Genomic DNA, 56,973 nt, shown 5'->3' on the forward strand with positions numbered 1-56,973 from the left:
TTTGGTGCTGGTGTTCATGTGGGCATATGTAAGCGCGCCGGGGCCGGTTGGCAAGATGGCCCTGCCCCATTGTGCCCCTCCCGCGCCTGTAAAGACCGCGCCAATGGCGCGATTTTGATGCTGAAACAAAACTTGAGAACTGTTCTCACCCCTGCGTGGACAAAAAACCATAAAGGCGGTATAAATTTTTTTACGAACGCAGGCCCATCAAACCGTCCTGCCACAGGGAGCATACACTATGGTTTACCAACGCGCACACACGCTCTTTCTTGCCCTGGCTTTTGCTGTTGTTTCCGCTCTGGCCTTCCAGCACGCGCCTGCCGTGGCGGCCGCGCCCGAACGCAACGCGCGGGAATTTTTTACAAGCCTGCCTGAAAGCATTTTTGAAAATACCCCCGAAGGTCTGACCCCTGCCGAAAAACAAAAACTGCTGGCCAACGGACAGTCCGATTTTTGGGAAATAGCGGGCGAAACTGAAGACATCATGGTTTTCGCCAATCTGCCCTTTCATGACATCGCGGTAGCCCTGCGCCTTTTCCGGCACACCAGTGACGCGTCGGTGGACGCCGCCATAGGAACTCTGGGCGGTTCGGTCTGCACCGTGGAACTGTGGCGGATGGACGCCTCTGGTCGCCTGGTTCCCGTGGACACGCCGCCGGAACCCGCTGTTGAGGAATTTCTGGGCAAAGACCAGAAGCTGCCGCCGGACGTGCAGGCCACGGTCATGATATGCCTGGGCCTTGGCGGGCTGCGCGCGCAACCCCTGTTCTGGACCAGTACCGGCATGGCCCACGTGCCTGTGGCCTATGACATCGGCTACCAGTGGAACGGCAAGCGCTTTGAAAAATACGTGCAGCCGGTCAGCGACGCTCAGTAGGGCCTCAGGACCGCGACGCCGTGCGCTCCGCACCTTTGGCGGAACCTGCCGCGCCTCCCGGCTCGCCTCTTGCCCCGCCTGCCAGCGTGAACAGCAGCAGCGAGGCCAGGATGATGCCGCCGCCCACAAAGGTGGACAGTCCCGGCAGGCCCCCTGTCACCACATATTCCAGCAACAGCGCCAGAAACGGCGTCAGGAACATATAGTTGGTCACAAGGCTGGTGCGTGGAGCCAGCGAGAGAGCCTTGCCCCAGCACAGATAGGCCGCGGCACTGGGAAAAACGCCCAGAAAGCAGAGCAGCAAAAGCGCGCTGGCAGGCGCGGTCCCAACCTGCTCCAGCGCGTCGGGCAAAAAATACAGCAAAAACGCCGTGCCGGTAAAAAAGCTCCACGCCGTAATCTGGAGCGCGTCGTACTGGCGCGAAAGCCCGCGTTGCAGAATGTTATACAGGCTCACCAGCAGCGCGGCCAACAGCACCCAGGCGATGCCCGGAGCCATCACAAAGGACTGCCCCCCGTCATTCATGACCACAACGCCGCCAAAAGCCAGGGCCAGGGCGCACCAGCGCGGCGCCCGCAGCTTTTCGCCAAAGGCCAGACGAGCCAGCACGGCGGTGATGATGGGCGTTGTGGAAATGACGATGCAGTTGGTGGTGGGGTTCAGCGTGACCGACCCCAGATTGAAGGCCAGCATATACAGCGTAAAACCGCACAGCCCCGAAAGGACGAACAGCGGCAAATCCCTGAGACGCGGCGCGGGAGTGCGCCCCAGCGCCACCATACAGATAAAGGCCAGCGAGGCCACGCCGCAACGCAGCAGTCCCAGCGCGCCCGGAGAAAAAAAATCCAGAGCCAGCTTGGTGAACACATAGGCCGTAGACCACAGTATAACCGTCAACAGCGCATAGACCTGACTGCGTAACGCGCCCCCCATACTTCTTCCCCTACGCCTCTTGGTTCCATTGATGGCCTGACGCCACGTTACGCTGGCGGCGATTTATCTCTCGCGCGTTTCAACACTGCCAGCCACCAGCCAGACCGGCCGCCAGACCGGGACGGGCCCGGCGCACCTCCCCGCGCAGGATTCAAGACCGTACCGCACGCAAGCCGTGCCGGGCGCAAACAGGGCTCCAGCCCTGCCCACAGGCGCGGAAAGGCCTTTTCCCCATACCCCGCTCAGTTCTTGTGCCCCTGTACAGTGCCAGCAGCCAGCAGTGCCGTGGCATTGATCCGCACCTGCCGGTTGGCCTCGCCCAACGCTTCAGCCGCAGAGGCCAGCATACGGGCAAAACGCTCCAAATCCTCCTGAGGGCTGGCCTTGAGCCGCTCCCACAGCAGGTCTTCAGCCAGACTGTGCAACATACGGTGCAGGCCCGCCGCGCGCTGCCCCCTGGCCGTCAACTCATAAAGCAGGCTTTTTTTGTCGCCGGGAACCTTGCGCGGCTCCACAAAGCCGCCCACTTGCAGACGCGCCGCCATCTTGGAAACCCCGCCGCGCGTCATGCCCAGTTTTCTGGCAGCGGTGACGCCGTTGACCGGCCCTTCCCCGGCGATGAGCGCAAGAAAATGCATCTCGGTCAGGATCAGCCCCTCAAGCCCCTCGCCGCCAAAGCTGTTCCCGACCTTGTCAAACAGGCCGTTCACCTCTTCCATACGCTGTGAAAGCCCCAAAATGCCGCCGATAACGCGCGACTTCAACTGTTCTTTTTCTGACATGACAGCCCACCCAACGTTTTTTCTGCTGGCAGTGTACCATTTTTTTGTTGACAAGGAAGCAAACCGTTCCTACTTTGTTTCCTGAGAAACAATTTGATATCGGGGGCACCATGCATATTGATCTGAGCCTTCCATTGACCAAAAAAAACTTTGATGACCTGGCCGCCGCCACCAGCTCGCGGCCCCATTACGCGCTGGAGCTTTTCGGCCATGTGGGAACCCACCTTGACCTTATGGGCAAACCCTGGCCGCAGGAATATTTTGCGCGTTCAGGCCGGATTTTTGACGTGCGCCACATACGCGGACGCGACATTGACGCGGGCGACCTGACCGTGGACGCCATCCGGTCCGGGGAATTCGTTTTCCTGCGCACCGGCGTACTGGAGGAACATGCCTATGCCAGCAAGGACTACATCCATGCTCCTGTGCGCCTTTCGTGGAATCTGCTGGAAACGCTGCTGCAAAAAAAGGTCGCCATGATAGGCGTGGACTGCGCCGGGGTGCGCCAGCCAGAGGAACACAAGAAAGCCGACCTCCTTTGTGCGGAAGCCGGCGCGTTTGTGGTGGAGAACGTGTACAATCTTGACGCCCTGTGCGAAACCGCAGGCGCGACAGCCTTTATGGTCAGGACGTTTCCCTTGCGGCTTGAGGATGCCACTGGCCTGCCCTGCCGCATCGTGGCCGAGTTCGCGGACGCATAAGGACGTGGCCCGCGATAAAAAGCGCCGTCCTCCGGAAAGGCATTTCCACGGAAGACGGGCGCCAGAGCACTTTCAAGGCAAAATCGCGATGGAGACTGCGGCACGGGCACTCGCCATAAAGGCATGCGCGCAAGCTGCGCGCGCGGCCACGGGTGACGCATGCCTGGGGCCAGCCGCGATGGGACGTAAGGCATAGGTGTTGGTTATCCGCGTCGTCAAACGCCGTAGCGGGCGCGCCGTATCCCTTGCGAATGCCTGTTCTCAGAAGCACTCGGCCCTGCTGGAAGCATGCGCCGTCGTGTCTTACTTTCCTACTTCCCCTACTTTTCCAGCCATTCATCCCTCTTGGCCTGTAAAGAGGCCGCATCCAGGCGTGGCGAGCCGTACATTCCCGCCGCCTCGCGCTGGCGTGCGGCTTCGGACAGAATGATGGCCGCCGCCACCGAGACGTTGAAGCTTTGAATCATGCCATACATGGGGATATAGAGCTCACCGTCAGCCACATTGAGCAAATCCTGCTCAACGCCGCTGTGTTCGTTGCCCATAATCACCGCCGTGGGGCGGGTGAAATCCCATTCCCTCAAGGGCCTGGCCGTGGGCGTGCAGGATGTGGCAAGCACCTGCATGCCCTGCCCGCGCAGACTCGCCATCAGCGCGTCGCTGTCTTTATGGCGTACGCTTTCCACCCACTTGCGCGCCGAAGCCGAGGTCTTGCGCCCAAGCACGGGAAAAGGGGTGTTGGTGTAATACAGGTTCACCCGGCTGACGCCAAAGGCGTCGCACGAGCGGTAGATGGCCGACACATTGTGCGGATCATGAATATTCGCCAGCACCAGAGTAAGGTCGGGCTGGCGGTGGCTCAGCACTTCAAGCAGGCGGGCCCTGCGTCTTTCCGTGGGTTCCTTGGGCATGGGGTCTTCCTTTGCTATTCTGTTCAGGCCTTGTTATTTCTCAAAAAAAGCTGGTCCAGGCAAGAGCATTGTCTCCATGGCGCATTCAATATACATTACTGAACTCTCATGCCTTCTGGATACACGCTGGAGCCTCATGATGCATATTCGAGCACTACTTTTCGCGCTGTCGCTGCCCTTCTGCCTGCCCACCGCCGCACTGGCCGCCCAAGGGCATCCCACATTGCCGGGCATCGGACTGGATGCCCTCTGGACCATTCCCTTTGCGTGCATGCTGCTGTCCATAGCCGTCATGCCCCTTGCCGCCCCGCACTTCTGGGAACGGCATTTCGGTAAAATTTCCGTATTCTGGGGACTGGCCTTTCTGCTGCCCTGCGCCTTCGTGTTCGGCCCCTCCGTGGCTTTGTACGAGTTCTTACATATCATCATTCTTGATTACATCCCATTCATCATTCTGCTGTTTTCTCTCTTCACGGTGGCTGGCGGCGTGCGCCTTACGGGTTCGCTCACAGGCACGCCCCTGGTCAACGCCGGTATTCTGGCCGTGGGCACTGTCCTTGCCAGTTGGATGGGCACCACAGGCGCGGCCATGCTGCTCATACGCCCGCTGCTGCGGGCCAACGCCCACCGCCGCTACAAGGTGCACAGCGTTGTGTTCTTCATTTTTCTTGTGGCCAACATCGGCGGCTCATTGACGCCCCTGGGCGACCCGCCGCTGTTTCTGGGTTTTCTGAAAGGGGTCAGCTTTTTTTGGACAACCACCAACCTCTTTCTGAAAACCGTTCTGCTTTCCGCCGTCCTGCTGCTCATCTACCTTGCGCTTGACACACTGCTGTTCGCCAGGGAAGGCAGGCCCCTTCCCCCGTATTCACGGGCAGGGGCGACCGAAAAACTCGGGCTTGAGGGCAAGGTCAACCTGCTGCTTCTGGCTGGAATTATTCTGGCCGTGCTGCTGTCCGGGCTGTTCCACCTTGGCACGGCGGCAGAGGTATACGGCGTGCCACTTGAAGGGCAAAATATCGCGCGTGACCTTGCGCTGCTGGCCCTGGCCTGGCTCTCGCTGCGGCTGACCAGCCCTGCCAGCCGGGAGGCCAACGGATTTTCCTGGGCCCCCATTGAAGAGGTCGCCAAGCTTTTTCTGGGCATCTTTGTAAGCATGATTCCGGCCATAGCCATTCTGAAAGCCGGAACGGACGGCGCGCTCGGGGGCCTCATCCAGCTTGTCTCCAGCAACGGCCAGCCCGACAACGCCATGTATTTCTGGCTCACGGGCGTGCTTTCCAGCTTTTTGGACAACGCCCCCACCTACGTGGTCTTTTTTAACACCGCCGGAGGCGACGCCCAAACCCTTATGCGCGATGCCCCCGCCACCCTTGCCGCCATATCGGCGGGAGCCGTTTTTATGGGAGCCAATACCTATATCGGCAATGCCCCCAACTTTATGGTGCGGGCCATCGCTGAGAACCAGGGCGTGCGCATGCCCGGCTTTTTCGGCTACATGCTCTGGTCCGGCTGCGTGTTGCTGCCCCTTTTTCTGCTGCTGACATGGCTGTTTTTCTAGAGCGCCATTATTGGAGAATACTTTGTGGGGGAGGAACCCTTTTGTAAAAGGGTCCCCTCCCCCACGCCCCCACCCCCTAAAACTTTTAACACATTGTAGTAGAATGCAGTGTGTCTCGTGATCTGAAGAGGGAAAGCCAAAGGCGGCGGCTTCAGGCCTCGCGCCATTACAACGTTTACTTACGCTGAAACACGCCCCCCTTGAGAATGTACATTCTCAAGGGGGGCGTGTTTCAGAGCATTTTAACTTTGAAAAAGTGTAAATGCTCTAACGCTGCACGAAAGTGCAGCGCGCCACAACGTGGCGTGGATTCAGCCGAAAAATCGCATTTTTCGGCTGAATGAAAACTTTGAAATGTGAAGCATTTCAAAGGTAATCTGCTCTAGTTGCGATAGCTTGACCGCGCGGACAATCCGCCTCGCGCCTTGGCGCGGACGTATGCTCACGCAGCCGTCAGAACAGTTTGACTGCGAATTTGCGTTAAAACGCTTTGGACTTGAATATGTCCGTCCACGAAGAGTCCCTGGGGGCCGGATGGCTCGGATCAACCCAGCCCAGAACCTGGCGGCCCATATCCCAGGCCAGAGTGCGGGCAATGAGGCTTGAAGGATCTTCGGGGTTCACTTCCGTTATAGAAAAAAGATAAAAATCATGCACCTGACGCGCATCCATAAGCCCACCCTGCGCCATGGACCACACAAGCGTGCCTGTCTTCACGTCATAAACTTCCATAGCCAGCGAAAGCGAACTGGTGCCGCCGGAGCCGCCGTCCATGTAGTGATTGATATAGCCGCTCACCAGCATCTGCGCCCCGCGCGCCCTGGCGATGGCAAGCGCCCGCTGCGGCTCGAAAGGCGTGGCGCTGGTATCATACTCAAGAGCGGAAAAGGCGTTGAGCGACAGCCACACCTGCCATATCTGACGCGAAAACATGTTGCTGAAGGTGACGGCGTTGGATATCTGCTGCACCGCCCGCAAAGGAACAAAAAGCGCTGTGGGCCTGTACCCAAGAGGCTCTCTCGGCCGGACGTAAACGGCTGGCGGCTGGCGGCGCACAAAATTGCTGACCTGCACCTGAATGGGCGTGCTCAGATCTCCCGTCACGCCACGCTCGGTACGACTACCGTCATTGGGCGCTCTGGAGCAGCCCGACGCCAAAAACAGCAGCAGGCAAAACCCCGCTGCAAACAGAATACGCATCAGGGGCCAGGCCGTATCCTCAAGATTGCGACCGCGCCACGCGCCTGAAACAGATGGGCAGGTATGCATATTGTACTCCTGACGTAAAACCAACCAGGCAGGCTGTCCCTCGGGGCAGATTACCGTTAATAATTATTGTTGTCTGGCCAGTGTGGCTTTTACCAGATCAGATTACCTTTGAAATGCTTTACATTTCAATTTGTCATTCTGCCGAAAATGCGATTTTTTGTAGAATCCACGGCACGTTGCGCGCTGCACAGATGCCGGAGCAGCGGATATTGTATACAACGCACAGTGACTGAGGTGCGAGCCGACGCAACGCCAGTATTCTGGCATTTGCCAAAAGCGTGCCATAACAATCAACATGGCCGCTCCGCCGCCTTGTGCAGACGGTGGAACGGCCATGAAGTTTGCGGATCGGGCGATGGTCCGGCCCGCCCGGTCACATGCGGGCAGCCTGAAATATCTGGAGAAGCAGGGGCGCTATCAGCAGGATGACCGGGGCCAGCCCCATGAGAGTTTGCGGCCATGTAAGCCTGAGCGCCGCACGGCAGCCCACCAGCACGCAGGCCACCATCCAGACAAAGCCCACCAGAGAACCCAGCAGAGGCACCACGCACAAGAGCGTGGGCGCGGCGGCGTAGGCCAGAACCTGAAAGACCTGACCGAAATCGGCACGGCGGCCGCGCACAAAACCATAGGTGAAGTTTATAAGCGCGCTGAGCACATACAACTGGATCACGGACATGCCCGTTTTGATCAGTATGATCATGGGCAGGCTCATCTGCGGCGAAAGCAGGACGAGCATTTTTTCCAGCTGGGGGTCGGAAGCGGCGCTGGGCGCCATAAGGGACATGAACAGCCCGGACCAGATGCGCTCCACAACAACCTGCACCACGCTCACCAGCAGATAAAAAATCAGGGCGCGCATCTGCGACCCATCGGGCCGCACCTGGCTGAAAAGGCGCTGCGTGCTGAACATGACGCGCATGCAGGTATGATAAAAGGCAGGCAGCCAGCCATCGGGCTCCGGGGCTGTTTCCCACGGTATGCCGCCTTCTCCGCCGTCATCATACTGGGCGTCATACCCATCGTGCCCGGCATCGCCGTCATTATCGTCCGCAGTACCCCCAAGGCGGCGCTTACGGTCATACGGATCATCGTCCTCGTCGTAACGGCGGTTTTGCTCACGCTCATAGGCGCGGCTGGCTTCTGCGCGCGGGTCATCATCCCCGGCGGAACCCTCAGGCCCGGCCTTGCCCGCGCCCAGGCCCCTCTTTTGCGCGCCATCCCGCATCGGGGCCTGTTCCCGCCCACGCGGCCCTGTGTCCTGCTGCGCGGCGTCGTTTGACCTTGCGTCCTCGCGCGACCATGAAGAACTTCCGGGAACAATGGCTCCCGGAGGCAGGGGATCGTCTTCGTCGGGACCTCGCGCCGCGCCCGCGGCGTCCCGGTATTCATCGGAATCCGCGGAGCCAACGGGATCCGCGGAACCGGCGGGATATGGAGAATCTGGCAGATCGTGAGAAGCAGGAACCGCGCCCTGGTCGCGTGTGGGGCCGTGGTTTCCGGTTTGCGGCGCATCCGGCAGAACCTCCTGCACACCGGTGTCAGGCGCAAAACGGAACCGGCAGGAGCAATGGGGGCAGGTGGCGATAACCGCGCGCGCCGGAAGGCGGTCGGCGGGCACTTGGCGGCTGAAGCCGCAACGCGGACACGTAATATTCACAAAGCTTCTCCTGAGTAGGCACGTCGTAAGGCATAAAGTGGCGTATATAGTATCCACAGGCTTTGCCGCTGGCAAGCGTCCCGGCGCGGCGCACCTGCGACGTCGGAATCATTATTGATGACGCGATATGATGGTGTGACGCCTGAAAAAACGCTGTCTCCTGCCCCATCTTCATATCAAAAACACCTTGTAATATACTAAAATACAATAAGAGTTTTAGAGGGTGGGGGCGTGGGGGAGGGACCCTTTTGCAAAAGGGTCCCTCCCCCACAAAGCATCGCCCCCCATAAAGCATTGCAACATACCAGCGCTCCAGACGCGAAACAGGCGCGCTGCGGCTCTTAAAAATTCCTGCTCTCAAAGTTGTTCTGCCCGCATGTTGACACAGCCCTCCAGTGGTTATAGCGTAATCGGACAAGGGGAGTAACTGGGTTCTTGAAACCCGGGCGGCATCAACAGCATGGCTTATAAGCCTGGTGCCGCCGTCGGTTCCGCCGATTAGTGAGACCTTGGCGTCAACGCCAAGGTCTTTTTATTTTTTAAGGAGACAAGACATTATGACCATTCGCGCCCTAAGGCCCTATATACTGGCTGTACTCATGACCATTCCCGGTCTGGCTCTTCATCTTGCACCGCCCGACATTTCACCTCTGATTGTGACCGCCCTCTCGGGCATGGCCATTCTTGGAGCCTCATTTCTGCTGACCTGGGCCTGTGAAGTGGCCCAGATGGACATGCCGCAGGCTGTGGCCGTGGCTGTGGTGGCCTTTATCGCCGTGCTGCCCGAATACGCTGTGGACATGTACTTTACCTGGATGGCGGGCCAGCAGCCCGACAGTCCCTATTCCCACTATGCCATTGCCAACATGACCGGAGCCAACAGACTGCTTATCGGCGTGGGGTGGTCGGCCATTGTGCTTATCTTCGCCGGGCGCTTCCACTCCGCCGTGGCCCTGCACAGCGACAAACGCACCGATGTGCTGTTTCTGGCCATGGCCACGGTCTACGCGCTTATCATTCCGCTCAAGGGCTCACTTACCTGGGTGGACGGGCTGGTGCTTCTTGGAATCTACGTCTGGTACATACTCATCATCATGCGCCGCCCCGTTGAAGAAGAGGAGCTTGAAGGCCCGGCCGCTGTTCTGGCGCGTCTGGCCAAAAAAGTACGCCTCCGCAGCGTGGGATTCATTTTTTTGTTTGCGGCCATTGTGATTTTGGGCAATGCGGAATCTTTCAGCGAGGGGCTGGTTGCCAGCGGCAAGATGCTGCACATCAACGAATTTCTGCTGGTGCAATGGATTGCCCCGCTGGCGTCGGAGGCGCCGGAATTTATTGTGGCCCTCATGTTCGCCTCACGCGGCAACGCCGGTTTGGCCCTGGGCTGTCTGCTTTCTTCAAAACTTAATCAATGGACTCTGCTGGTTGGCATGATACCTGGCGTATACGCCGTATCTTCAGGTGGTCTTACACCTCCCATAAACCTTGACACGCACCAGTTTCAGGAAATACTACTCACAGCCGGGCAATCTCTTTTTGCCGTGGCTTTGCTGCTGGACCTGCGGCTGCATGTACGCGAGGCGATCTGGCTGCTTCTGCTCTTCAGCCTGCAACTGCTTTCGCCCCTGTATGACGTACAGCTTGAAGCCATGCTGGGGTTGCCGCATGATCCCCTGCGGCTGCATTTGTTCTATGCCAAGGTGTATCTGGTGCTGGCGGCTGTGCTGCTCATCAAGAACTGGCGTCAGGCCTGGGAGCTTCGCAAGGGCTTCAAAGTTTAAATAAAGCATGTATACTGCCGTACAGCGGCATAGCAGGGATGAGAGCGGGTTCGCTTTGAAATTGCTCAGCCGACTGCGGGAGCAGGCGCTCGCCGTAAAGGCGCAGGCGCAGTTTATCTGCGCTGTTACACGCCATAACGGGCGTATCTGGGACTTTGAGAATGTACGTTCGCAAAGCTACTCTGCTCTAGAGCAATTTCTCTTTGAAATTGCTCTGGCGGATGCGGGAGCAGACGCCCGCCGCGGAGGCGTAAGCGCAATTTATTTGCGCGGTTACGCGCCGGAGTGGGCGTCTTGGAAGCATTGAGAATAGATATTCTCAATGCGAAAATGCTCTAAAAGAGGAAAAGCCATGCAGCTTCCTTTTCAGGTTTTGCGGTTTTTTCACCTTGCGGCCCTTTTGCTTCCGCTGGCGATGTTCGCCGGTGCGGCCCGGTTTTCCGGGCCGCACCAGCGCAAACAACGCAGGACACACAGCCCCGGCGTGACGTCGGGGCAACTGCAAGACTGTTCCGCCCCTGACCTTGCAGAGACGCAGATGGCATACTACCTCCGGCAAGATGTTTCGCCTTCACCCATTACCGGTTATCAAGGTATCATATCCATGCCGCGCCTTTTGTCTTTTCTTCTGCTGGCGCTGCTGCTCGGTGAACGGGCAGCCGAGGCGGCCCGTATGCCGGATCAGCAGACGCTTTCTCCCTCACTTGCCCAGGAATTTACCGCTACCGCCGACCTGACGGAACCCAGCACAGGACATGAGCCCCCGCCCCCTATGGAAGCTACGGGGCATGCCCGCCCTGACGACAACGCCAAACCGGGCGCGGTCTCTCAGGAGCACACCGGTGAACGCGCCGGAAGTCAGACCGGGGACCACGTTGGAGATCGCGCTGGCGACCAGGCCGCCCCCGAGGATCAATCCGCCCGCGACAGCGCCGCCGCCATCATTTCCGGCTCGCGCAAGCCCGGCATCATTGAGCACCAGCTTGTCCGCGACCAGAGCGGCGGCCCCGTCATCAACATCAGCTACCCCTCTGTGGGCAGCAAGCAGATAGACAGCGACATTCGCCAATGGGTCACGGGCATTGCCACCGCTTTTGAGCAAAGCTGCAGCAACGGCAGCTTCACGGCAGGGCCGGGGCTGGACGGCGAACGCCCGCCGTATGAACTCTGGGGGTCGTACAGCGTCACGTCGCCTTCACCCGCTGGCCTCAGCATCACGTTCGAAGTATGGACGTACACTGGCGGAGCCCACGGCAATCTGGACGTCATGACCCTGAACTACAGCCTGCTCACAGGGCAGCGGCTTGGTCTGGTGGATCTTTTTGAGGATCCGGACATGGCCCTGCACCTCATGTCCACCTGGTCATACACCGAGCTTTCGCGCCGCCTCGGCGGCATGAGGCAGGAACAGATGCTGCGCACCGGCCTTACCCCTGTGCCGGAAAATTTCGCCAGCCTGACCCTGACCCCGCAAGGCGTACGCATCAATTTTCAACCCTATCAGGTCGCGCCATGGGCCGCCGGAGCTCAAAAGGTGAACATGCCCCTAGATCAGCTGCTGCCTGCCAGCCCCCTGCTGCGCCTTTGGGGCCGCTAGAGTTATGTTACAATAAAGGGCTTTGTGGGGGGGGTACAGTAAATGCTTTTAGAGATGCTTTGTGGGGGAGGGACCCTTTTGCAAAAGGGTCTCCTCCCCCACACCCCCACCCCTAGAGCAGATTAACTTTGAAATGCTTTACATTTCAAAGTTTTCATTCAGCCGAAAATGCAATTTTCGGCTGAATCCACGCCACGTTGTGGCGCGCTGCACTTTCGTGCAGCGTTAGAGCATTTACACTTTTTCAAAGTTAAAATGCTCTAAAACTCTTGCTGCCTTTTGGTGTGGCACAACGAGTTTTCTGACCTGAAGCGGGATTTCGAAATACGTAAAAGGCTCCGTGCGGCAGTGCCGCACGGAGCCTTTTACACAATTGCACGTTGAAATTTTCCTGCGACTGTCAGGCAGACGTTCGCCAAGGCGTGAACGCAACACGTCTGCGCATCAAGAGCCGGAACGGACGTGGTAATAGTACCTTGCGAACCGACATTGGCACTACTGATCGGCTCTGGCGTCCAGCAGCACTGGCCGCAAAAGACCCTCCCTCCGCGTTACGCGCCCTTCCCTGACCGGGCTATTCCATAAATTCCACTATTCCCGCAGCCAGCACGCGGCCTGCGGCGTCATAGACAGCGGCCACCTGTCCCGGGGCGGAAGGAAACTGTGGCTCGGCAAACGCTATTTCAAGGCGGCCTTCCACATCCAGAAGCACACTGGCGGGCGCGGGCCTGTGCCTGTGCCGCAGACGCACCAGCACTTCGCGCGGCCAGTACTGCGTCGGCAAAGCCAGGTTGGCGACGCCAGTGGTGCAGCGGGTGACGCCCAGCAGGGCGCGCGGCCCCACAACCAGCGTATTGGCGGGGCCATCCTTGGCAAGCACGTACAGAGGCTCGCTGTGGGCGATTCCCAGGCCCTTGCGCTGCCCTTCGGTATAGCGCCAGAGTCCCTTATGGCGGGCTATCTCCCGCTGCGTGCCGTCCGCGTTCCGTAAAACAACAGGGCCAGGGCCGGGAGGCATGATGGCCGCCGCCTGCCAGTGGCGCTCAAGAAACGGCCGGTACGCCTCGGAAACGGAACCGCCGCCTGATGCCTGATCTGCGGAAGCTCCCACTGCCGGGGCAAAGCAGATATCCTGGCTCTCGCCGGGCAGAGGCACCGTCAGGCCTGCCTGCGCCACAATTTCGCGGGTGCGGGTTTTATCCTGATCGGCCAGGGGAAAACAGGCATGCGCCAGCCGCGCCCGTGGCACGAGGCTCAAAAAATAGCTCTGGTCCTTGGCCTCGTCATGCGCGGCGGCCAGCAGGGGCAGGTGGGCCGTGTGCCCCATCGTTTCTTCTGAGACGCCCTCTTCTTCCGGCGCGCTCACAAGCCGCGCGTAATGCCCTGTGGCCAGTTTGTGCGCGCCAAGCTTTTGCGCGGCGTCCAGCAGGGCCCCGAACTTGATGGCCCTGTTGCACAGGGCGCAGGGGTTGGGCGTGCGCCCCGCCGCATAGGCCGCGGCAAAAGGAGCCAGCACCTCGCGCTGGAAAGCCGGACGCAGATCGGCAATATGCAGGGGCACGCCAAGAACCGCGCAGGCATCTTCAAGGCCGGGCGGCGGAGCAAGCTCGGCTTCCGGCAGAAAAAGACCGTGCAGGGCCAGAACCCTGTGCCCGGCCTGCCGCAGCATGACAAGGGCGCAAAGGCTGTCCACTCCCCCGCTGACAGCCACTGCCACAATGCTGGGGGATGTGGTGGTATTGCTCGCGGCCATGTTGTCATCCTTGAAGCATTTCAACTTTGAGTGTGTCATGACAACCTTGAAGACTTTGCCTTCGGGAGCCTGCATACGGGTCAGAAGTTTCTTTGTACTACTGTGAACTAGAATAAAAAGTTTTAGGGGGTGGGGGCGTGGGGGAGGAGACCCTTTTACAAAAGGGTCCCTCCCCCACAAAGCATTTCGAAGAAAACCTGTTCTGAAACAGGATACAGCTTGGGGAAAGAACCCCCTTGCGCGCAAGAGCTTTCTTTCCCCAATAAAAGATCGCCTGACGGCAATTACAGAATCTGATTGAGGAACTGACGCAGACGGGGATGCCGGGGAGTCGTGAACAGGGTTTCAGGCCTGCCCTGCTCCACAATCTGGCCCTGATCCATAAAGATGAGCCTGTCTGCCACAGTGCGGGCAAATCCCATTTCGTGGGTAACACAGACCATGGTCATGCCTTCTTCCGCCAGTTTGACCATAACGTCCAGCACTTCGCCCACCATTTCGGGGTCAAGGGCCGAGGTGGGCTCGTCAAAAAGCATGATGGCGGGCTGCATGGCCAGGGCGCGGGCTATGGCCACGCGCTGCTGCTGGCCGCCGGAGAGCATGGCCGGATACACGTTGGCCTTCTCGCTGATGCCCACCTTCTTGAGCAGACCAAGGGCGCGGGCTTCGGCTTCTTCGCGCGTAAGCTTGCGCAGCTTGATGGGCGCGAGCGTCAGGTTTTCCAGAACAGTCTTGTGGGGGAACAGATTAAACTGCTGAAAGACCATGCCAAGATTCTGGCGGATCAGGTTGATGTCATTGTCCGGGCTCATGATGTTCTGACCCTTGACCACAATATTGCCCTGATCGATCTCTTCCAGCCGGTTGATGGAACGCAGCAGGGTTGACTTGCCCGATCCGGAGGGGCCGATGATGACCACGCGCTCGCCGGGCGCGATGTCCAGGCTCACGTCCTGCAGCGCGGGCAGCGAGTCGAAATACTTCCAGACGTTGCGAATGGTGATAATGGGGGCGGTGGTGCTACTTTCCGTCATAATAGTTCAGCCTGGATTCCATAATGCTCACGGTTTTGGAAAGCATGAGCGTGATGATAAGATAGAGCAAAGCCACCACAGTGTAGGTCTCAAAGTAGAGATAGGTTGTGCCCACGAAGCTTCTGGCCCGCTGCATGATGTCCGGCACGGCCATGATGGACACAAGGGAGGTATCCTTGAGCATGGCGATACATTCGTTGCCCACAGGGGGCAGGATGGTGCGCATGGCCTGGGGCAGCACCACGTAGCGCATGGTCTGAAAACCATTGAAGCCCAGCGAACGGGCCGCTTCACTCTGCCCCTTGTTGATGGCCGTGATGCCCGCGCGGAAAACTTCGCCCATATACGCGCCGTAACAGAAGCTGATGGCCACCACGGCGGAGGTGATGCCGCTGACCTGCACAAACCGCGAAAGCGCATAATAGATATAAAAAATCTGTACCAGCAGAGGAATACCGCGAATCACCTCCACGTAGGTGGAGGCGATGAGATTGATAAGGCGATTGTTTGAAATGCGCCCAAGGCCCGTCAGAAGCCCCAGAGGCACAGCACAGCATATGGAAAGAACGGTGATCTTGAAGGTAATCAAGACGCCGTCAGGCAAATAGAGCAAAATACGCAAGTAGGGTTCTGGCCAGCAGAGGCACAGGGCGAACAATGTGGAAATGGCCCCTACCAGAGCAATCGACCATGCGTTTATCAGACGCCATTCACGAGGATCAGGGATGGAAGCCCCATCCGTGACCATGATGATATTGCCCTTGCTTCCATCTTTTTTGTCGTGCATCACAATCCTTCAGGTCAATACGGCTGCGGTGTCCGGGCCTTGCGACCCGGACACCCTGTAAAATCATGGCGGCGGAGCCTGTCTACTTGGACGCGCCCATCCACTTTTCAAGCAGTTTGGCTTCAACGCCGGAAGCCTTCACTGCCTTGATGCCCTTGTTCAGCTTTTCAACAAGGTCCGTACGGCCCTTGCGCACGGTGAAGCCGTAGTATTCCTTTTCGTCGGTCTTGTACGAAAGGTTCAGCTTGCCGGCGGTATCGGCCTTCTTGTTGGCGTAGTACATGGCAACGGGGTCATCGCAGATGACGGCGTCAATACGGCCGCCGAGCATGTCCTGAATGGCCAGGCCCACATCGTCGTATTCCTTGAGGTCCACGGGCACGCCGGACTTGCGTATAACAAACACGCCTGTGGTGCCTATCTGGCCGCCGACCTTTTTGCCCTTGAGGTCTTCAAGGTTCTTGATGTTCTTGCCAGCGGGCAGCACAACCGCCTGCGCCACTTCATAGTAAGGATCGGAGAAGTCGAACTGCTTCTGGCGTTCGGGCGTAATGGTGGTGGCGGCAGCCACAATGTCGTACTGGCCGGTGGCCACACCGCCGAAGATACCGTCCCAGGCAATATTGCGCACATCCACTTCAAATCCGGCAGCCTTGCCTACCTCAGTGATGAAGTCCACGTCAAAGCCCACGGGCTGCTTGTTTTCATCAAGATATTCCATGGGGGGCCAGGTGCAGTCTGTGGCCACAATGTATTTTTCGGCGGCCACGGCCTGACCGCAAAGCAGGGTCAGGGTCAGCAGGGCAAGAGTAAGACGACGGATCATGAAACCTCCTTAACGTGCGGCAAAACGTTGCTGGCGGATATCAGCAGCGCTTTCTTACGGGCTAGTTGGATTTGCCCATCCATTTTTCAATAATCTTGGCTTCCTCACCGGACGCCTTCACCTGCTTGATGCCCTTATTGAGCTTTTCAACAAGATCCTTGCGGCCCTTGCGCACGGTAAAGCCGTAGTATTCCTTTTCGTCGGTCTTGAACGAAAGGTTCAGTTTGCCGGCGGTGTCAGCCTTTTTGTTGGCGTAATACATGGCCACGGGATCATCACAGATGACAGCGTCAATGCGATTGTTCATAAGATCCTGCATGGCCAGACCCACATCGTCATATTCCTTGATGTCCGCGCCCACATTGGCCTTGCGCAGCACGAAGATGCCGGTGGTGCCTATCTGGCCGCCAACCTTTTTGCCTTTGAGATCGGCAAGCCCCTTGACGCTCTTGCCTTCGGGCACGACAACGGCCTGCACCACTTCATAGTACGGGTCGGTAAAGTCAAACTGCTTCTGACGCTCGGGCGTAATGGTGACGGAAGAGGCCACAACATCATACTGGCCAGTGGTTATGCCGCTGAAGATGCCGTCCCAGGCCACGTTGCGGACCTCCATGTCCAACCCTATCGCTTTGCCAATGGCATGCAGGTAATCGGTGGAGTATCCTTCGGGTTTCTTGTTGGCATCAAGCATTTCCATCGGCGGCCAGGTGCAGTCGCTGGCAACTATGATTTTTTCAGCCGCCAAAGCGGGACTGCACATAAGAACGAGACCAATCATGGCGAGGGCAATTCGGCGAAGCATGGGACCTCCTAAAATGGTTTCCTTCAAAGCCCGCCGCCCACGGCGTCTGTGGGGGGACGCCAGCTCCGCAATACCGCTGATGCGGCAAACAGACCGTGATTGGACCGTTTTTACCGGAATGCACAGTGCCACCAGTACGGGGCGGGCAGCCAGAAAAGAGCGTGTTCTTCTTTAGCGTTGGGCGCGCCCTGCGTCAAGCACAGGGGTTGCCAAAAAGCGGCAGGGCAAGATTGCGGCTACCAGGTATTGCCAGGGGTGGGGTCGTTGTTTTCCGGGGTATCCAGTGAGATATCCTCATGTCGGGGGCCGTAGCCGTTGCTCTCCACCGCGTCAATTTTCCGGGCATGCGGCAGGGGGCTGGAAACCGGCTTTCCGGCAGCGTACACCGCTTCGCTTTCAAGGTCATCACGGTCGTCACGCAGTGCCTGTTGCAAAAACCAGTCTTCACGGATGCGCCAGGACGCGGCAGCCGTATACGCCGGAGAGGAGTAACCCACTGAAAGCACAAGCGTGCGGCGGGCGTGCTCCTGAAGGCGGATAAGCAGGGGCGTAAAATCGGCATCACCTGAAAGGATGATGAATTCGTCAAACTTGGTTGAATGTGAAAGATCATCCATGCAGTCCATGACCAGATGGATGTCGGTGCTGGTTTTGCCCCGCGACGTGAGCGGGGGGCAGTCCACCACCTGAAAGGCGCTGCGGATGAAGAAATTGCGAAACTCCTGATAACGCTGCGGATTAAGGTAGCACATGCGTTTCAGAATGCGACGGCGTACGCCTTCACCATAAAGAATGCGCAAGGCGTGATTTTCTATCCAGCGCACCCAGCGGTAAGGCGCGGAGCCAAAAGCCCGGGCAGCTTCGGGATCAATTTCAAGAAACCGGGTAAAGATATTGTCGAAATCAACATAAAGAGCGCTGTAAACCTCATCAAATCCTGTAAATCGTGCCATGGTGTCCTCATAGTAAGCTAACGAATTAGCTTAGTATATTTTGCCTGCCAGCAGATGGCAAGGTTTTTGCCCCACTTGAATTGCCTGGGCCTGCGAGCTATTATGAATTTATTACAGGCCAATACCAACTTTTCGGTACGGAGGAGCAGTGTATAACTTGCTGGAATACGGTAAAAGCCGTCTGACCGTTTTTCGTGAGCAGGCAGAGGCTTTCCGGCAATCTCCCCCGGCCGAGCGCTGGTTTTCCTGCCTGTTCTGGTCCTTCTGGGCCTCACTGGTCACATTTCCTATGGGCTATGCTGTCCGGGACGTCATGCCCGTGGTCTGCCTGGTTTTTCTTGCCCTCTACTACCGTCACAACTGGCAGGGCAGCGTGCTGCGCCGACTCGGAGCATGGCCGCTCTTTGTCTGCTTCGGGCTTATGGTTCTTATTGGCATAGTCTTTTCCGGCAACGTGGGCTCTTCGCTGCTGCATGCCGGCTCCGGGCTGAACAAGGGCTTTATTCTGCCCTTTATCGCCATGGAGTGCGTGCGCAATGAAAAAGACCTGCTCCGGCTGGTGTGGGCCAGTGTTCTGGCCGTGTTCTGGCAGGGTCTGGACGGCGTATGTCAGGCCCTGACCGGCAAAGACTTTCTTATGGGCTACCCGCCAAGCAGCGGACGCCTCACAGGCAGTTTTGACGATTATGAGGTGGGCAACTACATTGCCCTGGCTCTGATTCCCGCCTTCAGCCTGTGGTACGTTTTACGCCAGTGGGTTTCACGGCTGCCCGCGATGCTGCTTTGTGCGGCAACCCTGTGGCCCGGTTTTTTTCTGCTTGCGGGCGCGGGCAGCCGTAGCGGCGCGCTGGCCATTGCAGCGGCCCTGGGCCTGTGGTTTTTGCTGGCAGGCGCGGGCAACCGCTGGAAAAGCCTGCTCTTCGCCGTCGCGGCCCTGTTCTTGATTCTTCTGGCCCAGGGCCGCGCCCGCATGGACGCGGTGGTGGATGACGGCAGATGGAGCCTGTGGAAGCTGGGTTGGCGCGTCTTTCTTGAACACCCATGGTTCGGCGCAGGAGCCGGGCAGTACAACGCAACATTTCGCGCTCTTGGCCTCTCGCCGGAAAAAGACCTCATCACCATCAGCCATCCGCACAATCTCTACCTCGATATGCTGTACGCGCACGGTCTGGTTGGCTTCATGTTCGGCATGATCTTTTTGCTGGGCTTTAGCTGGTGGGGCTATCAACGTATCCGGCCGCAGCTTCTGGCCGAGCGCTCTCACGGAGGAAAGGGCATCTACTGGCATATGACGGCATGGTTCTGGATAGGCTTTGTGGCATGGCTGTTCAACGGCATCTTTGGCCACGACTTCTATCGCGTCTGGTGGCTGGCCCTCGCCATGGGGCATCTGGGCGTCATGATCGGCGCTGTCGTCAACGGCCCGGCATCAGAAGAGGCGGCCCGGCCTGCGCCCATCGCGCCATCAGACCGGCCCGGTGCGCCGCCACAGGCGTAAGGGTTCGTTAAACGCCGCTCGCGGGTATCACGGCGGGGCCGGAACACGGGTTCCGGTCCCGCTTTTTTATCAGGCTGAGGAGGCGGCGGGCTTCTGTTCGCGCCAGCGCCAGAGCAAGTTCAAGATGAAAACGCGCGAATGCAATGAAAGCGCTCTTATCACGGGTATGCCCTGATCCACTGCCAGGGCGTTTTTGAAAAACAGGCAGCAGCCCGTTGCGCAACAGGCGAGCACCTTTGCGCCTGAAAAAACTCACTCTCCGGCAAATTCGTCGGCAGCGGGAGGCGTTCCCGCACCGGCATTCCTGTTGGCGCGCAACAGCGCCATGGCCTCGTCCTTGGTGATGATGCGGCCCCTGCACCGCGCATTCTGGAGCGCGTTTTCCGGGCAGTAGCCCATCTGCACGCAATTGGGGCCGGCACCGGCGAAAAGGTCGGGGGCAGCCTTGCGGCAGAGGTTCAGCATCTGCCATGCAAGATGCCTGATCTCATACTGCGCGTTGCGGCAACAGCGGATGGAAAACCAGTCCAGCAGGGCGTGGGCGTTCATGCCCACAATGGCCTTGAATTCCGTGGCCTGGGGCTTCAGATAGCGCAGATCTTCTTCAGGAAGTCCGGCGTCGAGCCCGGCGTCGTACCACTGGCGGCCGAGATCTGCCAGATCGCGCCCGCTCAGACTCACAGTGCCCCCGTCAGGCAGGGTTACCTGCGCGGTAAATTCCGCCGCCTTACGCGGATACACCACTGAATAACGGCGCTTTCCGCCCAGTTCTGCCCGGCCGGACTTGATCAGATAGGAGGCCAGACGTTTGCGCACAAGCTGGGTCTCGGTAACGCGCGAATACCCCTCAAGGCCGAAGATGAAAAAATCAAATTCCAGCGCGGCCCGGTGTCCGGAAGACAGGATATTCTCAACGATTTTTTTGGAATAGGGCGAGGCCACTATGTCTTCAAGTTCGCGTTCGCTGCGCACAAAACGGGCCGCGATATCCGTATAGATTTTTCCGCCGCCGGCCAGCAGCACCACTTTGCCGTTGCCAGTAAATTTTTCGTCCAGCATTACACCTCCCTGGCGCGTAGTACCGCTGCCCTGACAAGCATATGCGAAACAGCTTTCAGCGGCAAGACAGCGCTCAAAATCACAAGGTCATGGCTATTGCGATCCAGGGCCGCGACACGCCGCGCAAGCGCATATCTTGACACAGCAGGCCCAAAAAGCCAGAGTGAGAACCGTTTTCCGGCGTTTACCGTTTTCAGGACACGCGCCTGCCGCAGCCGACAGGCTGCCCTTCTGCGACCATTGCCCTGACCGCGGCACAATGACGGCGACACAGCACTACGCACCCATGAGCTTCAGGGAAACGCTGATTTATTCCGTTTGGCGGCGTTGCTTCACTTTTTTTGAAACAGTCGAGGACGGAAGAGTCCACTCCTGCTTCAAAAAAGATTGCGCCTTGCCAAAAGAAACAACTGCGCGTTTCCAAGAGGCTCTTTAATCAGTGTTTTCTTACAGCAAGGAGATTACATGAGCCAGCATTCCGCCCCACATGGCAAACCGGACAGCAGCGGTTTTTTCGGCGCTTACGGCGGCCAGTTTGTTCCTGATTCCGTCAAGGCCCGCCTGGACGAACTGACTGCGGCCATGGAGGCTGCCCTGGCCGATCCCGGATTTCTGCGCGAACTGGACGACCTGTTTCTTCATTACACAGGCCGGCCCAGCCCGGTTTTTCACTGCGCCAACCTGAGCCGCACGCTTGGCGGCGCGCAGATATGGCTTAAACGCGAAGACCTCAACCATCTTGGCGCGCACAAAATCAACAACACCCTAGGGCAGTGCCTGCTGGCCAAAAGGATGGGGAAAACGCGCGTCATCGCCGAAACAGGCGCCGGGCAGCATGGCGTGGCCACTGCGGCCACCGCGGCCCTGATGGGGCTCAAGTGCACCATCTGCATGGGCGAGGTGGACATGGAGCGCCAGCGCCTCAACGTCATCCGCATGCGTATGCTCGGAGCCGAAGTGGTGGCCGCCACGTCAGGACAGCGCACCCTCAAGGAAGCCGTGGACGAAACCCTTGGGCTGTGGGTGGCTGATGACGAAATGTTCTATGTGCTTGGCTCGGCCGTGGGCCCGCACCCCTACCCGTATATGGTGCGGCAGTTCCAGGCCATCGTGGGCAGTGAAGCCCGCGCCCAGATGCTTGAAGCCTGCGGCCGCCTGCCTGACGCGACCCTGGCTTGCGTGGGCGGCGGCTCCAACGCCATCGGCATTTTTTCCGGCTTTCTGAATGATGCGGGCGTGCGCCTCATTGGCGTGGAACCCGGCGGGCTGGGCAAGGAATACGGCCAGCACGCCGCTTCGCTCTGCCTTGGCGAACCCGGGGTGCTGCACGGTTTCAACTCCTATATGCTCAAGGACGAAAAAGGCGACGCCGCGGCGGTGTACTCCATCTCCGCCGGTCTGGACTACCCTTCCGTCGGGCCGGAACATTCCATGCTCAAGGACGCGGGACGCGCCGAATATGTCAGCATCACGGACAGGGAAGCCCTGGACGCCTTCTTCGCCCTGTCCAGGCATGAAGGCATCATTCCCGCTCTTGAGTCGTCGCACGCCCTGGCCCAGGCCATGAAGATGGCCCCCGCCATGCCAGACACCGCCATACTGCTGGTCAACCTGTCTGGCCGTGGCGACAAGGACGTAGCCCAGGTAGCCGAAATGATGGAAAAAGGCGAAATATAGGCTCTGATTCCTCCAAGGGCGCAGGCCCATAAATGCCGACAACAGCAAAGGCCCCCGTCCACTGGACGGGGGCCTTTGCTGGCCTTTTGACGGGCACACGCCGGAGGCTCCCAGACTGAAAATCCTGAACAGATGGAACCTGATCTAGACCAGATTAACTTTGAGAATGGACATTCTCAAAGTTTAAGACACGCATACTTCGGCGCTTAACAGCGCAAATAAATTGCGCTTACGCCTTCGCTGCGGGCGCCTGCTCACGCAGTCGCCAGAGCAATTTCAAAGTGAAAATGCTCTAAACCATACATGGCTGCGTTACGCGCACGGCCCGCAAGCGCCAGCGCCATAAATCCGCCGCTCCAGCACACTGTCCCGCGCCACGGTTACCGCCCCGGCGTCACGCGACGAACATTTGTCCGCACAGGCGCACTGCCCGGAGCAAACCTGCTTGGTACCAGGCATTCTCGGCGGTGATGGCACGCCCGTTCCGGCAGTTACGGTACAGGCAACCTGCGCCTGCGCCAGTACGGTGATCGCCCGCTCCCACAGTCACCAGAACAGTTTCAACGTGAAACCGCCCTGCCCTGATGCTGCTTATATAACTTCATTGAGCGCCGAAAGCTGTTCCTGCGCCCTGAATTTCTGCTGCAACATGATGGGCAGCGCTTCCGGATCAGCCGGGTCGTATTCAAACATGACCGCCGTACCGAAGCAGGAAAAATACTTGCTGCCGTCAGGATGAAAAGCCACGTTTTCATTGTAGCCCACGATGGCCTGCGCGCCTTTGTTCATGGCGCGCCCCGCCATGCCGAAAAAGGCTTCCTCGGAGTCAAAACCCCGGCAGCACACGAGCCCCAGCACCTTGGCAATACGCCGCCCTTCCACCTGATGCGTGGTCACCACAGGAAATCGCCCGGCCAGAAACACTTCACGAATGCGCGCGGTGGCGTCTGACGTACGCGCCTGCCTTTCAGCTTTGCGAGCCTTTTTTTCCTGACCACCGAGTAAAAAAAACATGCCGGACCTCCAGAAGCAATGGGATGCACAATGATAACGCTCTCGTGTGCAGATTAATTGCAAAGGTCTTGCCAATAAACTTTTAAACTTTTATTTCAAGTGATTATAAAAAAATCAGCCTTGCGTTGTCAGACCGTTGACGGCATTGCCGCGACCACAGGGCAAACCAGCGTCCATGCCTTTTCGGGGCACTCTTCGAACTTTTGAACACGGTCGCGCCGTCCAGTGCCGCAGGGCAACGGCCAAGGCAACATCATAAAAAGTGGCCGAACATCGGCAATTATCGCCAACACAGGCGCAGCAGCGGCATTGCCTTCCCCATATTCACCGCCCGTGAAAGCCCCGCATTGGTACCGCCATACACGGCGGCAAAGGCGCGGCCTGTTTGGCGCATGTGCCCATAAAGGCATAAACTCGCCATCGGCGGGTTTATGCCTTTATAATATTGCCCGACGCCGGAGCCGATACACGTTGAGACGGTGTACTGCCTGGAAAACGCAGTTCTGAAGCCCCGCTTCAGATCAGAAAACCCTTACCATACCATAATAGATTAACTTTGAAATGTTTCACGTTACAAAGTTTTTATTCAGCCAAAAAATGCGATTTGCGGTAGCCGTTAGCGGGGCTTTACCGCTTACGGATAACCAATGCTGTCTTTGCGGCAGCCGTTGCTTTAGCCGTTGTGACGCAGGCTTCAGCCGTCGCAACGGCTAAAGCTCGGCTGAATCCACGCCACCTTGTGGCACGCTGCACTCTCGTGCAGCGTCAGAGCATTTACACTTTTTCAAAGTTAAAATGCTCTGAAATACAATAAGAGTTTTAGGGGGTGGGGGCGTGGGGGAGGCGACCCTTTTGCAAAAGGGTCCCTCCCCCACAAAGTATTTCAAAATGACATCACGCTACTGCGCGGGCTGCTTTTGGGTTTCGGTTTCGTGCTTTTCGGGGCGCAGGATGCGGCAAATGGGCTGGGCCGTCGCCCGACCGGAGAAAATTTCCTCCACGCTGGCGTCCAGAGCCTGAGGCAGCACCTCGTCCACATGATCCACAAAGACGATTTCAAGGTCCTTCAGCACCTCATCGGGCACTTCCTTGAGGTCTTTTTCGTTGTCGCGGGGCATGAGCACCTTTTTGATGCCGCTGCGGCGCGCGGCCAGCAGCTTTTCACGCAGGCCGCCAATGGGCAGCACGCGTCCACGCAACGATATTTCGCCTGTCATGGCCACATCGTTGCGCACGGGTATGCCCAGCAGGGCCGACGTGATGGACGTGGCCAGGGTGATGCCCGCCGAGGGGCCGTCCTTGGGCGTGGCGCCCGAGGGCACATGGACGTGGATATCCACCTTGCGGTGAAAGCGGTTGTCCAGTCCAAGCACTTCGGCCCGCGAACGCACATAGGAAAGCGCCGCCTTGGCCGACTCTGTCATGACCTCGCCCAGCTTGCCCGTGGTGACCACCTGACCTGACCCGGCCATGAGGGTGGTTTCCACCAGCAGTATTTCGCCGCCACGCTGGTTGTAAGCAAGCCCGGCGCACACGCCCACCTGCGGCTCGGCCTCGCGCTCGTCATGCCGGTATTTTTTGACGCCCAGGATGGAAGACAGACTATGGCGCGAAATGTTCACGCATTTGTCCAGGTTGTCTTCTTCCACAAGCTTGATGGCGGTTTTGCGGCACAAGGCGGCAATTTCTCGCTCAAGGTTGCGCACACCGGCCTCGCGGGTGTAGGAACGGATGATCTCAAGGATGGCGTTGTCCGACACGCGGATATTGCTTTCCTTGAGGCCGTGCTCCTCTATCTGGCGCGGCAGGAGAAAATGCCGGGCTATATGGCGTTTTTCCGTCTCAAGGTAGCTGTTGAGCTCGATAATCTCCATGCGGTCCAGCAAGGGCACGGGAATGCTGTGCAGCGAGTTGGCCGTGGTTATGAAGAAGATCTTGGACAGATCGTATTCCAGATCCAGATAGTGATCCATAAAAGTGTGGTTCTGCTCCGGGTCCAGAACCTCCAGCAGGGCCGAAGAGGGATCCCCACGGTAGTCGGAGGTCATCTTGTCAACTTCATCAAGGCAGAACAAGGGGTTATTGTATTTCACCCTTTTGAGGGACTGGATGATCTTGCCCGGCAGCGCCCCAACGTATGTGCGACGGTGGCCGCGGATTTCGGCTTCATCGCGCACGCCGCCCAGGGACAGGCGCACAAAGTCGCGTCCTGTGGCCCTGGCCACGGATTTGGCCAGCGACGTCTTGCCCACGCCGGGGGGGCCCACAAGGCAGAGAATGGGGCCCTTGAGCCCGTGCGAAAGCTTTTGCACGGCCAGATACTCAAGGATGCGCTCCTTGGGTTTTTCCAGTCCGTAGTGGTCGCCGTCAAGAATGGCGCGCGCCTTTTCGATATCAATATCTATCTGCTTGAGGTCATTCCAGGGCAGGTCGAGAATCCAGTCCACATAGTTGCGCACCACCGTGTATTCGGCGGCGGACGGCGGCATGCTGCGCAGCTTCTTGGCTTCTGCAAGGGCCTTCTGGCGGGCCTCTTCGGGCATGTCGCGGCCCTTGATCTTCTGCTCAAGCTCGTCCACTTCGGCCATGGGGTCGTCGTCGCGGCCCATTTCCTTGTTGATGGCCTTGATCTGCTCGTTCAGATAGTATTCGCGCTGGTTGCGCTCCATCTGTACCTTGACGCGGTTCTTGATGCGCTTTTCCACAGAGGCCAGCGCAACTTCGCCGTGCAGCATCTCATAGGCCAGCTCCAGGCGTTCGGTCACGTCGTCCAGTTCAAGGGCTTCCTGCTTTTTGCGGTAGTCCACCTTGAGATTGGGAATAATGGCGTCGGCCAGCGAGCCGGAATCGTGCAGGGCCATCATGGAAAGCACGGATTCCTGCGAAAGCTTTTTATTGTTCTTGGCAAACTCTTCCAGCGCCTCATGCACGGCGCGCACCAGAGCCTCGCGTTCATCGGGGCGGCTCTGCCACTCGTTGCGACGGCCCACGCTCACCATGGCGCACTGCTCGTCTTCGCGCAGATCGTTCCAGTTGGCGCGGTACATGCCCTCAAAAAGCACCTTGATGGTGCCGTCGGGCAGGCGCAGCATCTGAAGAACCTTGCTGACCACCCCAACGGGGGCAAGATCCGAGGCTTCGGGTTTTTCCAGTTCCGGCTCGCGCTGGGCGACCAGAAAAATCTGCTTGCTGAAGCTGGCCTGTGCGGCCTCTATGGCTTTGATGGAGGCTTCGCGCCCTACAAAAAGCGGCATGATGGAACGCGGAAACATGACCACCTCGCGCAAAGGCATGATGGGCAGGTCCACGTATTTTACAGTGCCGCGTTCGGATTCAGTCATAGTTTTCCCCTGAAAGGCCGTATTGGGGCGCAAATCGGCCCCGAACCTGGGAGATTAGAGCAGTTTTACCGGTAATGGTAAACTGCTCTGCGCGAATTAAAAAAAATTCGCGCAGAGGTGCAGAGATTTGGCTGCCGGGCGGCGTGCGACAGCACGCGCCCGTTAAACATAGGGGCCGGGATCAGGCGGACTTTATGCGGAGTTGCCGCTCGCCTGCGCCTGCCCGCTCTTTGCGGCCGGGCTTTCGCCCGCCTCGCCGAACAGGAGTACAGGTTCCTTGCCCTTGTCAATGACGGCCTGATTGATAAGGCATTCACGCACGTTGGGCATGGAGGGCAGCTTGAACATGATGTCGAGCATGGTGCGCTCCATCACGTTGCGCAGCCCGCGCGCGCCGGTTTTACGCTCAATGGCCTTGGCGGCAATGGCCTTGAGGGCGTTGGGCGTAAACCGCAGGGTCACGTTCTCGAACCCGAACAGCTTCTGGTACTGGCGCACCAGGGCGTTTTTGGGCTCAGTGAGGATGCGTACGAGATCAGCTTCATCCAGTTCATCCACATGCGTGATGATGGGTATGCGGCCCACAAATTCGGGAATAAGGCCGAACTTGACCAGATCCTGCGGATGAATCCTGTCCAGCAGTTCGCTCAGGGGCATGTCCTTGCTGGCGCGCACCTTGGCGCCAAAGCCCATGGCTCCGCCGCTCATGCGTGATTCCACAATCTTGTCCAGCCCCACAAAGGCCCCGCCCACGATGAACAGGATGTTGCTCGTGTTCATGCGGATGAATTCCTGCTGCGGGTGCTTGCGGCCTCCCTTGGGCGGAATGTTGGCCTCGGTGCCTTCAATGATCTTCAGCAGGGCCTGCTGCACGCCCTCGCCCGACACGTCGCGGGTAATGGACGGGCCGTCGCCCTTGCGGGAAATCTTGTCGATTTCGTCCACATAGATGATGCCTTTGCTGGCGGCTTCAAGATCGTAGTCCGCATTCTGGAGAAGCTGCACCAGAATGTTTTCCACATCTTCACCCACATACCCGGCTTCCGTCAGGGTTGTGGCGTCGGCAATGGCAAAGGGCACGCGCAGCACGCGGGCCAGGGTTTTGGCCAGCAGGGTTTTGCCGCTGCCCGAAGGCCCCACCAGCAGGATATTGCTTTTTTCCAGCTCCACGCCGTCATCGCCCAGGGCGTCGGCGTAGAACACGCGTTTGTAGTGGTTGTGCACGGCCACGGAAAGAATCTTTTTGGCCTCGTGCTGCCCGATAACGTACTGATCAAGTCTGTCCTTGATTTCCTGCGGCGACAGCAGACGCTCGTCGCCCTCGGCGCCTTCCACCTGATCGCGGGCGATGATGTCGTTGCAGGCTTTGACGCACTTGTCGCAAATGCTCGCGCCGTCCTGCACGATAAGGTTGCGCACCTCAAGCTCGCTGCGCCCGCAAAAGGAGCAGGTCAAAGGTTCGCTGACCGTGGGTTTGTCGTTCTTGGCCATATTATTCGCTCTTTTCCTGAGCCATCTCGTGGCGCGAAGTCAGCACGCGGTCAATGATGCCCAGATCTCTGGCTTCTTCAGGAGTCAAAAAGTTATCGCGTTCGGTCGCCTTGACGATATCCTTGAAGGGGCGGCCGGTATGTTCGGCAAGCATGCGGTTGAGGCGTTCCTTGAGGCGGAGCACCTCGCGGGCATGGATTTCAATATCCGTGGCCTGCCCCTGATAGCCCGCCGAAGGCTGATGGATCATGATCTGGCTGTTGGGCAGGGCAAAGCGCATGCCAGGCTTGCCCGCGGCCAGAAGGAAGGCGCCCATGCTGGCCGCCCGCCCCATGCACACCGTGGAAACAGGCGCTGAAATGAAGCGCATGGTGTCATAAATGGCGAGACCGGCAGTGACCGATCCGCCAGGAGAGTTGATGTAAAGATTGATTTCTTTTTCCGGGTCCTGCGATTCAAGGAAAAGCAGCTGCGCGCAGATGAGCGAGGCCACGGTGTCGTTGACCTCGGAGCCCAGCAGAACGATGCGGTCCTTGAGCAGGCGCGAGTAGATATCATAGGCGCGTTCGGAACGGCCGGTGGTTTCGATAACCATAGGAACTAGCGACATGTGAGCCTCACTACATGGCCTCGGGGGCCGGATATGGCAGCACGGGAGAGCCCGGGCAGCAAAAAAAGCAAAAGGCGGCCTCAGGGCCGCCTTCCCTTATTCTTATTTGTCTTCCTTGTCGCCGGGCTGAGCGCTGGCGGATGCGCCTGGCGCGGCGTCGCCCGCTGCCCCGGCTTCGGGGGCTTTGGGCTCCACTTCCTTGACATTGGCCTTGGCGTATACAAGGTCCATGGCCTTATCAGCCAGCATGCGGTCACGCAGCACGAAGATCATGCCCGAGCGTTCGTACTGCTCGCGCAGGGACTTGAAATCTTCACCCGTGCGCATGGCGAGCTGGTAAATCTGTGTGGTGACTTCGTGGTCGGTAACGTCCAGCCCTTCCTTCTTGGCGATGGAAAGCAGCAGAACCTGAGAGCGGGCCAGCTCATCGGCCTGGGGCCGGGCTTCGTTACGAAGCTCTTCCATGCTCTTGCCAAGGCTTTCCAGGCTACGGCCCTGACGTTCCAGCCTGGCGGCCATGTCGCCCAGCAGGGTGTTCATCTGGGTTTCCACAAGGCTGGGGGGCAATTCAAATTGCACCATCTTGAGCAGGGCGTCCAGCAGGTTTTTCTGCGCCACGCTCTTGCTCAGATTGGTGCGGCTCTGGATATAGCTGTTGGCAATGGTTTCTTTCAGCTTGTCCACGCTTTCAAGGCCAAGGGTCTTGGCAAGCTCGTCGTTCAGTTCGGGCAGCTTGCGTTCCTTGATGGCGTGCACCTTGACCTTCATGGTCACGGTCTTGCCGGCCAGATCCTTGGCAAGAAAGTCATCGGGGAAACGGATTTCGCCCTCGCCTTCTTCGCCGTACTTCACGGTCTTGACCAGGGCTTCAAAGTCTTCCAGGGCCTGACGTTCACCAAGGGCGAGGTCAAAACTTTCGGCCTTGACGCCTTCAATGGGCTCGCCGTTATCAAAGGCGGCAAAGTCAACGGTTGCTATCTGGCCGTCCACCGCGGGGCCCGCGCCGTCTACAGGCACAAGCTCGGCGCGGTCGCGCAGGATGCGGTCAAGCACGTCCTGCACTTCTTTTTCGTCCAGCACCACTTTTTCCTGCTCCACATCCATACCTTCGTAGGGGGGCAGATCAAAGGTGGGCAGAACTTCAAATTCGATGGTGTACGAAAAGCCCTTGCCGCGCTCGAAGGTGTCGGGCGTGTCCACATCAAGGCCGGCAAGCGGCGTGATGTCGAGCTTCTGCATCACATCGTTGATGTGCACATTGATAAGGTCCTGACGGGCCTCTTCATAAATCTTGTCGCGGAAGCGCTGTTCAATAACAGAGGCCGGGACCTTGCCCTTGCGGAAACCGTCGACCTGCACGGAGGTTTTGTACAGGGCGACCGCCCCCATAATGGCGGCTTCGACTTCCTGGGGTTCCGTGGTGATGACGACCTTTTTTCTTACCGGCGAAATGTCTTCAGCGCTATATTCCACGAGGGGCTCCTTTTATGGGTGGACGTGATATGGTGCGAGAGGGGGACTTGAACCCCCATACCAATGGTGCTGAACCAGCGATTCAGCTTTTTTCTATTTTCTTGAATCAATGCAGATTCGTACAATTGGCACAGCCAGGATTTCAAGGAAAGCATCTGAAAAGCCAATCACGGACTTCCTGCTTCCACATCTAGTTACGCTTTGCGGTGTTGTCGAGCCCGCTCAGAATTTTCACTTGCATTCCCGTTCAGTTATAAAATTTCCCGGGAACCTGTATCTGTGCCTCGTAATCGCCCTTTGCCCCCGTCTTTGAGGGGTAATCAGGGACATTCTCACAAGAATTTTCCTGGTATTATATCAAGTCACTCGCCACAGACAGCACGTTCAATGCGCACGGCGTGCACATGCCCCGGCAAGATATGCTTTTTTCCCTAGTCAAGCAAGGGCACGTCATCCTCACAAACTCTGCGTTCACGCCGTTGCCAGCCATCTGCACAGGTCAGGCACGGGCGAACATCATTAAGAAGTAAAGGCGTTTGCCCTGGCACATTTGGACGGATACCGCCCACTCGGATTCGGGCAACCCGCTCCCACTTAAAGTCGTGCTTCTATCAACGGAAGGAAGAGCTTGTCAATATCAGTTTTATCGACCAGAGCCAAGCTGCGGCCCACCTGCCTCCCACTTTCCTCCTGACACCAGTCCCCTGCTTCCTGCCAACGGCTTTAAAGTCTGCACGGCGTCCTTGCAGCTGCCTGTCTGTTGGTTCCCTATCAGGCCGAATTTTGGGCCTGAGCCCAAAATTCGGCCCAAACATATGGCCCGACCCCAACTATATGAAAATTATATTTAATAAAATAAGCATATTAATCGCTAAAAGACATGTGGCACAGCTCTTGCTTTATAGCGAAACAATCTCTTCATTCGATGTCAACTGGAAACGTATAAACCCTGCAGCGAGATAGAGGTGAGTGGTGCAGAAATATACAACAGACCTTCTCATCATTGGTATGGGCGCAGCAGCGCAACTTGGAGCATTGTATGCCTCCGAAGAAAACCCAGACATTGATATCCTCATCGCGACCAAAGCCCTCAGAGGTAAAGGCGGATGCAGTCGCATGGTGCAAGGCGGATTCAATGTTGTTCTCAATTCCGCAGACTCCCACGAAAAACATCTGATGGATTCCCTCAAGGGTGGTCAGTACATCAATGACCAGGAGCTGACCAAGACCCTGGTAGAGCAGGCCACCCCTACGGTCAAGGAGCTGGAAACCAAGTTTGGCTGTTTCTTTGACCGCTCATCCGACGGGACAATCCATCAAAAAGCTTTTGCCGGGCAGTCCTTCGATCGCACAGTCCATAAGGGAGATCTCACTGGCATTGAGATCGTAAGTCGTATCACCGAGCAAGTCATCAAGCGTAAAATCCCAGTGCTCGAGGAATGCCGGGCAGTGGATCTGTTGTTGGACGAAGCCGGCACAACCGTGACCGGGGCCTTGTTCTTCAACGTTCCACGGGGCGAATTTGTAGTGGTGGAAGCCGCGGCTACACTGGTCGCCACAGGCGGAGGCCCCACCCAATACCGCTTTCATGCGCCGGGCCCGGAAAAAAGCGCCGACGGCATTGCCATGCTCTACCGGGCAGGCGTGGAAATGAAAGATATGGAGATGCTCCAGTTCCACCCGACGGGCCTCATTGTGCCTGGCAGCGTGGTGGCAGGAGCATTGCTTGAAGAAGGCTTACGCGGTGCTGGCGCTCATCTTTTCAACGGAGAAGGTGAACGCTACATGCAGCGCTATGCCCCTGACGTGGCAGAAAGAGCCACCCGCGATGTCGTCAGCCGTTCCTCCTACCTTGAAATGATCAATGGCCGCCCCTGTGCCGAGGGCGGCGTACACATCTGCGCCAAGCACCTGGGGGCAGACTTTGTACTGAAAAACTTCCCCGGCATGGCCGAACGTTGCCAACAGTTCGGCTATGACCTCGCCAATGGCGTGGTGCCCGTTTCGCCCACAGCCCATTTCTTTATGGGCGGCGCTGTCATTGACAAGAACGGCAAGGCCTCTCTGGAAAAACTCTTCGTAGCTGGCGAAGACGCTGGCGGCGTACACGGCGCCAACCGCCTGGGCGGCAATGGTATTGGCGAGTCCTGTGTGTACGGACGCCAGGTAGGCAAAGCTCTGGCCAAGTATCTGGCCCAAAAAGAGCACCGCGCCGTCGTCAAGACACGAGTGGGCATGCCGGAAGAAATCATGGACAACCTCACCGCCCCCCTGCGGCGGCAGAACGGTGAAGACCCTTTTGCACTGCGCAGTGAAATTCAGGAAATCAACTGGAACAAGGTGGGTGTGGCCCGCCAGGGCGACCATCTTGAAGAGGCACTGGCCGAATTCAGCGAAATCCGTCAGCGCATGGACCGCATGTGCGTCAAGGGCGGCGTCTCATACAACATGCAGTTCACAACCTCTTTGGACATACGCAGCATGATGGACACCTCCCTGATTGTTGCCACCTCGGCACTCGAACGAAAAGAAACCCGAGGAGCGCACTTCAGGCAAGACTTCCCCAAACAGAACGACGAATACGGACTGTTCAACATCCATCTGAAACGCGGAGAAGACGGTTTTCCCACGCTGGCGCAAAAGCCCGTTAACTTTACATACAAGACCCTCCAGGAATGTCAGACCTACCGGAAGTAAAAGGAGAACACATGCGAACCAATGTGCAACTCACCTATCGTCCTGCCCTGAAAAGCGGCGACCATGACCCTTATAGATATGCCAACGCCCGCCTTGGCATGTGGGCCTGGATAGCTCAACGCGTTTCAGCACTGGCCATTGTGATTTTTATTACCCTGCACGTACTGCTGACCTACAAACCCCTGATCCAGTTCGCCCTATTGCTCTGCGTCGTTTTTCACGCCGCGCTCGGCTTGCGGGTTATCTTTCTGGATTTCAACGTGGTCAGCGTCAAGTACCAAAAAGCCTTGGTCTGGGGCCTGACGGGACTGGGATTTGTAGTCCTGTGCATCACCTGGTTCTCCATTTATTGAGCACCTTGGCTTCTCATTGTTCAAAATTCACAACAGACAAATGCAATAGCGGGCGCGTAAGCAGGCAATACAATACTTTTTAACGTCATTACCGTGCAATATGCACAATGATTGCACCTGCAAGCGCGACTACTATGGAGAGCATCATGTCCAAACAACAGAACGGTAGAACCGTCAAAATTTTCCGCTACGACCCCGAGGTTGGTGGAGAAGGACATTTTGATGAATATGTCCTTGATATCAAAAACGAAAACACAACGACTATTCTGGATGTACTGCTGCGAATCCAGAAAGAACAAGACCCCACTCTGGCTTTCCGCTACGCGTGTCGCGTGAACATGTGCGGCTCGTGCGGCATGGTTATCAACGGCCGCGAAGGTCTGGCCTGTAAAACCAATGTTTCACACATCCCCAAGGGATGGGTCATCACCATCCGGCCTCTCAACCACTTCCCCATCATCAAGGATCTGGTTGTGGATCTTGGGCCATTTTTCAATAGCTTTGAGAGACTGCTGCCCTATTATGAACCGAAAATGGAGTACAAGGAGCCAGCCGTCATCCTGCCCGATTCACGAGAACGTGTGGACATCGGCATGGATACAGACTGCATCTGGTGCGGTTGCTGCGTTTCAAGCTGCGATATGGTGCATCTCAAAAGAGACTATGCCGGTCCAGCGCCACTCACTCGCGCCTTTACTCTTTTGAAAGACAGCCGCGACGGCCTGTTTCAGGAGCGCCTGGAACGCGCGGTGGAATCCTGCTACCACTGCCGCACAGAATTCAATTGCACCGAAGTTTGCCCCAAACAGATCAGCGGCACACGGGCCATCAAGTACATCCAGCGCATGGCCGCCCAGCATCTTTCCGGTAAAGTGCCCTCGCATAAACGTCTGCCCGATCCAGCGGAACCCGCGCACATTGATTGCGATGCACACAACGATCAGTCAGAAGCCCAACCCCAGTCCTGCTCCTGTTTCAAAGACCACGACGACCCCCTGCCTGCTGGGATGAGTAGAAGGAACTTCCTGAACTTCGCCATAATGGGGGCTGTTGGCGTTGGTACGGCCACTGTTCTGGGCGGCCTTGCCCTGCAGACCTTTGCCGCTCCCAGCATGATCGAAACCGAAAAACGCTGGGTTCCCCTCATAAAGCTTGGCGACTTGCAGAAGAATACCATACAGACGCAGATGCTGAGCTATATCCGCAAAAATGGTCCCTATACGACCAACACAACTGTTCCCGTTCTGATTTCCACTCTTGGACCTGAAATTATCTGCTTCAACTCCTCATGCACACACCTGGGTTGCATAGTGAAATGGGATCCAGTGGGAGACCGCTTCCGTTGTGCCTGCCACGGCGGGACATTCGACAAGAATGGCGCTGTACTTGACGGCCCTCCTCCAAGACCTCTGGACCGCTTCAACACTAAGGTGGATGGCGAATACTTGATGGTGGAGGTAGTCTGATATGGCAAAGGGATTTTTCAAACACCGCCTTGGCTGGGAGAAGTACCTCAAGCCCTTCCTGTACAAGGAACTTCCGCCCAAAACCGGCTGGTCCGCGACCCTCGGGACCCTGTGCGCTCTGCTTTTTGTGGTCCTGGCAGTTTCCGGCATTTTTCTGGCCGTATACTACAACCCTTCGCCCGACAAGGCACATCAATCCATCCAATATATAATGAATGACATTCCCGGCGGCGCCATACTGCGGGGCATCCATCACTGGACGGCAGGCGCTATGGTGACGGTGGTATTCATTCATATGATGGTCAATTTCTTCTCGGGCACCTATCGGGCACCGAGGGAATTTACCTGGATAGCCGGTGCCGCACTCTTTGTCATCACCTTGGTGCTGGGCTTCACCGGCTATCTGCTGCCATGGGACATGAAGGCTTACTGGGCCACAACCGTAAGCGCCCATATGCCGCAGGATTTGCCCATAATAGGCAACTTCGTATCCAAGGTTCTGTTGGGCGGCGACACGGTTTCCGGCCTTACACTTACCCGTTTCTACGCAATTCACACGCTGATGCTGCCCGCCCTGCTGATCGTTCTGAGCGTGTTCCACATCTATATGGTACGCCTGCACGGCATTACTGAGGATAACACGCAGAAATCCAATGAAGAAGCTGAAGGGCTGCCCTCTTCGCCCAGTGATTCTCCTCAGCCTTCGCCTTCAGCAGACGCGCCTGCGCGGCACGCCTTGTACCGCTTCTTTCCGGAACATATGAGCCGCAGTTCCCTGGTTTTCGGCATAGTCTTCGTCGGCATCCTGCTTTTGGCGATGTTCGGCACTATCCCGCACGAAGAGGTGGCTGGCACCCTGGTTGAAAACTATCTCCCCCGGCCTGAGTGGTACTATATGTGGCTGTTCCAGCTGCTTACCTATTTCCCCGGCACATGGGAGGTCATCGGCAGCCTGGGTATTCCCATTGTGGGCTGTGCCGTACTTTTTGCCGTACCCTTTTTCTCCAAGAATCCATTGCATGGGCCTTCAAACCGCCCTATCGCCCTGGCGGCCGGCACAGCTGGCGTGATCTGCATCGTCTACCTGACCTGGGCAGCATATGAGGGCATCAAGCCCTATGGAGAATTTACCCCTGTTCCCACTCGGCAACTGACCGTGAACGAGCAGCGCGGCCTTGTAATCTACAATGAAAAAGAATGCTCCTATTGCCATCAGATCGCTGGGCGCGGCGGCATACGCACCGGCCCGGACATGGCCAATATGGTCCGCAAGAATCGTAGCGTGCCCTACCTTGCCAACTACATAAAAAATCCCCTGAGCGTTGTGAAAAGCTCCACCATGCCCAAATACGACATGTCTCAACAGGATCTGGAGGCCCTGGGTTCCTTCCTGCGCGCCCTGGATTTTAGCAACAACGCAATGAAAACCCTAACCCGTGCGGAAATTCTTAAGAAGTCCGAATAATCGCGACGGCGCATTCACCTAAAAACAAAAGGCAGGATGTGTATGAAAAACTTCGACTACTCCATTGTGGAAGAGACGGCCAAACAACTCTATATCAGGGCCCTGTGTAACCTGCCGCCAGACGTGCGTGCAGCTCTTAGCAAAGCTTATGCCCGTGAAACAAAGCCCACAGCCAGGGCAGTGTTTGAAACCATTTTCCGGACCATCGAGACGGCGGACAAGAACAATACCCTCATTTGCCAGGATACGGGCCTGCCTATCTACAAGGTGAAGATAGGTTCGCGCTTTGCCTGGAACGGGAACGAGATCAAGAACAGCCTGTACGAGGGGGCCAAGCGGGCCACGCTGGAATTTCCCTTCCGGGGCAGCTCCACGCACACACTCACGCGCATCAATCCGCAAAACTCTGTGGGCGAAGGGCTTCCGGTTATTTACTACGACTTCACTGGCGATACAGACACCCTGGACATTCTCATGGCTCCAAAAGGGTCGGGTTCTGAAAACATGAGCAAGATGCACATGTTTTACCCAGCTCACGGCATCAAGGCCCTGAAAAAATTTGTACTCGACGCCGTGATGGAATCCGGCGCCAACCCCTGCCCGCCCGGCATCATCGGCGTGGGCATGGGAGGCACGGCGGATCTGGTCTGCAAACTGGCCAAGGATGCCATACTGCGCCCTGTGGGCCAGCGTCACCCTGACCCCAAGATAGCGGAACTGGAACAAGAACTGGAAGAAGCCATAAATGCCACTGGGCGTGGTCCTATGGGTTTGGGCGGCGATATTTCCACTCTGGCCGTACACATTGAAACAGCCTACACGCACATCACCCAAAATCCCGTTGCCGTGAACACCCAGTGCTGGCCGGCCCGCCGAGCCCGGGCCATCATAACCCCTTACGGTTCCGTCAGCTACGGATACTAACGGAGGCAATCATGGCAACATATCATCTGAACTCCCCCTTTTCCGAAGAAGATATCCGCATGCTGCGCATTGGCGACATCGTAACCTTCGACGGACGGCTTTTCGGCATTCGCGACCTCACGCAGATTTACATGTTTGATCAGGGGCATGAACCGCCCGTGAGTCTTGCAGGCATGCCTTGCATACACACCGCGCCCAGTTTGCAACGGGTAAAAGACAAATGGGAAAAAGTTTGTGTGGGTACCACAACAAGTACACGCATGGACAGATTTACTCCTGGCCTCATCGGTCAATACGGGGTGCGCGCCATTATTGGCAAAGGAGGGCTGTATCAGGGCAGCCTGGATGCAATGCAAAAATATGGCGCTGTATATTTGGCCATTGTGGGGGGATCTGCCGCTCTCGAGACACAACAGATCGAAGAGGTTGAAGATGTGTATTGGGACTTTCTTCACCCTGAAGCTCTGTACCAGTTCAGAGTAAAAAACTTTGGCCCATTGACTGTAGCAATGGATAGCCATGGCGGCAATTTATACGCTGATGTTTTGGCAGAAGCAGAAAGCCGTTTACCGAGTATTTATGAAAAACTCGGCATTGTTTAACCGCACAAAACCATGCGAAACGGAGCGCATCAATTTTTAAAGATATTTCAATGGTAAAATAAAATGAAAAAACAGACAAACTTTCTCATTAACAGTTCTTAAAGAGGAAAGATGCTGACATAAACAGCATTAATAAAAAACAACATCTAAATGATGACAGGGAATGTGCTATGGGAAAAACTTTTCTCCAAAAAATATATATTCCACTCCCCTACAGGGTTCTTGGATTTCTGGTCATAGGGCTTTCTTTGGGTTTTGCATTTCCAAAGAATGAAATCATCCATGCGCTCTATGTCAGTGGCACCTACTTCCCAAAAACAATTGTAACGTTCGCCGCACTGCTTATTTTCAACCTCCTCGCCGGAGCAATGGCCAAACTCATTATGTTCCACAAGGACAAAGCTGGCCGCATGTTTGGCTTGATCCTTGTTTTATACATAAGCATGGGCGCCATTTCGCTGTGTTACGCTTCAGCCTGGCTTATGGGCCTGACTAATATCACATGGAGCCTGCCTGGCGTGGAAGTGCCCAGTGCTGGGGCCTGGGCAGCCCAGATTGGCAATACATTTGCCAGCGTGCTCACCGAACAGCCCCTGCTGCAGGCTCTGCTCGGCGCCATGCTCGTGGGTTGGACTTCTGCAAAATACAAGGTCCTTCATCCCATCGCCTATGGCTTCATCGCCCTTGGCGACTGGATTCTGTGGTTCTTCAAAAAGCTTCTTTGGTACTACCCTATCATGATAGGCTGCCTGTCCATTGGCATCCCGATGAAATTCGGCAGCAAGGGCATGCTTTTGTACGGTGAATCCGTATTGTGGGTCATGATTATTACCTGCTCATGGGTTTTGCTGATGATTACTGTCACACGACTTTTTACCAAGCGAACCTGGAAGCAAATCCTTTCCTACTACGGCACCGTATACCCCACTGGTTTCGGCACGGGCGGCTCCTACGACACATTGGCCATCAACATTCTCTCCGCTGAAAATGATCTGGGACTTGACGAAGACATTGCCGAGGTTTCCATCGTCTTTGGCACGGTGCTGAATAAAAACTGCAGCACTATGTCGGTACTCGTCTGTACCATCGCCACCTGTACCCTCCTGGATATCCCACTTTCGTTTATGGAAATACTGGTGCTTATACCACCAGTCATGATCCTTGGCCTTGAATCGCCGGGCATTCCCGGAGGGGCCGGTTATTTCATGTCGCCGGTTATTGCCGCCTTGCTGGGCGCACCGGATCAAGGCCTGTTCATCACGACATTTGTGACCCTGTTCAGTGGTCTCATCCCCATGTTCAGCACAGCGGGCAATACAACGGATGACGGAGTTGTGGGCGCCTTCTTACAGGACAGGTTCTACAGCTACATCCACGGAAAATTGCCACCAGCTTCACTGCTGGCAAAAGAAAAGGAGGCCTCCGATGCTGCGTAAAATTACCGGAGCAGTTTTGTTGGGCATCGCATCCTGGATGATGGTTTCGCCGCAAGCGCTGACGGGACTGAAGGGTCTGCAGTGGATGCACAAATACTCTTTTCCGGGCGAGGTGTTTCTGGCCATTCCGGTCATATGCGCGGCCCTGTTTCTTCTGACGCTGAAACCCCGCTCAGGCGCCGACAAGGTTGGTCATTAATACCCTGGTGCCCACTCCTTAACCCTGTGTGCAAACTTGAAAAAACGAGCAACCTATGTCCCCCTTCGAATGGATCATAATCCTCACCGCAATGTTCGGCTCAGCCATCATCAAGAATAGCGTTGGCATTGGGGCGGGCATCTTCATGCTGCCGATTATGTCCATCGTACTGCCCGCCAAGCTCGCACTGGGGCTTGGAGCTCCGGCTATGCTGATTTCGGACATGGTTGGTTGTCGCAGCTATTTCAAGGAATGGAGTTCGCGAGAAATCGCAGTGCTTTTACCAGCTGCCATCATTGGAATTGGCATTGGCGCTTTTCTTGTTGATATAATCCCGGCCGCTCCTTTCCGCAAAACTGTGGGCGCAATGGCAGTAATCTTCGCACTGACCAGTTTGGGCAGCGCATTTTTCACTCGCGCAGACAAGCAACCATCAGCGTGGCTGCGCAGCAAATTCTCTGGTATCAGCATAGGTTTTTTAGGGGGCCTGGCCACCACCCTGGCCCATGCGGGCGGCATAGTATGGTCTGTGTACCTGATGCAACAACGCCTGCCCAAAAGACAATTCGTGGGGACCATTGTCTTCATGTTCCTTATAACCAATACATTGAAGACTATTTCATATCTCTTCATCGACATTTTGTCCTTGGACAGTCTGCCTGTTCTGCTGGTCGGGCTACCCCTTATCGTCATAGGCGGCTTTGTGGGTGACCGTCTTAATACACGCATGCCGCTCAAGGCCTTCCGCTGTCTGGTGTTATTGATCATCGCGGTAATGGGGCTGCATCTGATGATCAAATAAATACATTACGGCGGGCTACCGCCCTAACCCTCTAAGGAGAATCCCATGTCTATTGAATTTGTGATTCATGAAGAAGCTGACGGTGTCGGCGTTGTAGTGGTCGAAGGTTTAAAAGCAGAGCAGGAATGCTCCGGCTGGATCATGCAAGAGAATAAAACTGTAACCTTTAAAATACTGAACGACATTCCCATTGGCCACAAGGTGGCTCTTAAAGATTTTGCCGTTGGTGATACCGTATTCAAATACAATACTGACATCGGCAAAGTTGTGGCACCTATCAAGCGTGGCGAACACCTGCACGTTCACAATGTCAAAACCAAAAGGTGGTAGGGCAATGCAAACCAAATTCTTCGGCTATCGCCGTGACAATGGCCGTGTGGGCATCCGCAACCACGTAATCATTCTGCCTCTGGATGATCTTTCCAATGCCGCGTGCGAAGCTGTGGCCAACAACATCAAAGGCACTATGGCCTTGCCCCACGCCTACGGCCGCCTGCAGTTCGGTGAAGATCTGGATCTGCACTTCCGTACACTGATTGGCATTGGCTGCAATCCCAACATTGCCGCGGTTGTGGTTATAGGCATCGAACCTGTTTGGACCAACCGCGTGGTGGAAGGCATTGCCAAAACTGGCAAACCTGTTGTCGGCTTCGGCATTGAGCAGCATGGTGATCTGGAGACCATTCGTGCGGCCTCACTCAAAGCGAAGGAGTTCGTGCATTACGCCAGTGAACTGCAGCGTACTGAATGCACGGTTGACGAACTGTGGGTTTCCTGCAAATGCGGCGAGTCAGACACCACCTCCGGCATTGCTTCCAACCCCACTGTGGGCAATGCCTTTGACAAACTGTGGGAAGCCGGGGCCACAACACTGTTCGGCGAAACCACTGAAATCACTGGCGGCGAGCACCTGGTTTCTGCCCGCTGCGCCAATGAAAGCGTGCGCAAAAAGTTTATGGACTTCTTTGACCGTTACGCAAAGGTGGTGGATGACCACAAAACCGACGACCTCTGTGACTCCCAGCCCACCAAGGGAAACATTGAGGGCGGCCTGACCACCATTGAGGAAAAAGCCCTCGGCAACGTCCAGAAAATTGGCCGTAAAGCCCCGATTGTCGGCTGCCTCGACAAAGCCGAGACCCCCACTGGTCCCGGCCTGTGGTTCATGGATTCCTCTTCCGCCGCTGCCGAAATGGTTACCTTGTGTGCCGCTTCAGGCTTTGTGGCCCACTTCTTCCCTACCGGCCAGGGCAATATCATCGGCAACCCCGTTCTGCCCGTGATCAAACTTTCGGCCAACCCGCGCACTGTGCGCACCATGAACGAGCATATCGACGTGGACGTTTCCGGCATCCTGCGCCGCGAAATCAATTTGGACCAGGCTGGCGACATGCTGCTTGAAATGCTCATTCGTACCTGCAATGGTCGCAATACCTCGGCTGAAACGCTGGGGCACCGTGAATTCATCATGACCCGACTTTATGAAAGCGCATAGTTAGAAAACACTTAAAATGTTGTGCCGGGAACGAAAACGCTCCCGGCACAACAGAAAAGCAGACCATCGGCCAATATACAGCACCCCTCCCCTCATGCCCCGGTCTGACAGGCGGAGTATCGGCTTTTCTCGGATTGCCCAGAGATGTCATGCCGCCAACGTGCCGCAACTATCTTTTTCCGGCCGGGACATCTGGCGCCACTTCGGGCACCCGGCTCTTGCTTCAAAATGTGTACGCCAGCGCATAAGGACATTTTCGCATCAAGCGAAATCCTCAGGGTCCAGGGAGTACTTTTTCAGTTTATATTGAAGAGTAGACTTGGCCAACCCCAGTATTTTACAGGCTCCGTGACTTCCGCCGACAACACCTCTGGCCATTGTAAGCGCCTTGGCGATTTGCTCGCGCTCTACCAGCTCCAGGTCAACCCGCTGTGATACGGATTCCACGGAGTGACTGGTTCCCAGCAGGGCGGCCATGTCTTTACGACTTATTACCGGAGTGCTGTAGATAATAAGCAGTCTATTGAGAATATTCCTTAATTCTCGCAAATTACCTGGCCAGGAGTGGGCCCGCATAACATCCAGAGCCTCGGGGGAAAGCACGGGGGGCGGTTTTCGCCGTTCCTGTGCCAGTTTGCTAAGTATATTGACTGCGAGATCTTCAAGACCATCCAAGCGCTCCCGTAAGGGAGGCAGGTGTAAATGAACGGTGTTCAGGCGATAATAAAGGTCAGATCGAAAACTTTTTTCACGAATGGCCTTTTGAATATCCACATTTGTAGCTGCAATGACGCGAAAGTTCACTTCAATGGAACGGCTGTCTCCCACGCGCTCAAACCGATGGTCCTGCAAAACATGCAGTAATTTTGCCTGCATGGAATTTGAAAGTTCACCTATTTCATCCAGATAGATCGTACCGCCGGCCGCCATGGCAAAACGGCCTTCTCTGGAACTGTTGGCACCGGTAAACGCCCCCTTAACATGCCCGAACAATTCACTCTCAAACAAACCTGCGGATAAGGCCGGGCAGTTCACCTTCACAAACATAGCGTCGCGGCGCGCGCTCAAACTATGTATATACTTAGCTAAATGATCCTTACCTGTGCCTGTCTCTCCTGTAATAAGCAACGGGTCGTCAATATCAATAAGAAGCGGCACCTGCTTCATGATCTCTTTCATGGCAGCGCAGTTATGAGAAAAAACAGAATCGGTATGAAAATAGGTTTCAAGCAGGTAGTCGCTGCGTTGCTTCAAAATACTATTCATCTTCACAAGTTTGTTATGCGAAAGCATATTATCAACGGCCAAAGCAATCTGATGGGAAATTTCTTCTAAAAATTCATAAAGCTGCCCATCATTATCAGGATATTTCTTGAATGAAGCGTTTAGAGAGCCCACAACTCTGCCTCTGGCAATAAGCGGAAAAGCCATCGATGAAACAAGGCCTGCCTTGACCATGTGCTTGACTGTGGGAATATGCGTGTACTCACGCATGTCACGAATTAACAGAGGCTTGCGCGTGGTAATCACCTGCTTGGCGAGGGGAGCCATATCCAACGAACGTGAACACAAATCCATCTGCGCAACCAGAACCCCCTCGGCCATGGCAAACCATGCAAGGCTTTCCTCTTCCTGGTCATACACGCTGATACTAAAGCGATCACACGCAATAATGCGCCTGAACTCTTTTGAAAGAGCCCGAAACAGGCCTTCTTGTGTAGTTTCTCCTATGATAGCATTATTGAGAGCAAGAAGCGTTTGATAGCGACCGGCAAGCAACTTGTCGGAACGAGGCGGCCTTTCGAGCGAAGAGGAGGAAGTAACATGGTCGTTTGACATGTATTTCCATCTTAGTATGAGCTGAAAAGACATCAATATGTAAAGTGATTGTTTATTTACTATCTTTATTTAAAAATTTTGTCCACAGTAAAACATAACAACAGTTGTACACCTATAATAATTATAGGATATATAATATATCATTTTAACTGATCAGCATGCACATTATATAATACTAAAATATAGATATATTGGACCCAACCAATAAACCATACCAATTAACAAACGAGAAAATCAGTAAAAATACTTACTCTCGCGCAAACGATTTTGCCATGAAAAAGGGGACAGTTACCAGGGGCAGGTTGTCTTTGCTCTACGCCGGCAAGAATTGGGCATACGGAAGAGAAGGTCAGTCATAAAATGAGCGTGTGCAGCAAACCTTCTGTCGTTGGAAGAAACGATATGGTGAGACGGGTCCCGGACCAGTTACGCCGACGTGTAGCCATCCTCTTAAACAACCCAGCCAATAGTAGCGATTACTGGCAAACTGCCATTACTGAAGATGGCCGCGCCGTGGCCGATATCTGCCGCAAATACGATATGCCCATTTTGCACCATCGGATTTAACCAATGCCGCTAAAGCTCTTAACGGTTAAGTAACCGCGCAACCATTTTTCAGCAACCCAAGCCACTCGCTATCCTAATTATTTCACTGAAATACAGCCCATTCCCTTAAATCACAGGAATAAGGGGGCATGGGCTAAATCACGATTCTGCAACCCACATAACAAAAACCCCTCATGAAAAACTCATGAGGGGCTTTATGTTTCGCTTGTATATCAAGCTCTTGCGGTCTCTGGTGCGAGAGGGGGGACTTGAACCCCCATACCTATGGTGCTGGATTCTAAGTCCAGTGCGTCTACCAATTCCGCCACTCTCGCAAAGCGTGTTTCCATAGCACACTTGCGCCCGGCCCGCAAGCCGTGAACCTGCTCCGCCGGAAGTACGAGGCGCCTGGCGGCGCGTGTGGAATCGGTGCCAAAAGCGTAACTTTTCCAGGCCAATGTCTCCCGAAACAATGGCGACAGGCAAAGCAAAAAAAGCGGCAGACCACGCTCCTGAAGCGCGCGTCACGGCCGCGCTCACTTTTTTCAAAGCCAGCGGTGGCCGGACCAAACCGGGGCATGGGTCGGAACTGCCCGCATGAGCCGTGGCGGCAGCCGCAAAGCTACATGGCTCTCGACCCAACAGCTTTCGCAGGGTGTGCTGCCTGAAATACGCCGTTCCTGCTCCGCCCGCGCTTCAAACCAGAAGAAGTATTGCGCCCGACTAGAGCAGATTAACTTTGAAATGCTTCACATTTCAAAGTTTTCATTCAGCCGAAAAATGCGATTTGCGGCTGAATCCACGCCACGTTGTGGCGCGCTGCACTTTCGTGCAGCGTTAGAGCATTTACACTTTTTCAAAGTTAAAATGCTCTAAAATACAATAAAGGTTTTAGGGGGTGGGGGCGTGGGGGAGGGACCCTTTTGCAAAAGGGTCCCTCCCCCACAAAGCTTTTCAGCGCGACAGCATATCTAGCGCAGCACCAGGGCCTTGCCGTCGGGTCGGGCCTCGACGACCTCGCCCACCAGGCAGGCCAGATCCCCGCCTGCCAGCAGCAGCTGCCGAGCCTGCTCAACCTGATGGGGCGGCACGGCCAGCAGCAGTCCGCCAGAGGTCTGGGCGTCAAAAGCCAGGCTTTCCACGGCTTCGTCCACGCCCTCTTCAACCAGCGTCGCGCAGGAGCAGTGCTTGCGATTCAAATGGCTGCCCGCCGGTATAAGTCCATCGCGCGCATACTCCAGCGCGCGCGGCAAAAGCGGCAATGCCTCAGCGTCAAGCACCACGCAGACGCCCGATGCCTGCGCCATTTCAAGCGCATGCCCTCCAAGCCCGAAGCCCGTAATATCCGTTGCGGCCATCACCTTGAGCGCCCGGATCACCTCGCCACCCACGCTGTTCAGACGGGAACACCAGCGGGCGACCTCAGCTTCGCTCTCTTCTGCGCCATCCCAGCGCGCCTTGACCGCCGTTGCCAGCACCCCTGTTCCCAGGGGCTTTGTCAGAAGCAGCTTGTGGCCGGGCGCAAGCCCGTCATTGCGGGCCATGTGCGTCGGATCAATGATGCCGGTGACGGCGAGTCCGTACTTGAGTTCGTCGTCCTGCACCGTGTGCCCGCCGGCAAGCACCGCCCCTGCCTCATTCATGGCATCAAGCCCCCCGCGCAGGATGCCGGCAAGAATGCCCTGAGGATCATCCTCAGCCAGAGCCTGGGGGAAAAACGCCACGTTCATGGCGCTCCAGGGCTCGCCACCCATGGCGTACACGTCAGAAAGGGCATTGGCTGCGGCAATGCGGCCGAAGCTGAAAGCGTCATTAACGATGGGCGCAAGAATATCCACGGTCTGCACCAGCGCGCGACCTGGCGGCACGGTCAGAACCACGGCATCTTCATTGCGGGCACGGCCAGCCAGCACGCGGGCTTCAAGGTCGGGCCTGGAGCCGGAGGGCAGGCCGCGCAACAATCGCTCCAGGGCCCCTGGAGCAAGTTTGGCTGCTCAGCCTGCTGCGCGGGCTTTTTCCAGAAGCTTCATGCGCGTCTCCTCATGATACGTTATATCAACAGCAAAATTGTATATAGTATGCGCTTTTACTGGCCAAAGGTCAAAACACGGACGACAAAAGTCAAAGGCAGTCCCGTGCTGCCCGCTCCAAGCGCATTTGACAATTTTCGCGGTACAGCCGACCGTGTAACCTTGAGAGTCGGCGCTTTGCGCCATTTAACGGCGCTATTTTGCCAACAAGCGCGACGGCCGGCTGGAAAGCCGGACGACGATGTTCTGAACCGATACAGCACTATCCTGACAAGGAGAACAGTCATGAACATAAAAAATCAGACTATACTGGTGACAGGCGCCAACGGAGGCATTGGCAAGGCGCTCGTCAATGCCTTTCTCGCCGCTGGAGCGGCAAAAATATACGCCTGCGCACGCGATATCACGTCTCTTGATGTGTTGCCCGTTGATGGCCGGATCAGCCTCCTCAAGCTTGATATCTGCAATACCGCCAGCATCGAAAAAGCCGCTGTGGCTGCGCGGGATCTTACCCTGCTTGTGAACAATGCCGGAACCGGAGGCGCCGGCCTGCTGGGCAGTCAGCAAATCGCCAGAAGAGAAATGGAGGTCAATTACTTCGGCACGCATGCCATGTGCACCACCTTTGCCCCCATCCTCGGCAAAAACGGCGGCGGGTGCATCGTGAACATCATTTCTGTCATTGGCCTTGTGAACATGCCGTCCATAGGAACGTACTGCGCTTCCAAGGCCGCCCTGCATTCGCTGACACAGGGCATGCGCGGCGCGCTGTCCGGCCAGAAGACCGCTGTTGTCGGCGTGTATCCCGGCCCAGTCGACACGCGCATGACCGATGGGCTGGCCATGGCCAAGGCCAGTCCGGAATCTGTGGCCGAAGAAATCCTCACGGGTCTAACCGCTGGTCTTGAGGAAATTTATCCCGACAGTTTCGCCCAAAAAATCCATGAAGGATTGCTCGCAACCCCAAGGGAAGTCGAGCGGGAAATGGCAAGATACTGAAGCGCTGCTCAATCTCCACGGACGTGCTCCCTGCTCCCGTTGAAGCGGTGCGCCCTCCAAGTATGGACCGCGGTGCCGCTGCGCGGCCTCGCCAATACCCGCCTGATCCGCTTTCATCCTTGGCGCGTCCGTCCTGCACCCCGAGACGATTCCCCCACTGCTTAGAGCATTTTGACTTTGAAAAAGTGTAAATGCTCTAACGCTGCACGAAAGTGCAGCGCGCCACAACATGGCGGGGATTCAGCCGAAAAATGTGGTTTTTCGGCTGAATGAAAACTTTGAAATGTGAAGCATTTCAAAGTTAATCTGCTCTAGTCGGGGAAGGGTAAATACTTTGCGGGGGAGGAACCCTTTTGCAAAAGGGTCCCTCCCCCACGCCCCCCACTCTCTAAAACCCGTTGTATTTTAGCAAAATACAACGGGTTTTCTGCCCTGAAGCGGGGATTCCCGGCGCTGCGCCTTCCAGGTGTCATACCATACCAAAGAGCAGTTGCATTATAATACGGTGAAATTCTGCTGGCCAAGCCCGTGAAATTGCTTTGGCACAAGCCGCAAAATGAAAAAGGGCGCTCAGCGCCCCTTTTCAATATATCCTGCGTCGTCGAAAAAAGCTTTGCCTAGTTGGCGACGGCTTCTTCCTTGGCAGACGCGACTTCTTCAGCCTTGGGCTTGCGTGTGCGCTTGGGCTTGGCCGGCGCTTCTTCGGCAGCCTTGGGGGCTTCAGTTGCAACAGCTTCAGTGCTGTGGGTCAGTTCGATAAACGCCATGGGGGCGTTGTCGCCCTTGCGGGGCATGGCCAGCTTGAGGATACGGGTGTATCCGCCGGGCACGCCAGCGAAGACAGGTCCGATTTCTTCAAACAGACGCTTGACCAGGGCATGATCATTGAGCACACGGTAGGCCTGACGGCGGGCGTGCAGGTCATTGCGCTTGGCAAGGGTAATCAGGGGCTCCACAACGCGGCGAAGTTCCTTGGCCTTGATTTCCGTGGTGCAGATTTTGCCGTGGATCAGCAGCGCCTTGGCGAGATTGTGCAACAACGCCTTACGGTGCGCAGGAGTACGCGAAAGTTTCCTGCCGGAATTGCTATGCCTCATTTTGCTGCTTCCTTTTCCATTCCTGATATTTCTTTTCGAAAGAGTCGACCTTGATGCCGAAGTCAAATCCCATGCTCAACAGCACACTCTTGATTTCGTCCAGCGATTTGCGGCCGAAATTCTTGGTCTTGAGCATTTCAGCTTCAGTGCGCTGCACCAGTTCGCCCACAAGCGCAATGTTCGCGCTGCGCAGGCAGTTGGTGGCACGCACGGAAAGCTCAAGATCGTCGATGCTTTTGAACAGGAGCTCGTTCACTTCACCGCTTTCGCTTCCACCATTGCGCATGTCGCCGGATACACGCTCATCAAAGTTGATGAAGACGGATATCTGATCCTTGATGATCTTGGCGCTGTAGGCAATGGCGTCTTCGGGCGTCAGCGAGCCGTCAGTCCACACTTCCAGCAGGAGACGGTCATAGTTGGTCATCTGGCCCACTCGGGCCTGTTCCACCGTGTACGCCACCTTGCGCACGGGAGAAAAGCTGGAATCCAGCTTGATGAGGCCGATCTCATCGGCCAGACCCTCATGCATGTCGGCGGGCACATAGCCCTTGCCCATGCGGGCCTCCAGTTCCATCTCCAGCACCACGTCCTCGGTGAGGGTCGCGATGTGCAAATCAGGGTTGAGTACTTCTACGTGCTGGTTGGGCACGATATCGGCAGCCGTGACCGGTCCCTTGCGTTCAACGCGAAGGGTCAGGCGCTGGGGCTCTTCCGTGTCCATGCGCAAACGCACCTGCTTGATGTTGAGGATGACATCGGTGATGTCTTCCAGCACACCGTGAATGCTGGTGAATTCGTGCTGCACGCCGATGATTTTCACCGCCACAAAGGCAGAGCCCTGAAGCGAGGCCAGAAGAACGCGACGCATGGCATTGCCAATGGTGGTTCCGTAGCCCCTTTCCAGAGGTTCACAGACAAACTTGCCGTGTGTGCCGCTGGCGGTCTCTTCTTCGCGCATAATCTGATCGGGCTTGACAAGCTCGGACCAGTTGCGCGCATTGATAAGGCGTTCGCCCTGTTTAATAAGCATGCGAACCCCCGGTTATTTCGAGTAAAGTTCGACGATAAGCTGCTCGTTGACGGGGAACTGGATGTCGTCACGCTGCGGCATGGCCTTGACAGTGCCCTTGAAGGCAGCGCCATCGGCTTCAAGCCAGGCGGGGCAGCCACGGCGGGCAATAACTTCCTGCGCTTCCGCAAGCACGGGAATTTTGCGGTTCTTTTCGGGCACTTCAATGCTGTCGCCCACACGAACCTGCAAGGAGGGGATGTCCACCTTGCGGCCGTTGAGGGTGAATACGCCGTGGCGCACAAGCTGGCGGGCCTGGTTGCGCGAGTTGGCGAACCCGAGACGGAAAACCACGTTATCCAGACGACGTTCAAGTATCACGAGCAGGTTGGTGCCTGTAACACCCTTCTGCATATCGGCTTTCACAAAGTATCCGTGGAACTGACGTTCCAGGATACCGTAAATGCGGCGCGTCTTCTGCTTTTCACGCAGCTGCACTGCGTATTCGCTCACCTTCTTGCGGGCACGGCCGTGCTGGCCGGGAGCGTAGGGGCGGCGGTCGTAGGCGCATTTGTCAGTGAAGCAGCGGTCGCCCTTCAAAAAGAGCTTGCAGCCCTCGCGGCGACACATGCGGCACTTGGCTTCAGTATATTTGGCCATGTATTAATCCTCTTACGTTACTGGCTCTGCCGGGGCAGGGCCGGTCTAGACGCGGCGGCGCTTGGGCGGCCGGCAGCCATTGTGCGGAATGGGCGTGACATCACGAATAAAGGCGACCTTCATGCCGGCGGCCGAAATGGCGCGCATGGCAGCTTCACGGCCGGAGCCGGGGCCTTTCACATAGATGCCGACAGTACGCATGCCGTTGTCCTGCGCCTTGCGGGCAGCCGTTTCGGCAGCCACCTGGGCCGCGAAAGGCGTGGACTTGCGTGAGCCCTTGAAGCCGCTTTGGCCCGAAGAAGCCCAGGAAACGGCGTTGCCGCGCGTATCCGTAAAAGTAATAATGGTATTATTAAACGAAGCCTGGATGTGGGCTATGCCCACCGGCACGTTTTTCTTTTCCTTTTTCTTGACCGCTTTTTTGGGTCTGGCCATATCTATCCCTCTGGATGGAGCTTGTCAGATTTATGCTCCGCGCGCGGCGGAAATCCGTTCGTCCTCACGGCAGCACGAATGCTGCGTCCGCTTTACAAACTGCGACAAGCGCAGCCCGCACGCCTACTTTTTCTTGCCCACCGCACCACGACGGGGACCCTTGCGGGTACGCGCGTTGGTGTGTGTGCGCTGGCCGTGCACGGGCAGCCCGCGACGGTGACGAAGGCCGCGATAGCAGCCAATGTCCATAAGACGTTTAATATTACCGGACACTTCACGGCGAAGATCGCCTTCCACCTTGTAGTGCTGTTCGAGTTCCTTACGGATCTCGTTCACTTCGTCAGCGGAGAGATCGTCGATATTACGCTCCCAGTTGACTCCGGTGGTGTCCAGAATTTTCATGGCCGTGGTACGGCCAATGCCATAGATATAGGTGAGCGCAACGTCCACCCTTTTGCCGCGGGGCAAATCAACACCTGCTATTCTCGCCACAATATGTCTCCTGCCTAGCCCTGACGCTGCTTGTGCCGGGGGTTTTCGCAGATAACTCGAAGCACTCCCTTGCGCCGGATAACCTTACACTTGGGGCATATTTTCTTGACGGAAGGTCTTACTTTCATTCCATTTCTCCAATAAGAGCCTTTGCTTTGACAGATAAAGTCTCCGGCAACCGGCCATAAACCGCACAGACGGCTCGACCGACGCCCTCAAAAAAATAGGGCGCGAACGAAAGTCTTTATCCGGCTTTATCTGTTCTGTCAACCTTCAATGGTGTGCCGGTTGAGTCCTCGGTCCGAGATGCTGAGGATTTGCGGTCCGGACGGCGTTATGGCCACACTGTGTTCAAAGTGTGCGGCCCACTGGCCGTCGCGTGTTACCGCAGTCCATTGATCGTCAAGGATGTCGACCTCATACGTGCCCATAGTCACCATAGGTTCTATGGCTATGACCATGCCGTTCTGCAGGGTCAGACCGCGCATGCCGGGCCGGAAGTTGGGCACTTCGGGCTTTTCATGCATCTTGGCGCCAACGCCGTGTCCCACAAAACGCCGAACCACGCCGAAACCGGCGGCTTCCACATAATCCTGCACGGCCGCGCCGATGTTGTACACATCATTGCCTGCACGTGCCTGCTCAATGCCAACATAGAGGCTTTCCTCGGTAATGCGCATGAGCCTGCGGGCTTCGTCGCTCACCTTTCCCACAGGGAAGGTGCGTGCGGCGTCACCCACAAAGCCTTCAAAGACTACGCCCATATCCACACTGACGATGTCCCCTTCCTCAAGCAGCCGCGTGGAGGGAAAACCGTGCACAACCTGTTCGTTGACCGAGCAGCAAAGTGCAAAAGGATAGCCGCAATAGCCCAAAAAAGCCGGTTTGACCTTGTAATCAGCACACATATCGCGCGCCAACTCTTCAAGACGCATGGTTGGAAGGCCGGGGGCCACCATGTCGCCCACTGCATCAAGAACATTGGCGACCATGCGGTTGGCTTCGCGCAGGCAGCCTATTTCACGCTCGTTCTTGATGTACGCGCCCTGATATTTTTTCATACTGCCAATCACCCGTTGTTTTACAGCCGGCCGCTTTTGCGTGCCTTGGCCATAAGCCCCTGGTACTGACTGGAGATCATGTGTGATTCCACCTGATTCATAAAGTCCATGGCCACACCCACGAGAATCAGCAGGCTCGTGCCGCCAAAAAAGAAAGGCACGTTAAAGTTGCTGATGAGCAGCATGGGCAAAAGGCAGACCAGTGATATATAGGTGGCACCCGAAAGGGTCAGCCGTGTAAGCACCGTGTCCACATACTCCTGCGTCTTGTCGCCGGGACGTATGCCAGGAATGAACCCGCCGTTCTTCTTGAGGTTTTCGGCCATATCCTTGGGGTCAAAAATAATGGCCGTATAGAAGTAGCAGAAGAAGAACATGAGGCCCACGTACAGCACATTGTAGGCTACACCGTGGGGCGAGAACAGTTCCGCCGCATGCTTCACGTATTCGTTGCTGGAAAACTGGCCGATGGTGGCCGGAAACAGCAGCAGCGAAGAAGCGAAGATGGGGGGAATGACGCCAGCGGTGTTAAGACGCAAGGGCAGGTGGGAATTCTGCCCACCGTACATTTTGCGGCCCACCTGACGCTTGGCGTAACTGATGGGTATGCGCCGTTGCGCCCTTTCGACAAAGACGATGGCCACAAGCACCGCAGCCATGAAAACCAGAATGACGGCAGCCATGAATATGCTCATGTCTCCGGCCTGGATCAGCGCCACGGACTGGATGAGGCCACGCGGTATACCCACCACGATGCCGCAGAAAATGATGAGCGATATGCCGTTGCCGATGCCGCGTTCGGTGATCTGTTCGCCAAGCCACATGACCAGTACCGAACCAGCGGTAAAGGTGGCCATGGTGACCATGCGGAACTGCCAGCCGGGGTTGAGCACAACGGAGGTGCCAGCCGGGCTGGTCATGTTCTCAAGGCCCACGGCTATTCCGAGCCCCTGCACCAGCGCGATGAGCACTGTAAGGTAGCGGGTGTACTGGGTAAGCTTGCGCCGCCCGGCCTGCCCTTCTTCCTTGGCCATGCGCTTCACGTCAGGACTGATGACCTGGAGCAGCTGCATGATGATGCTGCCCGAGATATACGGCATGACGCCCAGGGCAAAGACGGAAACGTTGGACAGCCCGCCGCCGGAGAACATGTCAAAAAGGCTGAACAGCGTCCCCTGCATGCTTTTGAAAAAAGATGCCAGAGCGGCGGCGTCCACGCCCGGAATGGGCACATGCACACCGATGCGGTAGCAGCACAAAATCAGGAAGGTCCAGCCAAGCCGCTTAACAAGCGAAGGCTGCCCCGCCATAGTATTTGCCGTTCCTACTGCCATGTAAGACTCTTTGCGTTTGTGCGCCGGTAGCGCAGTATGTGCACAGCCCCATTGCCTTCCCCATAAGGGAAGCAATGAGGCAGATGCCAGGCATTGACAGGGTCACGACCCTGAAAACCGCAGGAGCCGGCGCGCAGCCGGACACAACGGTTTTCGCCTTTCCGCGCGGCTTTCGCCGACAGCGGAACAAACCGGCCGGTCATGAAACCGGCCGGTTTGACGTCAACAGTTATTCCGCAGGAGCCGCTTCAAGCTCGCTCACCTGACCGCCCGCGTTGCGGATTTTTTCCGCAGCGCCCTGGCTGAACTTGTGAGCCTCGACCTTGAAAGCGCCCTTGACTTCACCGCGTGAAAGAATCTTCACGGGAGCGCCCATGCGGGCCAGGCCGCGGGCGTAGATGTCGTCAAGCGTGATGTCGTTTTTGCCTTCAAAGGCTTCCAGCAGGCGGTCAAGATTGATCACGTTGTAGGTAACCTTGAACGGAGCATTCTTGAAGCCGTGCTTGGGAAGACGGCGTTGCAGGGGCATCTGGCCGCCTTCGAAGCCAGGGGCCACACCGCCACCGGCACGGGCGTTCTGGCCTTTGTGGCCTTTGCCCGCCGTGCAACCCAGACCGGAACCAGAGCCTCGGCCCACGCGACGGCGGGTCTTGCGCTCTTCCGGAAAAGGAAAGAGATTGTGCAGTTGCATGGTATATGTCCTCCGACCGTTATTCGATAACGGTCACCATATGCGGAACTTTGGCGATGATGCCCCGGATGGCCGGGGTGTCCTTGAACGTCTTGACCATCTCGCGGCGCTTGAGGCCAAGGGAGTCCAGCAGCCTGCGTTGCGCGGGCGTGGAGCCGATGCGCGAACGCACGAGTTTAACCTTGATTTCTGCCATGACTACTTCCTCGGAGCTTCGAGCTTCTTGCCGCGCAGAGCCGAAACATCGTCGGCGCTGCGCAGGGCGACAAGGCCCTGCATGGTGGCGCGAAGCACGTTGTGCGGGTTGTTGGTGCCAATGGCCTTGGCAAGCACGTCGCGCACGCCGGCAGCTTCCATAATGGCGCGCACAGCGCCACCGGCGATGATGCCGGTACCTTCGGAGGCGGGCTTGAGCATGACACGTCCGGCGCCGAAGCGGCCCAGAATTTCATAGGGCAGCGTGCCGTCCACAAGGGCAACCTGTACACGGTTCTTGCGAGCGCGTTCGGTCGCCTTGCGCAGGGCTTCGGGCACTTCCTGGGCTTTGCCGAGGCCAAAGCCCACGCCGCCCTTGCCGTCGCCAACCACCACAAGGGCGCTGAAGCTGAACCGACGGCCACCCTTAACCACTTTGGCCACGCGGTTGAGGGAAACGATCTTTTCGATTTCGCCCAACTCGTTCTGCTGAGTTTCGGTATTTTCCTGACGCATATTAGAACTCCAGGCCGCCTTCGCGGGCGCCATCGGCTACGGCTTTGACGCGACCGTGATAAAGATACCCGTTGCGATCGAATACCACCTTGCTGATATTCTTCTCCTTGGCCATGCGGGCAATCTCCATGCCCACCTTTTCTGCGCCGCTCTTGTTGCAGTGCAGCCCGGCTTCGCTCTTGGCAAGCGAAAGCGTGGAGGTGGCCACCAGGGTGGCGCCGTCCAGATCGTTGACGATCTGGGCATAGACATGCAGGTTGGACCTGTAAATAACCAGACGCGGGCGCTCGGAGGTACCGCTGATCTTCTTGCGAATGCGGACCTTGCGGCGCTGCCGCGATTCATTCTTGCTGTATTTCATGACGCGCCCCCTACTTCTTGCCGCCGGACTTGCCGACCTTACGGCGGATCGTCTCGGTAGTGTACTTGATGCCCTTGCCCTTGTAGGGTTCAGGCTTGCGGATGCGGCGGATCCTGGCGGCCATTTCGCCCACCAGTTCCTTGTCAATGCCGCTGATGGTCAGCACCTGGCCTTCCACAGCAGCCTTGAGGCCTTCGGGCAGTTCCACCAGCACAGGATGGGAGTAGCCCACCTGAAGCTCGATGATATTGCCTTTCACCGCTACGCGGTAACCAACGCCGATGACTTCCAGAGCCTTGGAAAAGCCCTTGGTGACGCCGTCGATGCAGTTGGAAAGCAGAGTACGGCGCAAGCCGTGCTGGGCGCGGGTAATGCGGTCATCTTCAATGCGGCTCAAGATCACGTGGCCATCGGCCTGTTCGTAAGTGAGCAGGGAGCAGACAGGGGTGCTCAGCGAGCCCTTGGGGCCTTTCACTTCCACAACATCCGCTCCGATCTTGACTTCAACGCCATTGGGAACGGGAATGGGCAGTTTACCTATTCTGGACATGCTCGCACCGCCTACCAGATTTCACACAGAAGTTCGCCGCCCACCTTCTTGTCATGGGCAGTCATACCGTCCAGCACACCGCTGGACGTGGACAAAATGCAAATACCGAGGCCGTTCTGTACACGGGGGATCTTGTGAGCGCCCACATACACCCGGCGACCGGGCGTGCTGATGCGCTTGAGGCCGCTGATAACGGCCTTGCCCTTCTGGTACTTCAAAGTGATGGTAATGTTACTGTCGGCCACGGCCACGTCTTCGACGTAACCTTCCTGCTTGAGGATGGCGGCTAACGCTTCCTTCATCTTCGAGCGCGGCACATTCACTTCCTTGTGCAGGGCCAAATGTGCGTTGCGGATACGGGTCAGCATATCCGCAATGGGATCTGTCAACATCGAAAGCTCCTGAGAGTTTGGGCGCGGGGTTGACGGCCCAATGCCGCCACTTCCCGCAGGCGCGTAAAAACGCGCCATCCGGGCGCTTGCGCGCCCGGAAATTTACCAGCTCGACTTGCGTACGCCGGGCAGCTCGCCACGAAGGGCCATGTTGCGGAAGCAGATACGGCAGATGCCGAACTGACGCAGAAAAGCCCGGGGCCGGCCGCAAAGCGGGCAGCGATTGTAAGCGCGAGCGCTGAACTTGGGCTTGCGCTTAGCCTTTACTTCCAAAGAAGTACGGGACATAGCTTAACTCCTACTTGCGGAACGGCATGCCCAGCTGGTCAAGAAGGAACTTGCCTTCCTTGTCCGTGGACGCCGTGGTGACAATGGTGATGTTCATGCCCTTGGGATTTTCCACACGATCCGCCTCGAGTTCGGGGAAGATGGTGTGTTCCTTGATGCCCAGGGTGAAGTTGCCGCGTCCATCGAACCCACGGTCAGGAATGCCGCGAAAGTCGCGCACACGGGGCAGTGCGAAGTTCATGAGCTTGTCAAGAAAGTCCCACATGCGTTCCTTGCGCAGGGTAACGCGGGCGCCGATGGGCATGCCTTCGCGCAGCTTGAACGCGGCGATGGATTTTTTGGCGCGAGTCACCACGGCCTTCTGGCCGGCAATGGCTGAAAGTTCAGCCACGGCCTCTTCCATCAGCTTATTGTTCTGGCTGGCGGCGCCAAGGCCGATGTTCAGAGAGATCTTTTCAATCCCGGGAAGTTGCATGGAAGAGGAGTAGCTAAACTCCTTCTGCATTACCGGAACCACCTTCTCTCTATATATCTTTTCAAGGCGTGTCATCGTATCACCTTATTCCATGACTTCGTTGCACTTTTTGCAGAAGCGCACTTTCTTTTCCTTGCCCTCAGACTCGATGGTCTTGTAACCCACGCGGG

At 56.7% G+C, this 56,973-nt stretch carries 57 protein-coding genes and 1 tRNA gene (2 of these 58 running past the window's edge); 20 read left to right on the forward strand and 38 right to left on the reverse strand.

Going from position 1 to position 56,973, the window contains the following annotated elements; translation table 11 throughout:
• On the reverse strand, positions 1-18 hold the 5' end (the start) of the coding sequence (uvrA, locus tag ACZ5DH_RS08785) for an excinuclease ABC subunit UvrA (RefSeq protein ID WP_464256535.1). The gene continues 2,943 nt to the left of window position 1, outside the view; 18 of the gene's 2,961 nt are visible here — the first part of the coding sequence; it begins with the start codon at positions 16-18; its stop codon lies beyond the left edge, outside the window.
• Positions 19-238: 220 nt separating this feature from the next.
• Here uvrA and ACZ5DH_RS08790 point away from each other — a divergent pair, with 220 nt between their 5' ends.
• Entirely contained in the window at positions 239-877 is a 639-nt protein-coding gene (locus tag ACZ5DH_RS08790) for a hypothetical protein (RefSeq protein ID WP_464253941.1), read from the forward strand.
• Between the two features lie 4 nt (positions 878-881).
• Here the strand turns inward: ACZ5DH_RS08790 and ACZ5DH_RS08795 are convergent, their stop codons facing one another.
• Complete coding sequence (locus ACZ5DH_RS08795) at positions 882-1,811, reverse strand: DMT family transporter (RefSeq protein WP_464253942.1); 930 nt, start codon at positions 1,809-1,811, stop codon at positions 882-884.
• A 242-nt stretch (positions 1,812-2,053) separates the two neighbouring features.
• Entirely contained in the window at positions 2,054-2,593 is a 540-nt protein-coding gene (locus ACZ5DH_RS08800; RefSeq protein WP_464253943.1) for a MarR family winged helix-turn-helix transcriptional regulator, read from the reverse strand.
• A 110-nt stretch (positions 2,594-2,703) separates the two neighbouring features.
• Here ACZ5DH_RS08800 and ACZ5DH_RS08805 point away from each other — a divergent pair, with 110 nt between their 5' ends.
• Complete coding sequence (locus tag ACZ5DH_RS08805; protein WP_464253944.1) at positions 2,704-3,294, forward strand: cyclase family protein; 591 nt, start codon at positions 2,704-2,706, stop codon at positions 3,292-3,294.
• A gap of 320 nt (positions 3,295-3,614) precedes the next feature.
• On the opposite strand, the gene ACZ5DH_RS08810 is transcribed toward ACZ5DH_RS08805, so the two are convergent.
• Positions 3,615-4,205 carry a TrmH family RNA methyltransferase gene (locus ACZ5DH_RS08810; RefSeq protein WP_464253945.1) on the reverse strand — a complete coding sequence of 197 codons (591 nt, stop codon included), beginning with the start codon at positions 4,203-4,205 and terminating at the stop codon, positions 3,615-3,617.
• Between the two features lie 136 nt (positions 4,206-4,341).
• Between ACZ5DH_RS08810 and ACZ5DH_RS08815 the strand changes: the two genes are divergently transcribed.
• Positions 4,342-5,766, forward strand: a complete 1,425-nt coding sequence (locus ACZ5DH_RS08815; RefSeq protein ID WP_464253946.1) for a sodium:proton antiporter — start codon at positions 4,342-4,344, stop codon at positions 5,764-5,766.
• Between the two features lie 480 nt (positions 5,767-6,246).
• On the opposite strand, the gene ACZ5DH_RS08820 is transcribed toward ACZ5DH_RS08815, so the two are convergent.
• Together ACZ5DH_RS08820 and ACZ5DH_RS08825 are read right to left on the reverse strand one after the other, a co-directional pair.
• Complete coding sequence (locus tag ACZ5DH_RS08820; protein WP_464253947.1) at positions 6,247-7,035, reverse strand: hypothetical protein; 789 nt, start codon at positions 7,033-7,035, stop codon at positions 6,247-6,249.
• A 373-nt stretch (positions 7,036-7,408) separates the two neighbouring features.
• Entirely contained in the window at positions 7,409-8,695 is a 1,287-nt protein-coding gene (locus ACZ5DH_RS08825) for a YIP1 family protein (protein ID WP_464253948.1), read from the reverse strand.
• A 557-nt stretch (positions 8,696-9,252) separates the two neighbouring features.
• Between ACZ5DH_RS08825 and ACZ5DH_RS08830 the strand changes: the two genes are divergently transcribed.
• Positions 9,253-10,473: a sodium:calcium antiporter gene (locus ACZ5DH_RS08830; protein ID WP_464253949.1), complete on the forward strand. Its 1,221-nt coding sequence runs from the start codon at positions 9,253-9,255 to the stop codon at positions 10,471-10,473.
• Between the two features lie 352 nt (positions 10,474-10,825).
• Positions 10,826-12,070, forward strand: coding sequence for a DUF3298 and DUF4163 domain-containing protein (locus tag ACZ5DH_RS08835; protein ID WP_464253950.1), 1,245 nt, complete (start codon positions 10,826-10,828; stop codon positions 12,068-12,070).
• A 574-nt stretch (positions 12,071-12,644) separates the two neighbouring features.
• On the opposite strand, the gene ACZ5DH_RS08840 is transcribed toward ACZ5DH_RS08835, so the two are convergent.
• The 6 genes from ACZ5DH_RS08840 to ACZ5DH_RS08865 all read right to left on the reverse strand — a co-directional run bounded on the left by ACZ5DH_RS08840 (position 12,645) and on the right by ACZ5DH_RS08865 (position 18,228).
• A complete protein-coding gene (locus ACZ5DH_RS08840; protein ID WP_464253951.1) occupies positions 12,645-13,823 on the reverse strand; it encodes a tRNA-specific 2-thiouridylase in 1,179 nt (392 codons plus the stop codon).
• Between the two features lie 284 nt (positions 13,824-14,107).
• A complete protein-coding gene (locus ACZ5DH_RS08845; protein WP_464253952.1) occupies positions 14,108-14,857 on the reverse strand; it encodes an amino acid ABC transporter ATP-binding protein in 750 nt (249 codons plus the stop codon).
• Positions 14,844-15,644 (reverse strand): amino acid ABC transporter permease, encoded by an 801-nt coding sequence (locus ACZ5DH_RS08850; RefSeq protein WP_464253953.1) that lies wholly within the window; start codon positions 15,642-15,644, stop codon positions 14,844-14,846. Before ACZ5DH_RS08850 ends, ACZ5DH_RS08845 begins: the two co-directional genes overlap by 14 nt.
• A gap of 82 nt (positions 15,645-15,726) precedes the next feature.
• Positions 15,727-16,470: a basic amino acid ABC transporter substrate-binding protein gene (locus ACZ5DH_RS08855; protein WP_464253954.1), complete on the reverse strand. Its 744-nt coding sequence runs from the start codon at positions 16,468-16,470 to the stop codon at positions 15,727-15,729.
• A gap of 61 nt (positions 16,471-16,531) precedes the next feature.
• Positions 16,532-17,275 carry a basic amino acid ABC transporter substrate-binding protein gene (locus ACZ5DH_RS08860; protein ID WP_464253955.1) on the reverse strand — a complete coding sequence of 248 codons (744 nt, stop codon included), beginning with the start codon at positions 17,273-17,275 and terminating at the stop codon, positions 16,532-16,534.
• Positions 17,276-17,511: 236 nt separating this feature from the next.
• A complete protein-coding gene (locus tag ACZ5DH_RS08865; RefSeq protein WP_464253956.1) occupies positions 17,512-18,228 on the reverse strand; it encodes an NYN domain-containing protein in 717 nt (238 codons plus the stop codon).
• A gap of 148 nt (positions 18,229-18,376) precedes the next feature.
• Between ACZ5DH_RS08865 and ACZ5DH_RS08870 the strand changes: the two genes are divergently transcribed.
• Positions 18,377-19,726: an O-antigen ligase family protein gene (locus ACZ5DH_RS08870; RefSeq protein WP_464253957.1), complete on the forward strand. Its 1,350-nt coding sequence runs from the start codon at positions 18,377-18,379 to the stop codon at positions 19,724-19,726.
• A 252-nt stretch (positions 19,727-19,978) separates the two neighbouring features.
• Here the strand turns inward: ACZ5DH_RS08870 and ACZ5DH_RS08875 are convergent, their stop codons facing one another.
• Positions 19,979-20,785 carry an FAD-dependent thymidylate synthase gene (locus ACZ5DH_RS08875; protein ID WP_464253958.1) on the reverse strand — a complete coding sequence of 269 codons (807 nt, stop codon included), beginning with the start codon at positions 20,783-20,785 and terminating at the stop codon, positions 19,979-19,981.
• A 465-nt stretch (positions 20,786-21,250) separates the two neighbouring features.
• Between ACZ5DH_RS08875 and trpB the strand changes: the two genes are divergently transcribed.
• On the forward strand, positions 21,251-22,462 hold the full coding sequence (gene trpB, locus ACZ5DH_RS08880; RefSeq protein WP_464253959.1) for a tryptophan synthase subunit beta: 1,212 nt from the start codon (positions 21,251-21,253) through the stop codon (positions 22,460-22,462).
• A 591-nt stretch (positions 22,463-23,053) separates the two neighbouring features.
• Here the strand turns inward: trpB and ACZ5DH_RS08885 are convergent.
• From ACZ5DH_RS08885 to tig, 5 genes are all read right to left on the reverse strand, one after another.
• The gene (locus ACZ5DH_RS08885; RefSeq protein ID WP_464253960.1) at positions 23,054-23,476 is read right to left on the reverse strand and encodes a YbjQ family protein; all 423 of its coding nucleotides are present in this window, start codon (positions 23,474-23,476) and stop codon (positions 23,054-23,056) included.
• Between the two features lie 899 nt (positions 23,477-24,375).
• Positions 24,376-26,817: an endopeptidase La gene (gene lon, locus ACZ5DH_RS08890; protein ID WP_464253961.1), complete on the reverse strand. Its 2,442-nt coding sequence runs from the start codon at positions 26,815-26,817 to the stop codon at positions 24,376-24,378.
• A 192-nt stretch (positions 26,818-27,009) separates the two neighbouring features.
• Positions 27,010-28,308 carry an ATP-dependent Clp protease ATP-binding subunit ClpX gene (clpX, locus tag ACZ5DH_RS08895; RefSeq protein ID WP_464253962.1) on the reverse strand — a complete coding sequence of 433 codons (1,299 nt, stop codon included), beginning with the start codon at positions 28,306-28,308 and terminating at the stop codon, positions 27,010-27,012.
• Position 28,309: 1 nt separating this feature from the next.
• Positions 28,310-28,918, reverse strand: a complete 609-nt coding sequence (gene clpP / locus ACZ5DH_RS08900; RefSeq protein WP_179979709.1) for an ATP-dependent Clp endopeptidase proteolytic subunit ClpP — start codon at positions 28,916-28,918, stop codon at positions 28,310-28,312.
• A gap of 102 nt (positions 28,919-29,020) precedes the next feature.
• Entirely contained in the window at positions 29,021-30,391 is a 1,371-nt protein-coding gene (gene tig, locus ACZ5DH_RS08905; protein WP_464253963.1) for a trigger factor, read from the reverse strand.
• A gap of 972 nt (positions 30,392-31,363) precedes the next feature.
• Here tig and ACZ5DH_RS08910 point away from each other — a divergent pair.
• From ACZ5DH_RS08910 to ACZ5DH_RS08960, 11 genes are all read left to right on the forward strand, one after another.
• Complete coding sequence (locus ACZ5DH_RS08910) at positions 31,364-33,088, forward strand: L-aspartate oxidase (protein WP_464253964.1); 1,725 nt, start codon at positions 31,364-31,366, stop codon at positions 33,086-33,088.
• 11 nt (positions 33,089-33,099) lie between these two features.
• A complete protein-coding gene (locus ACZ5DH_RS08915; protein WP_464253965.1) occupies positions 33,100-33,441 on the forward strand; it encodes a succinate dehydrogenase/fumarate reductase transmembrane subunit in 342 nt (113 codons plus the stop codon).
• Between the two features lie 146 nt (positions 33,442-33,587).
• The gene (locus ACZ5DH_RS08920) at positions 33,588-34,907 is read left to right on the forward strand and encodes a 2Fe-2S iron-sulfur cluster-binding protein (protein WP_464253966.1); all 1,320 of its coding nucleotides are present in this window, start codon (positions 33,588-33,590) and stop codon (positions 34,905-34,907) included.
• Between the two features lies 1 nt (position 34,908).
• The gene (locus tag ACZ5DH_RS08925; RefSeq protein WP_464253967.1) at positions 34,909-36,372 is read left to right on the forward strand and encodes a cytochrome b N-terminal domain-containing protein; all 1,464 of its coding nucleotides are present in this window, start codon (positions 34,909-34,911) and stop codon (positions 36,370-36,372) included.
• A 42-nt stretch (positions 36,373-36,414) separates the two neighbouring features.
• Positions 36,415-37,296, forward strand: coding sequence for a fumarate hydratase (locus tag ACZ5DH_RS08930; protein ID WP_464253968.1), 882 nt, complete (start codon positions 36,415-36,417; stop codon positions 37,294-37,296).
• Between the two features lie 11 nt (positions 37,297-37,307).
• A complete protein-coding gene (locus tag ACZ5DH_RS08935) occupies positions 37,308-37,898 on the forward strand; it encodes a FumA C-terminus/TtdB family hydratase beta subunit (RefSeq protein WP_464253969.1) in 591 nt (196 codons plus the stop codon).
• Between the two features lie 170 nt (positions 37,899-38,068).
• Positions 38,069-39,334, forward strand: a complete 1,266-nt coding sequence (locus tag ACZ5DH_RS08940) for a cation:dicarboxylate symporter family transporter (RefSeq protein WP_464253970.1) — start codon at positions 38,069-38,071, stop codon at positions 39,332-39,334.
• A complete protein-coding gene (locus tag ACZ5DH_RS08945; protein ID WP_464253971.1) occupies positions 39,324-39,533 on the forward strand; it encodes a hypothetical protein in 210 nt (69 codons plus the stop codon). The genes ACZ5DH_RS08940 and ACZ5DH_RS08945 overlap by 11 nt, the downstream gene beginning before the upstream one ends.
• 55 nt (positions 39,534-39,588) lie before the next feature.
• A complete protein-coding gene (locus ACZ5DH_RS08950) occupies positions 39,589-40,335 on the forward strand; it encodes a sulfite exporter TauE/SafE family protein (protein WP_464253972.1) in 747 nt (248 codons plus the stop codon).
• 45 nt (positions 40,336-40,380) lie between these two features.
• Positions 40,381-40,665, forward strand: coding sequence for a UxaA family hydrolase (locus ACZ5DH_RS08955; RefSeq protein ID WP_464253973.1), 285 nt, complete (start codon positions 40,381-40,383; stop codon positions 40,663-40,665).
• 4 nt (positions 40,666-40,669) lie between these two features.
• Positions 40,670-41,830, forward strand: coding sequence for a UxaA family hydrolase (locus tag ACZ5DH_RS08960; protein WP_464253974.1), 1,161 nt, complete (start codon positions 40,670-40,672; stop codon positions 41,828-41,830).
• A gap of 261 nt (positions 41,831-42,091) precedes the next feature.
• Here the strand turns inward: ACZ5DH_RS08960 and ACZ5DH_RS08965 are convergent, their stop codons facing one another.
• Complete coding sequence (locus tag ACZ5DH_RS08965; RefSeq protein ID WP_464253975.1) at positions 42,092-43,669, reverse strand: sigma-54 interaction domain-containing protein; 1,578 nt, start codon at positions 43,667-43,669, stop codon at positions 42,092-42,094.
• A 797-nt stretch (positions 43,670-44,466) separates the two neighbouring features.
• Positions 44,467-44,550 (reverse strand) — tRNA-Leu (locus ACZ5DH_RS08970).
• Positions 44,551-44,812: 262 nt separating this feature from the next.
• Here ACZ5DH_RS08970 and ACZ5DH_RS08975 point away from each other — a divergent pair.
• A complete protein-coding gene (locus tag ACZ5DH_RS08975; RefSeq protein ID WP_464253976.1) occupies positions 44,813-45,091 on the forward strand; it encodes a hypothetical protein in 279 nt (92 codons plus the stop codon).
• 95 nt (positions 45,092-45,186) lie between these two features.
• Here the strand turns inward: ACZ5DH_RS08975 and selD are convergent, their stop codons facing one another.
• Positions 45,187-46,245, reverse strand: a complete 1,059-nt coding sequence (selD, locus tag ACZ5DH_RS08980) for a selenide, water dikinase SelD (RefSeq protein WP_464253977.1) — start codon at positions 46,243-46,245, stop codon at positions 45,187-45,189.
• Positions 46,246-46,530: 285 nt separating this feature from the next.
• On the opposite strand from selD, the gene ACZ5DH_RS08985 reads away from it, so the two are divergent.
• Complete coding sequence (locus tag ACZ5DH_RS08985; RefSeq protein WP_464253978.1) at positions 46,531-47,244, forward strand: SDR family oxidoreductase; 714 nt, start codon at positions 46,531-46,533, stop codon at positions 47,242-47,244.
• 617 nt (positions 47,245-47,861) lie between these two features.
• On the opposite strand, the gene rplQ is transcribed toward ACZ5DH_RS08985, so the two are convergent.
• From rplQ to rplX, 17 genes are all read right to left on the reverse strand, one after another.
• On the reverse strand, positions 47,862-48,341 hold the full coding sequence (gene rplQ, locus ACZ5DH_RS08990; RefSeq protein WP_464253979.1) for a 50S ribosomal protein L17: 480 nt from the start codon (positions 48,339-48,341) through the stop codon (positions 47,862-47,864).
• Entirely contained in the window at positions 48,331-49,374 is a 1,044-nt protein-coding gene (locus tag ACZ5DH_RS08995; protein ID WP_464253980.1) for a DNA-directed RNA polymerase subunit alpha, read from the reverse strand. Before ACZ5DH_RS08995 ends, rplQ begins: the two co-directional genes overlap by 11 nt.
• 12 nt (positions 49,375-49,386) lie before the next feature.
• On the reverse strand, positions 49,387-50,013 hold the full coding sequence (gene rpsD, locus ACZ5DH_RS09000; protein WP_183717189.1) for a 30S ribosomal protein S4: 627 nt from the start codon (positions 50,011-50,013) through the stop codon (positions 49,387-49,389).
• Between the two features lie 45 nt (positions 50,014-50,058).
• Entirely contained in the window at positions 50,059-50,448 is a 390-nt protein-coding gene (gene rpsK, locus ACZ5DH_RS09005; protein WP_179979715.1) for a 30S ribosomal protein S11, read from the reverse strand.
• A gap of 123 nt (positions 50,449-50,571) precedes the next feature.
• Entirely contained in the window at positions 50,572-50,940 is a 369-nt protein-coding gene (gene rpsM / locus ACZ5DH_RS09010; protein ID WP_291303336.1) for a 30S ribosomal protein S13, read from the reverse strand.
• 14 nt (positions 50,941-50,954) lie between these two features.
• A complete protein-coding gene (rpmJ, locus tag ACZ5DH_RS09015) occupies positions 50,955-51,068 on the reverse strand; it encodes a 50S ribosomal protein L36 (RefSeq protein WP_005027799.1) in 114 nt (37 codons plus the stop codon).
• A 138-nt stretch (positions 51,069-51,206) separates the two neighbouring features.
• Positions 51,207-52,001 carry a type I methionyl aminopeptidase gene (gene map / locus ACZ5DH_RS09020; RefSeq protein WP_464253981.1) on the reverse strand — a complete coding sequence of 265 codons (795 nt, stop codon included), beginning with the start codon at positions 51,999-52,001 and terminating at the stop codon, positions 51,207-51,209.
• A gap of 20 nt (positions 52,002-52,021) precedes the next feature.
• A complete protein-coding gene (gene secY, locus ACZ5DH_RS09025) occupies positions 52,022-53,335 on the reverse strand; it encodes a preprotein translocase subunit SecY (RefSeq protein WP_464253982.1) in 1,314 nt (437 codons plus the stop codon).
• Positions 53,336-53,564: 229 nt separating this feature from the next.
• Entirely contained in the window at positions 53,565-54,026 is a 462-nt protein-coding gene (gene rplO / locus ACZ5DH_RS09030) for a 50S ribosomal protein L15 (protein ID WP_464253983.1), read from the reverse strand.
• Between the two features lie 19 nt (positions 54,027-54,045).
• Positions 54,046-54,222, reverse strand: coding sequence for a 50S ribosomal protein L30 (rpmD, locus tag ACZ5DH_RS09035; protein ID WP_464253984.1), 177 nt, complete (start codon positions 54,220-54,222; stop codon positions 54,046-54,048).
• A 2-nt stretch (positions 54,223-54,224) separates the two neighbouring features.
• Entirely contained in the window at positions 54,225-54,737 is a 513-nt protein-coding gene (gene rpsE, locus ACZ5DH_RS09040; protein WP_183717169.1) for a 30S ribosomal protein S5, read from the reverse strand.
• A 1-nt stretch (position 54,738) separates the two neighbouring features.
• Complete coding sequence (gene rplR / locus ACZ5DH_RS09045; protein WP_464253985.1) at positions 54,739-55,098, reverse strand: 50S ribosomal protein L18; 360 nt, start codon at positions 55,096-55,098, stop codon at positions 54,739-54,741.
• Between the two features lie 10 nt (positions 55,099-55,108).
• Complete coding sequence (gene rplF / locus ACZ5DH_RS09050; protein ID WP_464253986.1) at positions 55,109-55,648, reverse strand: 50S ribosomal protein L6; 540 nt, start codon at positions 55,646-55,648, stop codon at positions 55,109-55,111.
• Between the two features lie 11 nt (positions 55,649-55,659).
• Positions 55,660-56,040: a 30S ribosomal protein S8 gene (gene rpsH, locus ACZ5DH_RS09055; RefSeq protein ID WP_291303341.1), complete on the reverse strand. Its 381-nt coding sequence runs from the start codon at positions 56,038-56,040 to the stop codon at positions 55,660-55,662.
• A 102-nt stretch (positions 56,041-56,142) separates the two neighbouring features.
• Positions 56,143-56,328 carry a type Z 30S ribosomal protein S14 gene (locus ACZ5DH_RS09060; RefSeq protein ID WP_012624307.1) on the reverse strand — a complete coding sequence of 62 codons (186 nt, stop codon included), beginning with the start codon at positions 56,326-56,328 and terminating at the stop codon, positions 56,143-56,145.
• A 10-nt stretch (positions 56,329-56,338) separates the two neighbouring features.
• Positions 56,339-56,878 (reverse strand): 50S ribosomal protein L5, encoded by a 540-nt coding sequence (gene rplE / locus ACZ5DH_RS09065; RefSeq protein ID WP_291303342.1) that lies wholly within the window; start codon positions 56,876-56,878, stop codon positions 56,339-56,341.
• A gap of 9 nt (positions 56,879-56,887) precedes the next feature.
• On the reverse strand, positions 56,888-56,973 hold the 3' portion of the coding sequence (gene rplX / locus ACZ5DH_RS09070) for a 50S ribosomal protein L24 (RefSeq protein WP_012624305.1). It continues 247 nt past the right edge of the window; the window shows 86 of its 333 coding nt (coding positions 248-333); the start codon falls outside the window, past its right edge — the gene reads right to left on this strand; it ends in the stop codon at positions 56,888-56,890.

The organism is Desulfovibrio simplex, from assembly GCF_055387835.1.

Coding starts and splice junctions, on each gene's coding strand:
- rplE (WP_291303342.1), bottom strand. CDS start 56,878: ATGACACGCCTTGAAAAGATATATAGAGAGAAGGTGGTTCCGGTAATG.
- rplO (WP_464253983.1), bottom strand. CDS start 54,026: ATGCAACTGCACAATCTCTTTCCTTTTCCGGAAGAGCGCAAGACCCGC.
- clpX (WP_464253962.1), bottom strand. CDS start 28,308: ATGGCCAAGAACGACAAACCCACGGTCAGCGAACCTTTGACCTGCTCC.
- ACZ5DH_RS08925 (WP_464253967.1), top strand. CDS start 34,909: ATGGCAAAGGGATTTTTCAAACACCGCCTTGGCTGGGAGAAGTACCTC.
- rplQ (WP_464253979.1), bottom strand. CDS start 48,341: ATGAGGCATAGCAATTCCGGCAGGAAACTTTCGCGTACTCCTGCGCAC.
- ACZ5DH_RS08810 (WP_464253945.1), bottom strand. CDS start 4,205: ATGCCCAAGGAACCCACGGAAAGACGCAGGGCCCGCCTGCTTGAAGTG.
- ACZ5DH_RS08920 (WP_464253966.1), top strand. CDS start 33,588: ATGTCCAAACAACAGAACGGTAGAACCGTCAAAATTTTCCGCTACGAC.
- ACZ5DH_RS08940 (WP_464253970.1), top strand. CDS start 38,069: ATGGGAAAAACTTTTCTCCAAAAAATATATATTCCACTCCCCTACAGG.
- rpmJ (WP_005027799.1), bottom strand. CDS start 51,068: ATGAAAGTAAGACCTTCCGTCAAGAAAATATGCCCCAAGTGTAAGGTT.
- ACZ5DH_RS09060 (WP_012624307.1), bottom strand. CDS start 56,328: ATGTCCCGTACTTCTTTGGAAGTAAAGGCTAAGCGCAAGCCCAAGTTC.
- ACZ5DH_RS08845 (WP_464253952.1), bottom strand. CDS start 14,857: ATGACGGAAAGTAGCACCACCGCCCCCATTATCACCATTCGCAACGTC.
- ACZ5DH_RS08965 (WP_464253975.1), bottom strand. CDS start 43,669: ATGTCAAACGACCATGTTACTTCCTCCTCTTCGCTCGAAAGGCCGCCT.
- ACZ5DH_RS08915 (WP_464253965.1), top strand. CDS start 33,100: ATGCGAACCAATGTGCAACTCACCTATCGTCCTGCCCTGAAAAGCGGC.
- ACZ5DH_RS08850 (WP_464253953.1), bottom strand. CDS start 15,644: ATGCACGACAAAAAAGATGGAAGCAAGGGCAATATCATCATGGTCACG.
- rpmD (WP_464253984.1), bottom strand. CDS start 54,222: ATGGCAGAAATCAAGGTTAAACTCGTGCGTTCGCGCATCGGCTCCACG.
- ACZ5DH_RS08830 (WP_464253949.1), top strand. CDS start 9,253: ATGACCATTCGCGCCCTAAGGCCCTATATACTGGCTGTACTCATGACC.
- ACZ5DH_RS08955 (WP_464253973.1), top strand. CDS start 40,381: ATGTCTATTGAATTTGTGATTCATGAAGAAGCTGACGGTGTCGGCGTT.
- ACZ5DH_RS08865 (WP_464253956.1), bottom strand. CDS start 18,228: ATGGCACGATTTACAGGATTTGATGAGGTTTACAGCGCTCTTTATGTT.
- ACZ5DH_RS08995 (WP_464253980.1), bottom strand. CDS start 49,374: ATGCTTATTAAACAGGGCGAACGCCTTATCAATGCGCGCAACTGGTCC.
- lon (WP_464253961.1), bottom strand. CDS start 26,817: ATGACTGAATCCGAACGCGGCACTGTAAAATACGTGGACCTGCCCATC.
- rplR (WP_464253985.1), bottom strand. CDS start 55,098: ATGAAATACAGCAAGAATGAATCGCGGCAGCGCCGCAAGGTCCGCATT.
- ACZ5DH_RS08935 (WP_464253969.1), top strand. CDS start 37,308: ATGGCAACATATCATCTGAACTCCCCCTTTTCCGAAGAAGATATCCGC.
- rpsD (WP_183717189.1), bottom strand. CDS start 50,013: ATGGCCAAATATACTGAAGCCAAGTGCCGCATGTGTCGCCGCGAGGGC.
- ACZ5DH_RS08945 (WP_464253971.1), top strand. CDS start 39,324: ATGCTGCGTAAAATTACCGGAGCAGTTTTGTTGGGCATCGCATCCTGG.
- ACZ5DH_RS08885 (WP_464253960.1), bottom strand. CDS start 23,476: ATGTTTTTTTTACTCGGTGGTCAGGAAAAAAAGGCTCGCAAAGCTGAA.
- ACZ5DH_RS08815 (WP_464253946.1), top strand. CDS start 4,342: ATGATGCATATTCGAGCACTACTTTTCGCGCTGTCGCTGCCCTTCTGC.
- ACZ5DH_RS08950 (WP_464253972.1), top strand. CDS start 39,589: ATGTCCCCCTTCGAATGGATCATAATCCTCACCGCAATGTTCGGCTCA.
- ACZ5DH_RS08790 (WP_464253941.1), top strand. CDS start 239: ATGGTTTACCAACGCGCACACACGCTCTTTCTTGCCCTGGCTTTTGCT.
- trpB (WP_464253959.1), top strand. CDS start 21,251: ATGAGCCAGCATTCCGCCCCACATGGCAAACCGGACAGCAGCGGTTTT.
- map (WP_464253981.1), bottom strand. CDS start 52,001: ATGAAAAAATATCAGGGCGCGTACATCAAGAACGAGCGTGAAATAGGC.
- ACZ5DH_RS08795 (WP_464253942.1), bottom strand. CDS start 1,811: ATGGGGGGCGCGTTACGCAGTCAGGTCTATGCGCTGTTGACGGTTATA.
- ACZ5DH_RS08975 (WP_464253976.1), top strand. CDS start 44,813: ATGAGCCGTGGCGGCAGCCGCAAAGCTACATGGCTCTCGACCCAACAG.
- rpsK (WP_179979715.1), bottom strand. CDS start 50,448: ATGGCCAGACCCAAAAAAGCGGTCAAGAAAAAGGAAAAGAAAAACGTG.
- ACZ5DH_RS08840 (WP_464253951.1), bottom strand. CDS start 13,823: ATGGCCGCGAGCAATACCACCACATCCCCCAGCATTGTGGCAGTGGCT.
- clpP (WP_179979709.1), bottom strand. CDS start 28,918: ATGTCGCTAGTTCCTATGGTTATCGAAACCACCGGCCGTTCCGAACGC.
- secY (WP_464253982.1), bottom strand. CDS start 53,335: ATGGCAGTAGGAACGGCAAATACTATGGCGGGGCAGCCTTCGCTTGTT.
- ACZ5DH_RS08800 (WP_464253943.1), bottom strand. CDS start 2,593: ATGTCAGAAAAAGAACAGTTGAAGTCGCGCGTTATCGGCGGCATTTTG.
- rpsE (WP_183717169.1), bottom strand. CDS start 54,737: ATGCGTCAGGAAAATACCGAAACTCAGCAGAACGAGTTGGGCGAAATC.
- ACZ5DH_RS08835 (WP_464253950.1), top strand. CDS start 10,826: ATGCAGCTTCCTTTTCAGGTTTTGCGGTTTTTTCACCTTGCGGCCCTT.
- ACZ5DH_RS08820 (WP_464253947.1), bottom strand. CDS start 7,035: ATGCATACCTGCCCATCTGTTTCAGGCGCGTGGCGCGGTCGCAATCTT.
- ACZ5DH_RS08930 (WP_464253968.1), top strand. CDS start 36,415: ATGAAAAACTTCGACTACTCCATTGTGGAAGAGACGGCCAAACAACTC.
- ACZ5DH_RS08860 (WP_464253955.1), bottom strand. CDS start 17,275: ATGCTTCGCCGAATTGCCCTCGCCATGATTGGTCTCGTTCTTATGTGC.
- ACZ5DH_RS08805 (WP_464253944.1), top strand. CDS start 2,704: ATGCATATTGATCTGAGCCTTCCATTGACCAAAAAAAACTTTGATGAC.
- rplF (WP_464253986.1), bottom strand. CDS start 55,648: ATGTCCAGAATAGGTAAACTGCCCATTCCCGTTCCCAATGGCGTTGAA.
- ACZ5DH_RS08875 (WP_464253958.1), bottom strand. CDS start 20,785: ATGCTGGACGAAAAATTTACTGGCAACGGCAAAGTGGTGCTGCTGGCC.
- rpsH (WP_291303341.1), bottom strand. CDS start 56,040: ATGTTGACAGATCCCATTGCGGATATGCTGACCCGTATCCGCAACGCA.
- ACZ5DH_RS08960 (WP_464253974.1), top strand. CDS start 40,670: ATGCAAACCAAATTCTTCGGCTATCGCCGTGACAATGGCCGTGTGGGC.
- ACZ5DH_RS08855 (WP_464253954.1), bottom strand. CDS start 16,470: ATGATCCGTCGTCTTACTCTTGCCCTGCTGACCCTGACCCTGCTTTGC.
- ACZ5DH_RS08985 (WP_464253978.1), top strand. CDS start 46,531: ATGAACATAAAAAATCAGACTATACTGGTGACAGGCGCCAACGGAGGC.